We start from the raw sequence: 42183 nt of genomic DNA on the forward strand, positions 1-42183 counted from the left end.
GCCGCCCGGCTGTACGGCCCCCGGGGGCACTTTGTATTTTTCGTTAGCCTATTGTCCGCCCACTGTTTTTGGGGGGGGGGGGGGGGGGGGGGGGGGGTTGGGGGGGGGGGGGGCCCCCCCCCCCCCCCCCACAACGCTCAGTGGACCCACACCTCCACCCGCCGATTCTTGATCCGCCCCTCATCGGCATTGTTGGCCGCCACCGGCATCAGCGCGCCGAACCCCCGCACTTCGCGCAACGTCACCCCGCCTTTCACCAGTTCCCGCCGCACCGCCATCGCCCGCAGCTTCGACAGCAGGTCGGCCCGCGCCGGATCGTCCTTGGCGTCGCCGAAGCCCACCAGGGTCACCGCGCGGTCGGTCTTGCCGTGGCGTTGCAGGTAGTCCAGCACCCGCGCCAGATCCTGGCGGGCCTTGTTGTCCAGGCTGGCGCTGCCTTCTTCGAAACGGAAGTTCACCGTCAGGCGTTGGGCGTGGCGGCTGAGGGATTGATAACCCTCGGGCATCAACGCGTTCGGGGAGACGGCGATGGGATGGATGGTCTGGGCGATGAAGCCGTTGGCCGCCACGATCGCCTGGCCCTGGGGGCTTTGCGCGAACGCCGCCAATGCCTTGGCCCAAGGGTTCTGGCTGACGGGCGGCAAATAGAAGAACAGGCGTCGGGACAGCGGGTAGTCCTCGGTGGCGATCAGGCCCGGCAGCGGCGGCATGGCCTGGGACTGGCCGTCGATGATCGCCACCGCTTTGGCCTGGCGGATGTAAGGCAAGCCGATGAAGCCGATGGCCTGCAGGTCGGCGCTCACCGCGTCGGACAACTGCTCGCTGGACTCGAAACGCTTGGCCGCGCTGCTCAAGGTCTTGCCGCGCCCGCTGAGCACCAGTTCCTTGAAGGTGTCCCAGGTGCCGGACTGATCATCCCGCGCATACAGGTGGATCGGCCCGCCGCTGGCGCCGACGGCTTCCCAGGTCTTAGCCTCGCCGCTGAAGATTCGGGCCAGTTGTTCGGTGTCCAGTTGCCGCACGGGGTTGTCGGGGTGAAGGATGATCGCCAGGCCGTCGATGGCGATCACCTGTTCGGCGGCGGGGCTTTTCAGGTCGCCGAGCGCTTGCAGGGCAACCAGCTCGCTGTCCTTGACCGGGCGCGACGACGCCGCGAGGTCGGCGCCGGCGCTCTTGAGCGCGGTGAAGCCGGTGCTGGAGCCGTGGGCGGCGATCTCCACCACCACGCGCTGGCCTTGGTCGGTCTGGCCGACGATGCGTTGTTCGTTGGCGGTGTCCGGGTCTTCGTGGTGGATCTTGAGCAGGCCTTGCTCCTGCAACAGCCCTTCGACCAGCGCAGGCCCCAGCGCCGCGCCGATGGTGTTGGAGCCCTGGATGCGCAGCGCCGGGCCGTGTTCCGGGATCGGCAAGCCGTCGGCGCAGGCCATCGCCGGCAGCCAGGCGCCCAGCACAAGGATCAACAGAACACGCAGGGTCATGCCGGCACCGTTTGCGGCCAAGGGGATTGCCGGGGAGATTAAGTCAGAACGGTTTCGGAAAAATGACAGCGGTTCCCGCAGGATCTGCGTTCACCGCACAACCTGTGGGAGCGAGCCTGCTCGCGATGGGGCCGTTTCGGTCACCGTTGCGGCGACGGGGTGGACGCTATCGCCACCCGGAGCAGGCCCGCTCCCACAGGTGGGGATCAGCTCAGCTCAAGCCAGATCGGCGCGTGGTCCGACGGTTTTTCCATGCCGCGCAGCTCATAGTCCACGCCCGCCGCCTTCACCCGCGGCAGCAAGGCCTGGGAGGTGAGGATCAGGTCGATGCGCAGCCCGCGCTTGGGTTCGTCCTCGAACCCGCGGCTGCGGTAGTCGAACCAGCTGAAGGTGTCGGCCACGTCCGGGTTCAGGTGCCGGAAACTGTCGGTCAGGCCCCAGTTCTTCAGGCGCGCCATCCATTCGCGTTCCTCCGGCAGGAAGCTGCATTTGCCGGTCTTCAGCCAGCGCTTCATGTTGTCCGGGCCGATGCCGATGTCGCAGTCCTCCGGGGAAATGTTCACGTCGCCCATCACCACCAGCGCCTGATCGTTCTTGAATTCGCTTTCCAGCAGCTGTTGCAGGTCGCTGTAGAAGCGCTGCTTGGCCGGGAACTTGGTCGGGTGGTCGCGGCTTTCGCCCTGGGGGAAGTAGCCGTTCATGATGGTGACCGGCGTGCCGTCGGCATCGGCGAAGGTGCCCCAGATGAAGCGGCGCTGGGCGTCTTCCTCGTCGGTGGCGAAGCCCTTGTGCACGGCGATGGGCGCCTGGCGCGAGAGCAGGGCGACGCCGTAGTGGCCTTTCTGACCGTGGAAATGCACGTGGTAGCCCAGGGCGCGGATCTCTTCCAGCGGGAACTGGTCGTCGTGCACCTTGGTTTCCTGCAGGCCGATGACGTCCGGCTGATGTTTCTCGATCAGCGCCGCCAACTGATGCGGACGGGCGCGCAGTCCGTTGATGTTGAAGGAAACAATCTTCATGGTCGGCAGTCCTGGCAAAAGGGCGATGCTAGCTGACATGTGGGATGGGGGCCAGTGCGGGGTAGGGGGATTCGCGGTGTTCCGTCAGATGTGCGTTGTCCTGGGGTGGTCTATACCTTTTGGGAACTGCGCCGCCACCGGCAGGTTCGTACCAACAAGAGCGCCGCCGCAGCTGCGCCACCGGGGAGAATCACCGCCATGCCTGAAACCTCGACCGCCATCGCCGACATCCACATGCTCGACCGCGGCTATTCCCGCGAGGCGCGGTCGCTGCTGTACCAGGCCTACCGCCACGAACCGACGTTCGCCTACCTGTTCGAGGCCGAGCGTCCGGGCTATGAGCAGCGGGTGCGGGCCACGGTGCGCGAACTGGTCAAGCAGCATTTCGCCCAGGAGCTGCCGGCCATCGGCCTGCTGGTCAACGACCGTCTGATCGGCATCGCCCTGATCGCACCGCCGCAGCGGCGGCTGGGCGTCACCGAGAGCTGGGCCTGGCGCCTGCGCATGGTGCTGAGCACCGGTCTGCGCTGCACCCGGCGCTACCTGGAATACCACGCCGCCGTGGCGGCCTGCGTGCCCGGCGAGGCGGTGCATGTGCTGCCGCTGCTGGGCATTCATCCGCAGTTCCAGGGCAAGCACTTCGGTGAGCAACTGCTGCAGGCGGTGCATAACTGGTGCGCGGTCGATGAGCACTCCCGCGGCGTGGTGCTCGACAGCGGCAACCCGCGCTATCTGGCGTTCTACCAGCGCCAGGGCTATGAGGAGATCGGCGAGGTGGCGGTCGGGCCGGTGCGCGAGCATGTGTTTTTCCACGCCAATCCGCAGGTGTTACATACTGCAACGGCTTGAGGGTCGAACTTTCCGCGCCCCCCGAGGCTCTATCACGCTCCCGAGCTCGTGATAGCATCCGCGCCTATGAAGTTTCCAGGAAGATTTACCGGTGGCGCGCTCCTGCTGTTAACCAGCTGCGCGGCGCTGGCGCAAAGTGAATTGGATGTGCGGGTCAAACCGTCCAACGATGAACTCAAGGCCAATATAGAGGGCTATATCGGCAGCCTCGGCGACCGTGACGAAGAAGCCTTGCTGCGCTTCAGTCGCGGCGCCGAAGAGCAGGCGCGCAAGGCCGCCCAGGCCTTGGGCTATTACCAGCCGCAGATCGACAGCGAAGTGAAGGGCGGCGACAAGCCGCGCCTGGTGCTCAAGGTCGATCCGGGCGAGCCGGTCCGCCTGCGCAACGTCACCGTGCGCATCGACGGCCCGGCCGCTTCGCTCAAAGCGTTCCGCGTACCGAAGAGCGACGTGCTCAAGCCCGGGGCGGTGCTCAACCATGGCCGCTACGAGGACGCCAAGCGGCTGATCCAGAACCAGGCCTCGCGCTACGGTTTCTTCAGCGGCCGCTTCACGAGTCAGAAGCTGTCGGTCGATCCCCGCGCCGGCGTCGCCGATGTCGAGCTGATCTACGACAGCGGCCCGCGCTATGCGCTGGGCCCGGTCAAGTTCGAGGGCGACACGCCGTTCGACGAAGACCTGCTGCAACGCATGGTGCCGTTCAAGGCCGGCGAACCCTACGACTCCGAGCTGATCGCCGAACTCAACCGGGCCCTGCAATCGAGCGGCTATTTCGAAGGCGTGCGCGTCGATGCCGCGCCGACGGCGGCCCAGAACGATGTGATCCCGGTGGAGGTCAAGCTCGACACGCGCAAGCCGCGCACCATGGGGCTGGGCCTGGGCTACTCCACCGACGTCGGCCCGCGGGTCAAGGCCAACTGGACGCGCCATTGGGTCAACCCGCAGGGCGACAGCTACGGCTGGGAGGCCGAACTGTCGGCGCCCCGGCAGAACGTCGGGCTGTTCTACGACATCCCGCTGGACCCGCCTTTGACCGACAAGCTGCGCTGGGCCGGCGGCTATCAATATGAAGACATCGACGGCTCCGACACCCTGAGCAAGCTGCTCACCTTCGGCCCGGAATGGCACAGCAAGCTGCCCAGCGGCTGGCAACGGGTGATCTCGCTGAAATGGCAGCGCGAGGAATACCAGCTCGGCGACGACTCCGGCCTCAGCAACCTGCTGATGCCCGGCATCAGCTATTCGTACCTCAAGAGCGACAACCGCATCGACCCGCACAACGGCTATCGCCTGGCGTTCGAGAGCAAAGTCGCGAAGGAAGGGCTGGGCTCGGACAACAACCTGTTGTACGGCACGGCCCTGGTCAAAGGCCTGACCACCGTGTTCGACAAGCACCGTTTCCTTGGGCGGGTGCAGGTCGGCGGCAGCGCCACCAACGGCTACAAGTCGGTGCCGCCGTCGCTGCGGTTCTTCGCCGGCGGCGACCAGAGCGTGCGCGGCTACGATTACCAGAGCCTGTCCCCGGAAAATGCCGAAGGCGACCGCATCGGCGGCCGCTACATGGTGGCCGGCAGCGTCGAGTACCAATACTCGATCGCCGAAAAGTGGCGGGTGGCGACCTTCGTCGATCAGGGCAACTCGTTCAACAAGCTCGAACTGCCGAATCTCAAGACCGGGGTCGGCATCGGGGTGCGCTGGGTGTCGCCGGTGGGGCCGATCCGCCTCGACCTGGCCCACGCGATGGACGACGACGGCGGCATCCGGCTGCACTTTTCCATGGGGCCTGAGCTGTGAGGCGTGCGTTGAAGATTTCGCTGCTGGCGCCTGGGGCGCTGGCGCTTTTGGTGGTGTCGGGCGCCGGGCTGGTGCTCGGCACCGAGGCCGGCAGCCGCTGGGCCCTGGGCTTCGTGCCGGGCCTGACCGTGGAGAACTTCCAGGGCCGGCTCGGCGGCCAGTGGAGCGCCGATCACCTGCTGTGGCAGCAGGACGGCAACCGGGTCGAGCTGGACCGGCCGGTGTTCGAATGGTCGCCGCTGTGCCTGGCCCGCATGACCCTGTGCATCGAACAGCTCAAGGCCGGGCAGGTCAGCCTGCACTTCGCGCCGAGCGCGGAGCCCAGCGAAAGCGGCCCGATCAAGCTGCCGGATCTGCAATTGCCCGTGGTCATCGAACTGGGCGACGTGCAGGTCGGCAGTCTGCTGCTCGACGGCAACGAACAGCTCAAGGATCTGCAACTGGCCGTGCACTGGACCGCCAAGGGCATGCAGATCGACAACGTGCAATTGCAGCGCGACGACCTGAGCCTGAAGCTGGCCGGCCTGCTGCAGCCGACCGGCGACTGGCCGCTGACCGTCGAAGGCCAGCTGACGCTGCCGGCGCCGGGCACCGAGCCGTGGACGCTGGCGCTGAAGGTCGACGGTGACTTGCTCAAGACCCTCAACCTGCACGCCGACAGCCACGGCTACCTCGACGGCCAGTTGAGCGGCGAACTGCAACCGCTGGCGGAACACCTGCCGGCCAAGGTGCGCATCACCAGCGACGCCTTCAAGCCGAGCGCCGATCTGCCGGACACCCTGCGATTCAACCAACTGCTGCTGACCGGCGAAGGCGACCTGAAAAACGGCTACCGCCTGCAAGGCAGCGCCACGCTGCCCGCCGAACAAGGTCCGGTGGCGCTGGCGCTGCAAGGCCAGGTCGACGCCGACGGCGCGCAGATCGCCGGCCTCGACCTGAACGCCAACGACCAGCAAAGCCTCAAGCTCACCGGCCATGTCGACTGGAGCAAGGGCTTGAGCGCCCAGGCCAATATCGACTGGCGGGACTTCCCGTGGCATCGGCTCTATCCGGAGATCGACGAGCCGCAAGTCGCCTTGCGCACCTTCACCGGCGAGGTCTCCTACACCGACGGCCAGTACCTCGGCAATTTCGCCGCCGCCCTGGACGGCCCGGCGGGGGCGTTCAGCCTGAGCAGCCCGTTCAGCGGCAACCTCAAGCAAGTCTTCCTGCCGCAGTTCAAGCTGGAGGCCGGGCAAGGCAAGGCCGAAGGCCATGTGAACGTGCAGTTCGCCGACGGCATCGCCTGGGACACCGCGCTGGAACTGTCGGCGCTGAACCCGGCGTACTGGCTGGCGGAGCTGCCGGGCACCCTGGCCGGGCCGCTGAAAAGCAAAGGCGAGATGAAAGGCGAACGCCTGAGCCTCAACGCCGACCTCGACCTCAAGGGCAAGCTGCGCGGCCAGCCGGCGGTGCTGCAAGCCAAGGCCGACGGCGCGGGCGAGCAATGGAACCTCAACGCCCTGCAGATCCGCCTCGGCGACAACAGCATCAGCGGCAAGGGCAGCCTGCAGCAGACGCTCACCGGGCAGATCGACATCAAGCTGCAACGCCTGGCCCAGCTCTGGCCGCAACTGCGCGGGCAGGTCAACGGCCGGGTCGATGTGGCCGGCACGCTCAAGGCGCCGCAGGGCAAGCTGGGCCTGCAAGGCTCGCAACTGGCGTTCCAGGACAACCGCCTGCAAAGCCTCAACCTCGACGCGACCCTCGACGCTGCGCAGCGGGCGAAGATCGACCTCAAGGGCAGCGGCATTCAGGCCGGCGACACCTCGCTGGGCACACTGACCGTCAGCGGCCAGGGCGACATCCGCCAGCAGAAGCTCAACCTCGACCTGCTCGGGCCGAAGCTCAAACTGGCCCTGGGCCTGGACGGCAACCTGGACAAGGGCAACTGGCGCGGGCGCCTGGCCAGCGGCGACATCCAGGCCGGCGGCCAGGACTGGAAGCTGCAAGGGCCGGCGAAGCTCGAACGCCTGGCCGACGGCAAAATCAACTTCGGCGCCCATTGCTGGATGTCCGGCAACGCCAGCCTGTGCGGCGAAGACCAGCGGCTGATGCCCGACCCGAAACTGCGCTACCACCTCAAGCAATTCCCGATCGAAAGCCTGGCCCCGTGGCTGCCCAAGGACTTCGCCTGGCAGGGCCGGCTCAACGCCGACCTGCAACTGGACCTGCCGGCCAGCGGCCCCAACGGCCTGATCAGCGTCGACGCCAGCGGCGGCACCTTGCGCGTGCGTGAAAAGGACCAGTGGCTGGACTTCCCGTACCAGACCCTGCGCCTGTCCAGCAAACTCACGCCCAAACGCATCGACACCGACCTCAACTTCGTCGGCGGCAAGCTCGGCGAACTGATGGTGCAGGCCCAGCTCAACCCGCTGCCGAAGAACAAGCCCTTGAGCGGCTCGTTCCGCCTGACCGGGCTGGACCTGTCGGTGGCGCGGCCGTTCGTGCCGATGGTCGAGAAACTCACCGGGCGCCTGAACGGCAGCGGCACGCTGTCCGGCGGCCTATTGGCACCGCAGGTCAACGGCACCGTGCAGTTGAGCGACGGTGAGGTCTCCGGGCCGGAACTGCCGATGGAGTTGCAGGCCCTGCAACTGCAAGCGGTGATCGCCGGGGAAAGCGTGCAACTGAACGGCGGCTGGAAAAGCGGCAAGGCCGGGCAGGGCAGCCTGAACGGCAACGTCGCCTGGGGCCAGGCGCTGGCGGTCGACCTGGCGCTCAAGGGCACGCAGTTGCCGGTCACGGTCGAGCCTTACGCCAAGCTTGAAGTGGCGCCGGACCTGAAGATTTCCATGGCCGGCGACGAACTGGCCATCGCCGGCAAGGTGCTGGTGCCCAAGGGCGAAATCACCGTGCGCGAATTGCCTCCATCGACCGTGAAAGTCTCCGATGACACGGTCATCGTCGGCCAACAGACCGAGGAGGGCAAAACGCCGCTGGCCATGAGGATGGACATCGACGTGATCGTCGGCCAGGACAAGCTCAGTTTCGCCGGGTTCGGCCTCACCGCCAACCTGCAAGGCCAGGTGCACATCGGCGACAACCTCGACACCCGCGGCGAGCTGTGGCTCAACGACGGCCGCTACCGCGCCTACGGCCAGCGCCTCAACGTGCGCCGGGCGCGGCTGCTGTTCGCAGGCCCCATCGACCAGCCGTACCTGGACATCGAAGCGATCCGCCAGACCGACGACGTGATCGCCGGCATCCGCCTGAGCGGCAGCGCCGAGCAGCCGACCACGCAGATCTTCTCGGAACCGGCGATGAGCCAGGAACAGGCGCTGTCCTACCTGGTGCTGGGCCGTCCGCTGAGCAGCAACGGCGAGGACAACAACATGCTCGCCCAGGCGGCGCTGGGGCTGGGGCTGATGGGCAGCTCCGGGGTCACCAGCGGGCTGGCCAAGGACCTGGGGATCCAGGATTTCCAGCTCGACACCCAGGGCAGCGGCAACACCACCAGCGTGGTGGCCAGCGGCAACATTTCCGAGAAGCTCAGCCTGCGCTACGGCGTGGGGGTGTTCGAGCCGGCCAGCACCATCGCCTTGCGCTACAAGCTGAGCAAGAAGGTCTACCTCGAAGCCGCCAGCGGCGTGGCCAGTTCGCTGGACATCTTCTACAAGCGGGATTTCTAGGCCGCTCACTCCGAAACCGAGTCGTTCCCATCGCGGGCAAGCCCGCTCCCACAGGTTCCTGGGTCGTATACACAATTTGTGCACGACGCCGAACCCTGTGGGAGCGGGCTTGCCCGCGATGGCGTCCGCCTGTGCGCAACAAAAGACCCAGTCCAACAGTCAACTAATAACAAAGCAACCTAACGATTGCGTTGACATTCGCTGCCTAAGCAGTAATATCTCGTCACACATTCACTGCCTAGGCAGTTATTAGGTGCGCAAATGAAGCATTTCACCCCCGACGAATTCAAGAACTGCCATCTGGGCCTGCTGCTGGGCCGTGCCGCGTTGCTCAAGGACCGGATCATCGACACCCACATGGAGCCGCACGGCATCACCGCCGCGCAGTTCAAGGTGCTGATCATCGCGGCCCAGTACGGCGTCGATACGCCGGCCGAGCTGTGCCGGCACCTGTCGCTGGACAGCGGTTCGATGACCCGCATGCTCGACCGTCTGGAGCAGAAAGGCTTCCTGATCCGCCAGCGCAGCGAAGACGACCGCCGTCAGGTGCGGCTGAAGCTGACGGAGCAGGGCCAGCAACTGGCCGACCTCCTGCCGCAGATCGGTGCCGACGCCATGAACGAACTGGCCGGGGCGATCACGCCGGACGAGCTGGTGACCCTGCAATACATCCTCAAGAAAATTCTGCTGGCCGCCGGCGACTCGATCACCGTGCTGCGCCTGGGTGAGAAAAATGAGCGGTAAGACCTTGCGCAGCGGCGTGACGCTGCTGCTGTCGGCGATGATCCTCGCCGGCTGCGCCAACTACAGCGGCCTCGAAACCGAAGGCGTGCGCCTCGACGCCAAAAGCCTGAAGGCCGGGCAGTCCCTCGACGGCGTGACCCTGTCGTCCGCCGCCTGGCCGAAAAGCGACTGGTGGACCAGCCTCGGCGATCCGCAACTCGACGGCCTGATCCGCGAGGCCCTGCGCGACAGCCCGGACATGCAGATCGCCGAAGCCCGCGCCCACCAGGCCAACGCCGCTGCCTCCGCCGCCGACGCCGAACGCTACCCGACCCTCGACGCCAGCGCCGGCATCAGCCGTTCGCGCCTGGCCCGTGACCAGGATCCGCGGGGGCAGGGCGGGGCGTACTCCACCGTGCGCAACCTCAGCGCCGGCTTCAACTACAACTTCGACCTGTGGGGCGGCCAGCGCGATGCGTGGGAAGCGGCCCTGGGCCAGGCCCGCGCCGCCGAAGTCGACCGCCAGGCCGCGCAACTGACCTTGGCCGCCGACGTGGCCCGTGCCTACAGCGACCTGGGCCAGGCGCACATCGTCCATGACCTGGCCAGCGAAGACCTCAAGCGCACCCGGCAGATGCTCGACCTGAGCGAGCGGCGCCTGCGTTCCGGCATCGACAGCCAATACCAGCTGCAGCAGACCCAAAGCCTGGAGGCCAGCTCCGAGGCCAGCCTGGTCGACGCGGAAAAACGCCTGAACAGCGCCAAGATCGCCCTGGCCGTGCTGCTCGGCAAAGGCCCGGACCGCGGCAACGAAATCGCCCGGCCAAACGTTCTCAAGGCCAGCGCCGTGGCGCTGCCGTCGGTGCTGCCGGCCGAACTGCTCGGCCGTCGCCCGGACCTGGTGGCCGCCCGCTGGCGCGTGGAAGCCGCGAGCAAGGACATTGCCTCGGCCAAGACCCGCTTCTACCCCAACCTGAACCTGACGGCGGCCGCCGGCGCCGAATCCCTGCTGGGCGACGCGATGTTCGGTTCCGCCAGCCGCTTCTTCAACATCGCGCCGACCCTGTCCGTGCCGATCTTCGACGGCGGACGCCTGCGCGCCAACCTCGACGCCAAGGACGCCGACTACGACCTGGCCGTGGCCCAGTACAACAAAAGCCTGGTGAAAGCATTGGGCGATGTCAGCGACAGCCTCAACCAGTTGCGTGACATCGGCCGGCAGATCGGCGCCCAGCAGCATGCGACCGAGATCGCCCAGGATTCCTACAACACCGTCGTCCAGCGTTACGGTTCCGGCATCGGCAACTACCTGGACGTGCTCAGCATCGAGCAGCAACTGCTGCAGGCCCAGCGTCAGCTGGCCAGCCTCAACGCCGAGCAGATCGACCTGTCGATTCAACTGATGCAAGCGCTGGGCGGCGGCTTCCAGGGTGAACCCCTGACCGCAGCCAACGCCGTTCCAGCCACGCCGCACAACTAATTCAAGGTACTTGCCATGGCCACTGCGCAAAACACTCAAGCTCAAGACAACGCTCAAGACACCGGCAACCCACGCAAGCGCAAAGCGATGCTGGCGGGCCTGGCCGTCGCGGTCGCCGTCGCCTGCGCCGGCGTCTGGGGCTATCACCAGTTCTACGGGCGCTTCAGCGAAAGCACCGACGACGCCTACGTCAACGGCAACGTGGTCGAGATCACGCCGCTGGTGACCGGCACCGTGGTCAGCATCGGCGCCGACGACGGCGACCTGGTGCACGAAGGCCAGGTGCTGGTGAACTTCGACCCGAACGACGCCGAAGTCGGCCTGCAGAGCGCCCAGGCCAAACTGGCCCGCACCGTGCGCCAGGTGCGCGGCCTGTACAGCAACGTCGACGGCATGAAGGCCCAGGTCAACGCCCAGCAGGCCGAAGTGCAGAAGGCCCAGGACAACTTCAGCCGCCGCAAGAACCTCGCCGCCGGCGGGGCGATCTCCCAGGAAGAGCTGTCCCACGCCCGCGACGACCTGACCTCGGCGCAGAACGCCCTGGCCAACGCCAAACAGCAACTCAAGACCACCAGTGCGCTGGTCGATGACACCGTGGTGTCGTCGCATCCGGACGTGATGGCCGCCGCCGCCGAACTGCGTCAGGCCTACCTGAACAATGCGCGCAGCACGCTGATCGCGCCGGTCACCGGTTATGTCGCCAAGCGCACCGTGCAACTGGGCCAGCGGGTGCAGCCGGGCACTGCGCTGATGGCGGTGATCCCGCTGGACCAACTGTGGATCGACGCCAACTTCAAGGAAACCCAGTTGCGTGACATGCGCATCGGCCAGCCGGTGGAGATCGAGTCGGACATCTACGGCAGCGACGTGAAGTACAGCGGCACCGTGGACAGCCTCGGCGCCGGCACCGGCAGCGCGTTCGCCCTGCTGCCGGCGCAGAACGCCACCGGCAACTGGATCAAGATCGTCCAGCGTGTGCCGGTGCGCATCCACATCAACGCCGAAGAGTTGGCCAAGCATCCGCTGCGCGTCGGCCTGTCGACCAACGTCGAGGTCAACCTGCACGACCAGAGCGGTCCGGTGCTGGCCCAGCAGCCGCCGCAGAAGGCGTCGTTCACCACCAGCGTGTATGACCGCCAACTGTCCGAGGCTGACGCGATGATCACCCAGCTGATCCACGACAACAGCGCAGCGGTCAGCAAGACCGCGCAACGCTGACTCCCTCCCTGTGGGGGCCACCTGTGGCGAGGGAGCTTGCTCCCGCTCGGCTGCGAAGCAGTCGCAAGAGTGTTGGGGCCGCTTCGCGCCCCAGCGGGAGCAAGCTCCCTCGCCACAAAAGTGTTGCAACAAAAGTGCTGCCACAAAAGCACTCCCGCAAGGGCGGCTGCGCCTGTGACGGGCGCAGCGACAATCAGGTTTCCAAGGATTCGCGATGAGCAATAACGCCTCTTTTGCGCCGCCCAGCCTGGTGCTCAGCACCATCGGCCTGTCGCTGGCGACCTTCATGCAAGTGCTCGACACCACCATCGCCAACGTGGCGCTGCCGACCATCTCCGGCAACCTCGGCGTGAGTTCGGAGCAGGGCACCTGGGTCATCACCTCGTTTGCCGTGAGCAACGCCATCGCGCTGCCGCTCACCGGCTGGCTGAGCCGGCGTTTCGGCGAGGTGAAGCTGTTCCTGTGGGCGACCATGCTGTTCGTGCTGGCCTCGTTCCTGTGCGGCATTTCCACGTCGATGCCGGAACTGATCGGCTTTCGCGTCCTGCAAGGACTGGTGGCAGGTCCCCTGTACCCGATGACCCAGACCCTGCTGATCGCGGTCTACCCGCCGGCCAGGCGCGGCATGGCCCTGGCGCTGCTGGCGATGGTCACGGTGGTGGCGCCGATCGCCGGCCCCATCCTCGGCGGCTGGATCACCGACAGCTACAGTTGGCCGTGGATCTTCTTCATCAACGTGCCCATCGGGATCTTCGCGGTGATGGTGGTGCGCCAGCAGTTGGCCAAGCGGCCGGTGGTCACCAGCCGTCAGCCGATGGACTACGTGGGGCTGATCTCATTGATCATCGGCGTCGGCGCGTTGCAGGTGATCCTCGACAAGGGCAATGACCTGGACTGGTTCGAGTCGAGCTTCATCATCATCGGCGCGGCGATCTCGGTGGTGGCGCTGGCGGTGTTCGTGATCTGGGAGATGACCGACCGGCACCCGGTGGTCAACCTGCGCCTGTTCTCGCACCGCAACTTCCGCATCGGCACCCTGGTGCTGGTGCTGGGCTACGCCGGGTTCTTCGGCATCAACCTGATCCTGCCGCAGTGGCTGCAGACGCAGATGGGCTACACCGCCACCTGGGCCGGGCTGGCGGTGGCGCCGATCGGGATTTTGCCGGTGGTGCTGTCGCCGTTCGTCGGCAAGTACGCGCACAAGTTCGACCTGCGCCTGCTGGCGGGGCTGGCGTTCCTGGCGATCGGCCTGAGCTGCTTCATGCGCGCCGAGTTCACCAACGAGGTGGACTTCCAGCACGTCGCCCTGGTGCAGCTGTTCATGGGCATCGGCGTGGCGCTGTTCTTCATGCCGACCCTGAGCATCCTGATGTCCGACCTGCCGCCGCACCAGATCGCCGACGGCGCCGGGCTGGCGACGTTCCTGCGCACCCTGGGCGGCAGCTTCGCGGCGTCGCTGACCACCTGGATCTGGATCCGCCGCGCCGACCAGCACCATGCGTACATGAGCGAAAGCATCAGCACCTACGAGCCGGCCACCCGGGAGGCGCTGAACAGCCTGGGCGGAGCGGGCAACCCGGCGTATGCGCAGTTGGATCATGTGCTGACCGGCCAGGCCTACATGCTCTCCACCGTGGATTACTTCACGTTGCTGGGCTGGGGGTTCATGGGGCTGATCCTGATCGTGTGGCTGGCCAAGCCGCCGTTTGCCGCCAAGGCGGGGCCGGAGGCCAGCGGCCACTGAGGTGTGCGCTTTGGCGTCCTTGCGGACGCTATCGCCAGCAGGCTGGCTCCTACATGGGATCTTGTGTTCACCACAGAAACCTGTGGGAGCCAGCCTGCTGGCGATGACGCCGGTTCAGGCGCCGCAGGACAACCGCAAGACTTAAGGCGCGGGAGAGGGCAGCGCCGGCGGCGGGGCGAAGTCGAACGGCGCCAGCGCAAAGCCGCTGTCGTCCACCTGCAACGCCCAGCCCTGGCGGTCCCAATCCCCCAGCACGATCCGCTTGGCCGCCTGGTCGCCCAACTGCAGCTTGTGGATAGCTGGACGGTGGGTGTGGCCGTGGATCAGGGTCTTCACCCCGTGTTCCTGCATGATCCGCGGGATTTCCTCGGGCGTGACGTCGACGATGTCATTGGCCTTCATCCGCGTCTGCGCACGGCTTTCGCTGCGCAGCTTGCGCGCCAGCTTGTGCCGCGTGCCCAGGGGCAGGTGGCGCAGGATGAACAGGGTGACCGGGTTGCGCAGGTAGCGGCGCAGCTTCATGTAGGCTTCGTCGCGGGTGCACAGGCTGTCGCCGTGCATCAGCAGGACGGGTTCACCGTTGAGCGGCACGACACTCGGATCCTTCAGCAGCGTGCAGCCGGCCTCTTTGCAGAAGGCCTGGCCGAGCAGGAAGTCGCGGTTGCCGTGCATCAGAAAGATTGCGGTGCCGCTGTCGCTCAGTTCGCGCAGGGCCCGGCAGATGGAACGCTGGAACGGGGTCATGGCATCGTCGCCGATCCACGCCTCGAAAAAGTCGCCCAGGATGTACAGCGCACTCGCCGAGCGGGCGCGTCCGGCGAGCAAATCCAGAAACGCCCGGGTGATGTCCGGGCGCTCCTCTTCCAGATGCAAGTCTGAAATCAGCAATATCACGCTTCGATGATCTCGGCTTTCTCGATGATCACGTCGTCTTTCGGCACGTCCTGGTGGCCGGCCTTGGAAGTGGTGGATACGCCTTCGATCTTGTCGACCACGTCGGTGCCTTCAACCACTTTGCCGAACACGGCGTAGCCCCAGCCCTGAACGGTCTTGCCGGTGTGGTTCAGGAAACCGTTGTCGGAGGCGTTGATGAAGAACTGCGCCGAAGCCGAATGCGGCTCCATGGTGCGGGCCATGGCGATGGTGTACTTGTCGTTCTTCAGGCCGTTGTCGGCTTCGTTCTGGATGCTCGGGCTTTTGTCTTTCTTTTCCTGCATGCCCGGCTCGAAACCGCCGCCCTGGATCATGAAACCTTTGATGACGCGGTGGAACACGACGTTCTCGTAGTGACCTTTCTTAACGTATTCGATGAAGTTGGCCACGGTGAGCGGGGCCTTTTCAGCGTTCAGTTCGATGACGATGTCACCGTGGTTGGTGGTCAGTTTGACTTGAGTCATGATCGCTACTCTTTATAGGGAATTCGTGGTTGCGGGGCATTCGGCCCCGCAACCGGTTCAGCCTGCTTCGGCCAAGGTGCGCAGTTTAGCGTGACAGGCGCGAATTTCGAGGCTGTTTTTCACCGGCCCGCGATTAAATGCGTTCCTTTTGTGGGGCCTGCTCTGTCAGCCCCTTGACGGCATCGGCTATGATAGCGGCTTTGTTTTGTCTGGCCCCCTCACGGCGGCCGCGCACATGTACGTCAAGGATCCTATGAGCAAGCCCACCGTCGACCCGACCTCGAACGCCAAGACCGGCCCAGCCGTGCCGGTCAATTTCCTGCGCCCGATCATCCAGGCGGATCTGGATTCGGGCAAGCACACGCAGATCGTCACCCGTTTCCCGCCTGAGCCCAACGGCTACCTGCACATCGGCCACGCCAAGTCGATCTGCGTGAACTTCGGCCTGGCCCAGGAGTTCGGCGGCGTCACCCACCTGCGCTTCGACGACACCAACCCGGCCAAGGAAGACCAGGAATACATCGACGCCATCGAAAGCGACGTCAAATGGCTGGGCTTCGAGTGGGCCGGCGAAGTGCGCTACGCCTCGCAGTACTTCGACCAGTTGCACGACTGGGCCGTCGAGCTGATCAAGGCCGGCAAGGCCTACGTTTGCGACCTGACGCCCGAGCAGGCCAAGGAATACCGCGGCAGCCTGACCGAGCCCGGCAAGGACAGCCCGTTCCGCGACCGTTCGGCGGAAGAGAACCTGGACTGGTTCGCCCGCATGCGCGCCGGCGAGTTCCCGGACGGCGCCCGCGTGCTGCGCGCCAAGATCGACATGGCCTCGCCGAACATGAACCTGCGCGACCCGATCCTGTACCGCATCCGCCACGCCCATCACCACCAGACGGGCGACAAGTGGTGCATCTACCCCAACTACGACTTCACCCACGGTCAGTCGGACGCCATCGAAGGCATCACCCACTCGATCTGCACCCTGGAGTTCGAAGGCCACCGTCCGCTGTACGACTGGTTCCTCGACAACCTGTCGGTGCCGGCGCACCCGCGCCAGTATGAGTTCAGCCGCCTGAACCTGAACTACACCATCACCAGCAAGCGCAAGCTCAAGCAACTGGTCGACGAGAAGCACGTCAACGGCTGGGACGATCCGCGCATGTCCACGCTGTCAGGCTTCCGCCGCCGTGGCTACACGCCGAAATCGATCCGCAGCTTCTGCGAAATGATCGGCACCAACCGTTCCGACGGCGTGGTGGACTTCGGCATGCTCGAGTTCAGCATCCGCGACGACCTCGACCAGAGCGCGCCGCGCGCCATGTGCGTGCTGCGTCCGCTGAAGGTGGTGATCACCAATTACCCGGAAGGCCAGGTCGAGAACCTCGAACTGCCGTGCCACCCGAAAGAGGACATGGGCGTGCGCGTCCTGCCGTTCGCCCGGGAAATCTACATCGACCGCGATGACTTCATGGAAGAGCCGCCAAAAGGCTACAAGCGCCTGGAGCCGAACGGTGAAGTGCGCCTGCGCGGCAGCTACGTGATCCGCGCCGACGAGGCGATCAAGGACGCCGACGGCAACATCGTCGAGCTGCGCTGCTCGTACGACCCGGACACCCTGGGCAAGAACCCTGAAGGCCGCAAGGTCAAGGGCGTGATCCACTGGGTGCCGGCGGCCGCCAGCGTCGAGTGCGAAGTGCGCCTGTACGATCGCCTGTTCCGCTCTCCGAACCCGGAGAAGGCCGAGGACGGCGCCAGCTTCCTGGACAACATCAACCCTGACTCCCTGCAGGTCCTCACCGGTTGTCGTGCCGAACCTTCGCTCGGCAACGCACAGCCGGAAGACCGTTTCCAGTTCGAGCGCGAAGGCTACTTCGTCGCAGACATCAAGGACTCGAAACCGGGCGCACCGGTATTCAACCGTACCGTGACCCTGCGCGACTCCTGGGGTCAGTGATTCAGTCAAGGAATTAACGTGCTTACGATCTACAACACGCTCACCAAGAGCAAAGAAGCCTTCAAGCCGCTGGACGGCAACAAGGTGCGCATGTACGTGTGCGGCATGACCGTGTACGACTTCTGCCACCTGGGCCACGGCCGCAGCATGGTCGCGTTCGACCTGGTGACCCGCTGGCTGCGGTTCAGCGGCTACGACCTGACCTACGTGCGCAACATCACCGACATCGACGACAAGATCATCAACCGGGCCAACGAGAACGGCGAGTCGTTCGAAGCGCTGACCGAACGCATGATCGCGGCGATGCACGAGGACGAAGCGCGCCTGAACATCCTCAAGCCGGACATGGAGCCGCGTGCCACCGACCACATCCCGGGCATGCACGCGATGATCCAGACCCTGATCGACAAGGGCTACGCCTACGCGCCGGGCAACGGCGACGTGTACTACCGCGTCGGCAAGTTCATGGGCTACGGCAAGCTGTCGCGCAAGAAGATCGAAGACCTGCGCATCGGTGCGCGGATCGAGGTCGACGAGGCCAAGCAGGATCCGCTGGACTTCGTGCTGTGGAAAGCGGCCAAGCCGGGCGAGCCGAGCTGGGAATCGCCGTGGGGCGCCGGGCGTCCGGGCTGGCACATCGAGTGCTCGGTGATGTCCACCTGCTGCCTGGGCGAGACCTTCGACATCCACGGCGGCGGCAGCGACCTGGAGTTCCCGCACCACGAGAACGAGATCGCCCAGAGCGAGGCGGCCACCGGCAAGACCTACGCCAACGCGTGGATGCACTGCGGCATGATCCGCATCAATGGCGAGAAGATGTCCAAGTCCTTGAACAACTTCTTCACCATCCGCGACGTGCTCGACAAGTACCACCCGGAAGTCGTGCGTTACCTGCTGGTGTCGAGCCACTACCGCAGCGCGATCAACTATTCGGAAGACAACCTCAAGGACGCCAAGGGCGCCCTGGAGCGTTTCTACCATGCGTTGAAAGGCCTGCCGACCGTGGCGCCGGCCGGAGGCGAGGCGTTCGTCGAGCGTTTCACCACCGTGATGAACGACGACTTCGGCACGCCGGAAGCCTGTGCGGTGCTGTTCGAGATGGTGCGCGAGATCAACCGCCTGCGCGAAAGCGACCTCGACGCGGCGGCCGGTCTGGCGGCGCGCCTGAAGGAACTGGCCAGCGTGCTGGGCGTGCTTCAGTTGGAGGCCGACGACTTCCTGCAGGCCGGCGCCGAAGGGCGTGTCGATGCGGCTGAGGTCGAAGCGCTGATCGCTGCGCGCCTGGCGGCACGGGCCGGCAAGGACTGGGCTGAATCCGACCGCATCCGCGACCAGCTCACCGCCATGGGCGTGGTGCTGGAAGACGGCAAGGGCGGCACGACCTGGCGCCTGGCTGACTGATTGCCGTGGCTTGCCCCAAAACAAAACCCGCCTTGTGCGGGTTTTGTTTTTTTGCTGCTTCAGGATCCTGAGGTGACCGGGCTGACGCTATCGCTGGCAAGCCAGCTCCCACAGGATTTGTGGTGTACCTGGATCCTGCAAACACCCGGGCTACCTGTGGGAGCCAGCCTGCTGGCGATGGCGGTGGGTCAGGCAGTGGAGATGTCGGCAGTGCCGGCCTCATCGCTGGCAAGCCACACAGGTCTTACAGGTGTTCACCCGTTTTGCGTACGACCCAATACCCTGTGGGAGCTGGCTTGCCAGCGATGAGGCCCGACCAGCCACCTTGTCATTCCGCCTGGCGCAACCGCTTGTACAGGGTGTTGCGGCTGACCCCCAACCGCCGGGCCAGGTGGGAAATGTTCCCTCCGGCCGCCCGCAATTCCCGGTTCAGCGCCTCGGCATCGTTCAGGTCGATCCCCAGCGGCGCCATCGTCTGCACCGGCTCCATGTCCAGATCGACAAAAAAGTCATCCGGCAAATGTTCGGGTCGCACCGGTTGATCTTCGGCCATGGCCAGCGCCACCTGCATCACGCTGCTGACCTGGCGCAGATTCCCGGGCCACGGATGACGGCCAAACAGTTCCAGCACCTCCTGGCTTAGCCCGGCCCATTGCGTGGGTTCGCGATGCTGTTCCCATAACCGTTTGAAGAGCGCCTCCTTATCGCTGCGTTCGCGTAACGGCGGCAGTTCCAGGGTCAGGCCGCCGATGCGGTAATACAGGTCTTCGCGAAAGCGCCCCAGTTGCACCTGTTCGCGCAACGAGCGGTTGGTGGCGGAGATGATCCGCAAGTCCACCGGGAACAGCTCGCCGCTGCCCACCGGCTGCACGCAACGTTCCTGCAGCACCCGCAGCAGCCGGGCCTGGGTCGGCAGGGGCATGTCGCCGATCTCGTCGAGGAACAGGGTGCCTTTGTCGGCCTTGCGGATCAGGCCGATGCTGCCTTTCTGGTTGGCGCCGGTGAACGCGCCCTTTTCGTAGCCGAACAGTTCGGACTCCACCAGTTCGGCGGGGATCGCTGCGCAGTTGACGGCGATGAACGCCTGTTTGCTGCGGGAACTGGCCTGGTGCAGGGCCTTGACGAAGACTTCCTTGCCGACGCCGGTCTCGCCGTGGATCAGCAGCGGAATGTCCTTCTCCAGCAGGCGTTCGGCCTGGCGCACGGCCTTTTCCACGCGGCTGTCGCCGAAGTGCAGGGTGCCGAGGCTGATCCCCGCAGGCGCAGGCGCAGGCGCAGGCGCAGACACAGGCGCGGGCGCTTTCGGTTCGGTGAACACCCGGGGCTGGACGAGCGTCTGCTTCGGCCGCCTCAGCAGGCACTGGAAGCGGTTGCGCCCCGCGGTCTGCAAGGCGAACGGCAAGCCGTCGGGCTGGTTGATCAGTTCCAGCAGCGACACCTGGAACAGGCTTTCGACGCTCACCCGCGACAGGCGCAGGCCCAGCAGGTTGTCGGCCCGGCGGTTGGCCGACAGCACCTGGCCGCTTTCGTCGAAGATCAGCAGGCCGGCCCACTGGCTGTCGAGGTTGTTCAGCCCGGTGTTGAAGGTCAGCTCGAAGTGCTGGCCGCGGAACAGGTTGAGGATCAGCCGGTTCTCCACGGTCTGGCTCATCATTTTGACCATGCCCAGGGTGTGGGAGGGCGGCAGGTAGCTGTCGCTGGAGACATCCAGCACCGCGATCACCTTGCGCTCGGCGTCGAAGATCGGCGCAGCGGAGCCGGTCATGAAGCGGTTGGCCTTGAGGAAATGCTCGTCGTGCTCGATGTGCACCGCCTGCTCGCAGGCCAGGGCGGTGCCGATGGCGTTGGTGCCGCTGGAGCGCTCCATCCAGCTGGCGCCGGCCTGGAAACCCCGGGCCAGGTTCGGCTCGATGAAACGCTGGGTGCCCCAGGACGTCAGCACCTGGCCCTGGTTGTCGGCGAGCATGATCAGGCAGTTGGAGTTGCTCAGGATGTTCTCGTAGTAGGGCAGCACTTCCTGGTGGGTGGTCTGCACCAGCGAGTGATGGCTGTCGAGCAGGCGGGCGATGCCGGCGGCGGGCAACTGGTCGAACGCCGGGACGCTCTGATGGCTCAGGCCGTAGGCGCGGCAGCGGGACCAGGAGGTCTGGACGATGGCGTCATGGGACAGCGGCGGGACGGGTGCGGCCATGGCGGTCAGCCTCCGGATGCTGCGTTCTTATTGTTGTTATGAGGCCCACGGGACTGGGCGAAAGCCTCGGTAGAGTGTTGTTCACATGTGTTCATTGTCAATCGCCGAGCTGTTCAAATGTGTTCAGCAATGAACAGGGTTTGTCGGCGGTTTCGGCGATTTTCGCGACAAATCAACGGCTTGGGATTTCTGGCACGAATGTCGCTCTACTGCACACGCCACAGGACTCCAACAATAAAAAGGCCGAGCCATGTCACTCACCCTGGAGCACGTCAGCCGCACCGTCGAGGGCCAGACCTGGATCGACGATGCCTGCCTGACCTTCGAACCCGGATCCTTCAACGTTCTGCTGGGGCGCACGCTGTCCGGCAAGACCAGCCTGATGCGCCTGATGGCCGGGCTGGACAAGCCCGACAGCGGCCGCATCCTGATGAACGGCGTCGATGTCACCCAGCGTCCGGTGCGGTTGCGCAACGTGTCGATGGTCTATCAGCAGTTCATCAATTACCCGACCATGACGGTGTTCGAGAACATCGCCTCGCCGCTGCGCCAGGCCGGCATCGCCGACGACGTGATCCAGGGCAAGGTGCTGGAGACGGCGAAGATGCTGCGCATCGAGAAGTTCCTCAAGCGCCATCCGCTGGAGCTGTCCGGCGGCCAGCAGCAGCGCACGGCCATGGCCCGGGCGCTGGTCAAGGACGCCGAGCTGATCCTGTTCGACGAACCCCTGGTCAACCTCGACTACAAGCTGCGCGAGGAGCTGCGCCAGGAAATGCGCGAGCTGTTCAAGGCCCGCCACACCATCGCCGTCTACGCCACCACCGAACCCAACGAGGCGCTGGCCCTGGGCGGCACGACCACCATCCTTCACGAGGGCCGGGTGATCCAGAGCGGCGTCTCGACCGAGGTCTACCAGCAGCCGAAGACCGTGCTGGCCGCCGAGCTGTTCTCCGAGCCGCCGATCAACCTGATGCCGGGCCGGATCGCCGGCAACGAGGTGAGCTTCGCCAACTTCGTGCACTTTCCGCTGAACGTCGACCTGCGCCCGGTGGGCGAGGGCGAGTTCCGCTTCGGCGTGCGGCCCAGCCACATTTCGCTGGTGCCGAGCAACGATGACGACCTGGAGCTGGCGGTCACCGTCGAAGTGGCGGAGATCAGCGGCTCGGAAACCTTCCTGCACGTGCGCAACGAGCATTTCCTGCTGGTGCTGCACCTGCCCGGCGTCCACGAGTACGACGTGGATGCGCCGATCCGCATCTACATCCCCACCCATAAACTGTTCGTGTTCGATGCGCAGGGCCGTCTGGTGCAGGCACCGGGCCGGCGCGTCGCGAGGGTCGCCTGATGGCCGAGATCCGCTTGCAGCACCTGGCCCACAGCTACACCCGTACCCCGGCGGGGCCTGAGGACTACGCGATCCGCGAGATGGACCATGTCTGGGAGCAGGGCGGCGCCTACGCCTTGCTCGGCCCGTCGGGCTGCGGCAAGTCCACCTTGCTCAACATCATTTCCGGCCTGCTCAGCCCGTCCCAGGGCCATGTGCTGTTCGACGGCAAAGCAGTCAACGACCTGTCGCCGGAGCAGCGCAACATCGCCCAGGTGTTCCAGTTCCCGGTGGTCTACGACACCATGACGGTGTTCGACAACCTGGCGTTCCCGCTGCGCAACCAGGGGTTGGCCGAGGCGAAGGTGCACAGCAAGGTGCAGGAGATCGCCGACGTCCTCGACCTGCAGAACCTGCTGAACAAGAAGGCCCGCAACCTCACCGCCGACGAAAAGCAGAAAGTCTCCATGGGCCGGGGGCTGGTGCGCGACGATGTCTCGGCGATCCTGTTCGACGAGCCGCTGACGGTGATCGATCCGCACCTGAAATGGAAACTGCGGCGCAAGCTCAAGCAGATCCACGAGCAGTTCAACATCACCATGGTCTACGTCACCCACGATCAGCTGGAGGCCTCGACCTTCGCCGACAAGATCGCGGTGATGTACGGCGGCCAGATCGTCCAGTTCGGCACGCCGCGGGAACTGTTCGAGCGGCCGAGCCACACCTTCGTCGGCTACTTCATCGGCAGCCCGGGGATGAACCTGATCGACGTGCAGCCGCAGCCCGGCGGGGTGGGGTTCGCCTCGACCCACCTGCCGTTGTCCGAGGCCTTGCAGCGCCACATCGAGCACGGCCAGTGGAAGAACCTCAAGGTCGGCATCCGCCCCGAGTTCGTCCATGTGTGGGACGAGCCGTTCGAGGACGCCCTGCAGGCCAAGGTCGTGCACGTCGAAGACCTCGGCACCTACAAGATCCTCACCCTCAACCTCGACGGCGTGCCGCTCAAGGTGCGCCTGGCCGAAGACAAGCCGGTGCCCCAGGGCACCGCGCACATCAGTTTTCCGGCCCAGTGGCTGATGGTGTACGCCGACGAGTTCCTGCTCGACACCACCGACGACAGCGAGGTGCTGCCATGAACAAGGTGCAGAACAACAAGGCCTGGTGGCTGGTGCTGCCGGTGTTCCTGCTGGTGGCGTTCAGCGCCGTGATCCCGATGATGACGGTGGTCAACTATTCGGTGCAGGACATCTTCGACCAGTCCAGCCGCTACTTCGTCGGCGCCGACTGGTATCGGCAGGTGCTGCTCGACCCGCGCCTGCACGACTCGCTGCTGCGCCAGTTCATCTATTCGGCCTGTGTGCTGGTGATCGAGATCCCGCTGGGCATCGCCATCGCCCTGACCATGCCGACCAAGGGCCGCTGGTCGTCGGTGGTGCTGATCGTGCTGGCGATCCCGCTGCTGATCCCGTGGAACGTGGTGGGCACCATCTGGCAGATCTTCGGCCGCGCCGACATCGGCCTGCTCGGGGCGGGCCTCAATGCCGTGGGCATCAGCTACAACTATGCGGCCAACACCATGGACGCCTGGGTCACGGTGCTGGTGATGGACGTGTGGCACTGGACGTCGCTGGTGGCGCTGCTGTGCTTCTCCGGGCTGCGGGCGATCCCCGACGTGTATTACCAGGCGGCGCGGATCGACCGGGCCTCGGCCTGGGCGGTGTTCCGCCACATTCAGTTGCCCAAGCTGAAAAGCGTGCTGCTGATCGCGGTGATGCTGCGCTTCATGGACAGTTTCATGATCTACACCGAGCCGTTCGTGCTCACCGGCGGCGGGCCGGGCAACGCCACGACGTTCCTGAGCCAGACGCTGACCCAAATGGCCGTGGGCCAATTCGATCTGGGGCCGGCGGCGGCGTTTTCGCTGGTGTACTTCCTGATCATCCTGCTGGTGTCCTGGCTGTTCTACACCGCCATGACCCACAACGACGCCAACCGCTGAGGCCCGGCCATGAGCAAGAGAAAGCTGATTCCGCTGCTGGTCTACATCCTGTTCCTGCTGGTGCCGATCTACTGGCTGCTGAACATGTCGTTCAAGAGCAACACCGAAATCCTCGGCGGGCTGACGGTGTTTCCCCAGGACTTCACCTGGCACAACTACAAGGTGATCTTCACCGACCCGAGCTGGTACACCGGTTACCTCAACTCGCTGTACTACGTGAGCCTGAACACGGTGATTTCCCTGAGCGTGGCGCTGCCGGCGGCCTATGCGTTCTCGCGCTACCGGTTTTTGGGCGACAAGCACCTGTTCTTCTGGCTGCTGACCAACCGCATGGCGCCGCCGGCGGTGTTCCTGCTGCCGTTCTTCCAGCTGTACTCGTCGATCGGCCTGTTCGACACCCACATCGCGGTGGCGCTGGCCCACTGCCTGTTCAACGTGCCGTTGGCGGTGTGGATCCTGGAGGGCTTCATGTCCGGGGTGCCGAAGGAAATCGACGAGACCGCCTACATCGACGGCTACAGTTTCCCCAAGTTCTTCGTGAAGATCTTCATCCCGCTGATCGGCTCCGGCATCGGCGTCACGGCGTTCTTCTGCTTCATGTTTTCCTGGGTCGAGCTGCTGCTGGCGCGCACGCTGACGTCGGTGAACGCCAAGCCCATCGCGGCGGTGATGACCCGCACGGTGTCCGCGTCGGGCATCGACTGGGGCGTGCTGGCGGCGGCGGGGGTGTTGACCATTTTGCCGGGCATGCTGGTGATCTGGTTTGTCCGCAACCACGTGGCCAAGGGCTTTGCCCTGGGCCGGGTATGAGGAAGCGATGATGGAATGGATGAGCTGGACGATTCCGACGGCGGCGTTCTTTGGCGCCATCGCCTTGATCCTGGTGGCCATGACCACTTGGGAGCTGCGTTCGCCGAGCGTTGTGCGCAAAGGATTTCTGCCGATCGCCACCACCCGTGGCGATCGCTTGTTCATCGGTCTTCTCGGCAGCGCCTACCTGCATTTGCTGGTGATCGGCGTCACCGGTTGGAGCATCTGGATAGCGTTCGCGTTGTCTGTGGTGTGGCTGTTGGCTGTGATGCGTTGGGGCTGACCGAATCGCTCGACGATGCGGCTCCGGAACTTAAACAGGAGGTCTCTATGTTCGACAAAAACAATAAGCTGCGACATAGCATTTCATTGGCAGCCCTGCTGGCCTTGAGCGGTTTGAGCGCTTCGGCCTGGGCCGATGCCTACGAGGACGCGGCGAAGAAGTGGATCGGCAGCGAGTTCAAGCCGTCCACCCTGACGGCCGACCAGCAACTGGCGGAACTGAAGTGGTTCATCAAGGCCGCCGAGCCGTTTCGCGGGATGGACATCAAGGTCGTCTCGGAAACCCTGACCACCCACGAGTACGAATCCAAGGTGCTGGCCAAGGCCTTCACCGAAATCACCGGGATCAAGGTCACCCACGACCTGCTGCAGGAAGGCGACGTGGTGGAGAAGCTGCAGACCGTGATGCAGTCGGACAAGAGCATCTATGACGGCTGGGTCAACGACTCCGACCTGATCGGCACGCATTTTCGCTACGGCAAGACCGAGGCGATCAGCGACCTGATGGCCAACGAAGGCAAGGACTTCACCTCGCCGACCTTGGACCTCAAGGACTTCATCGGCACCTCGTTCACCACCGCGCCGGACGGCAAGCTGTACCAATTGCCCGACCAGCAGTTCGCCAACCTGTACTGGTTCCGCGCCGACTGGTTCGAGCGTGCGGACCTGAAGGCCAAGTTCAAGGAAAAGTACGGCTATGAGCTGGGCGTACCGGTGAACTGGTCGGCCTACGAGGACATCGCCAAGTTCTTCAGTGAAGACGTCAAGGAAATCGACGGCAAGCGCATCTACGGGCACATGGACTACGGCAAGAAAGATCCGTCCCTGGGCTGGCGCTTCACCGACGCCTGGTTCTCCATGGCCGGCGGCGGCGACAAGGGCCTGCCCAACGGCCTGCCGGTGGACGAGTGGGGGATCCGCGTCGAGGACTGCCATCCGGTGGGCTCCAGCGTGACCCGCGGCGGCGACACCAACGGCCCGGCGGCGGTGTTCGCCACGACCAAATACGTCGACTGGCTGAAGAAGTACGCGCCGCCGGAGGCCGCAGGCATGACCTTCTCCGAGTCGGGGCCGGTGCCGTCCCAGGGCAACATCGCCCAGCAGATCTTCTGGTACACCGCGTTCACGGCCGACATGACCAAGCCGGGCCTGCCGGTGGTCAACGCCGACGGCACGCCGAAATGGCGGATGGCGCCTTCGCCGCGCGGGCCGTACTGGGAAGAGGGGATGAAGCTGGGCTATCAGGACGTGGGGTCGTGGACCTTCATGAAGTCGACGCCCGAGAAGCAGAAGCTCGCGGCCTGGCTGTACGCGCAGTTCGTGACCTCGAAAACCGTGTCGCTGAAGAAAACCATCGTCGGCCTGACGCCGATCCGCGAGTCGGACATCAACTCCCAGGCCATGACCGACCTGGCGCCCAAGCTCGGCGGCCTGGTGGAGTTCTACCGCAGCCCGGCCCGCATCCAGTGGACGCCGACCGGCACCAACGTGCCTGACTACCCGCGTCTGGCGCAGCTGTGGTGGAGCCACATCGCCGAGGCCGCCAGCGGCGACAAGACCCCGCAGCAAGCCCTCGACGGCCTGGCCAAGGATCAGGACGCGATCATGACCCGCCTGGAACGCTCCAAGGCCCAGGCCACCTGCGCGCCGAAGATGAACCCCGAGCGCGACGCGCAATACTGGTTCGACCAACCCGGCGCACCGAAGCCGAAACTGGCCAATGAAAAGCCCAAGGGCGAGACCGTGAGCTACAACGAACTGCTCAAGTCGTGGGAGGCGGCGCGCAAGTGAAGGCGGGGACGTAGAGACTGAACGGCACCGGAAGGTGCCGTTTTGTTTTGTCGCATCGGCCATCGTCATCGCGAGCAGACTCGCTCCTACAGGTCACTTGATCATTCCCTAATCGGAATTGGGAAACCCCAACCTGAACACCGTCATCGCCCCCGGCAGGCTCTTCACCTCGGCCACGCCCCGGTGCAGGCTCATGATCGAGCGCACGATGGCCAGGCCCAAACCGGTGCTGCCCTGGGTGCGCGAGCGGCTGCTGTCGACCCGGTAGAAGCGGTCGAACAGGTGCGGCAGGTGCTGCGCCTCGATGCCGGCGCCGGGGTTGCTCACCAGCAGCGAAGACTGGGCGGCGCCCCGTTCGATCAGCAGCGTGACCGTCTTGCCGTCCGGGCAGTGGCGCAGGGCGTTGGAGAGCAGGTTGGAGATCGCCCGCTGGATCATCAGGCGGTCGCCCAGCACATCGGCGCTGCCGATCACGCTCAGCTGGATCCGCTTGTCCTGGGCCGTCAGGGCGAACATCTCGGCCACTTTGCGCGCTTCGTCCGCCAGCCCGACCCGTTCGAACGGCGCCAGCGCCGAAGGATGGCTGACCTGCGCCAGGAACAGCATGTCGGACACGATCCGGGCCACCCGTTCCAGTTCCTCGATGCAGGACACCAGCACATCTTGGTACTCCTCCACGCTGCGTTGCCGGGACAGCGTCACCTGGGCCTTGCCCATCAGGTTGTTGATCGGCGTGCGCAGTTCATGGGCCAGGTCGTCGGAAAACTGCGACAGCTGCTGCACCCCCGCGTCCAGGCGATGGAGCATGACGTTGATGCCCTGGGCCAGTTCGCTCAGTTCCTGGGGCATGTTCACCACCGACAAGCGATGGTCCAGGTCCTGGGTCGAGACCATCGCCGCCACCTTGCGGAACTCGCGCATCGGCGCCAGTCCCCGCTGCACGGCACCCCAGGCGCTGAGCCCGATGAAGATCAGCAGCAGCGGCAGCGCCATCAGCGTCGAGCGCAGGTAGGCGCTGAGCAAGGCCTGGTCGTGGGCGTTGTCCACCGACAGCAGCAGCGGCACGCGGGTGCCGTCCTTGAGGCGCACCAGCTTGGTCGCCGTGAGGAATTTTGCCCCGGCGGAGTCGGTGCTGGCGGTGTAGGCCAGTTCGTCGGTCGCCGTCCGCGCCGCCTTGAGCTCCAGGCGCGGATCGGCCATGCCGGCGCCGGACTTGAGCAGCGGCGTGCGCAGGTTGTCGAGGTCGTAGAGGGTCAGGGTGAGGTTGTCATGGCCCATGACCTGATCGAGCAGAATGTGGGGCTTGGAGCGGATTTCGCCGGGGTCGGTGTACAGCGACAGGCTGTGCTCGACCTGCTCCATCTTGCTGGCCAGGCTGTCCCGGGACAGCGCGTTCAGTTCGTGGGTCAGGGCGAAGTAGGCCAACACCGCGAGGAACACCACCAGCAGCGCGCCCAGCACGCTGACCGTGATCCCCAGGCGCATCGACAGGCTGACCGGCTTCATTCCCGGGCCTCCAGCACATAGCCGACGCCGCGCAGGGTGTGGATCAGCTTGCTGGCGAACGGGTCGTCGATCTTGGCCCGCAGGCGGCGGATCGAGACCTCCACCACGTTGGTGTCGCAGTCGAAGTTCATGTCCCACACCAGCGAGATGATCTGGGTGCGGGTCAGCACCTCGCCGGACTGGCGCATCAGCAGGTGCAGCAGGGCGAATTCCTTGGTGGTGAGGTCGATGCGCTGCCCGTCGCGAAAGGCCCGGTGGCGGCCGGGGTCGAGCTCCAGGTCGGCCACCTTGAGCACCTGCGGCACCGGGATGTTCTCGCTGCGGCGCATCAGGGTGCGCACCCGCGCCAGCAGTTCGGGAAACTCGAACGGCTTGACCAGATAGTCGTCGGCGCCCAGGTCCAGGCCGCGGATCTTGTCGGCCAGACGGCCGCGGGCGGTGAGCATCATCACCCGGGTGGAGCGGGTGCGGCGCAGTTGCTCAAGCACGCTCCAGCCGTCCAGTTCCGGCAGGTTGACGTCGAGGATCATCAGGTCATAGGCCTGCTGTTGCGCCAGGTGCAGCCCATCGGCGCCGTTGGCCGCACGGTCGACGACATAACCGCTTTCCGTCAGTCCCTGGTGCAAGTATTCGGCAGTTTTAAGCTCGTCCTCGACAATAAGGATTCGCATGGTCAATCACCACTTTCATTGAAGGGTCAAATAATGGGGCGGGCTCTGGAAGTTGTTGTTCTTATCGGCCTGTTCATTTGTTTAGTTGCGGCGGTCCGCGGTGTTTCCTGCGGGCATTTCGCCGGAGGAAGGCGTGCAGGATAAAGTCTGTAGTCACTTCAGGGTCAAACGAAGTCATTGATTGGATGCGCCTAAATCGGCCTTCTGCGACGGTCTGTCGCAGCGGATGACGCGACTTTTCATGCACTTCATGAATCGAAGAGTGCGGCAAGTGCTGTTCGGCAGATAATCGAAGAGTAAGTGTTTCGTTGTGTTTCTAATTGGCCGTGCACACTTTCATGCTAGAGCAAAAGTTACCGGGCCGACGCTGGATAACGTATTTGTAATGTTCCAGTCACCTTGTCGATAAGTTCAAAACCCTACCGTGGCGGCATCGAAGATTCCCGAATCAAAAAGGAAACATTCAATTGCCCGGTTTAAATGAACGGACGGCGCGCCTGCGCCTGAAAAACACGCGGTCGCTGTTTGCCGCTGGCCTCCTGCTGTGGGGCGGTTGCGCCATGGCGGCCGTTTCGCCGGGCCCGGCGCTGACCCTCGATCAGGCCCTGCAAACGGCTTTCGCCGGCAACCCCGACCTGGCCGCGGCCGGCTGGGAAATCGGCATCGCCGCTGGCGAACGGCAGCAGGCGGGGCTGATCCCCAACCCGGAAGTGGCCTGGGAGGCGGAAGACACCCGGCGCGAGTCGCGCACCACCACGGTGACCCTCAGCCAGCCCATCGAGCTGGGCGGCAAGCGCGGGGCGCGGATCGACGTGGCGAGCCGCGCCCAGGACGCCGCCGGCATCGAGCTGGAGCGCAAGCGCCTCGGCCTGCGCGCCGACGTGATCCAGGCCTACACCGCCGTGCAGACGGCGCAGCAACGGCTGCAACTGTCCCGTCAGTCGCTGGCGTTGGCCGAGCACGGCCTGCGGGTGGCGCAGGGGCGGATCGGGGCGGGCAAGTCGTCGCCGGTCGAGGGCACGCGGGCCCAGGTGCAATTGTCGGAGGTGCGCCTTGAGCTGAGCCGGGCCGAGCGCGACCGGGCCAACGCCTGGCAGCAACTGGCGCAGGTCATGGGCGCGCCGCTGCCGGAGTCGGCCGAGGTGCCGGCCGCTGCGGCCGCTCTGCCGGCGGTTCCGCCGTCGTCCCGGTTGCTCGGGCGCCTGAACGAGACCGCCGAGCTGCGCCTGGCGGCGTTGCAGATCGACCAGCGCGAAGCCTCGCTGGGGCTGGAGAAGGCCCAGCGGATTCCTGACCTGACCGTCAGCGTCGGCAGCCAGTACAGCGAAACGGAACGCGAACGGGTCAACGTCGTCGGGCTGTCGATGCCGATTCCGCTGTTCAACCGCAACCAGGGCAACGTGTTGGCCGCCGCTCGCCGCGCCGATCAGGCCCGGGATCTGCGCAACGCCACGGAGCTGCGCCTGCGCACCGAAATACAGACCGCGCTGGAGCAATGGCGGACCGCCGACGGCGAGGCGCAGGCGTTCGACAAGAGCATCCTGCCCGCCGCACAGAGTGCCGTGGACAGCGCCACCCGCGGCTTCGAAATGGGCAAGTTCGCCTTTATCGACGTGCTCGACGCCCAACGCACCTTGATCGGCGCCCGCACCCAATACCTCCAGGCCGTGGCCGAGGCGACCGACGCCCGAGTGCGCATCGAGCGCATCTTCGGCGACCTCGGTGCGCTCGCCGTCAGCCGTTGAGTTTCAATTTTCGATCACCGCAGCGCCGCGCCGGCGGCGGGGCGCAGAGGAGTTTCCATGGATAAAAGACTGATGGCGGTCGCTGCGGCGACCTTGAGCGTGGGCATCGGGATCGGCGCGTTGTGGATGGGTAACCCACCCGCCGGTGCCCATGCCGACGAGGCGGCGGAGCACGCCGATCACGCCGCCGAAAGCGCGGCGGCCGAAGGCGGGCACGATGAGGGCGAGGAAGGGCATCTGGCCCTGAGCGCCGAACAGATCACGGCGGCGGGCATTCAAATGGCCGAGGCCAAGGCCGCCGGTCTCAGCCTCGGCTTGCCGTTCCCCGGCGAAGTGCGCTTCGACGAAGACCGCACCGCCCATGTCGTGCCGCGGGTGCCGGGCGTCGTGGAGTCGGTGCCGGTGGTGCTGGGCCAGCCGGTGAAGAAGGGCCAGTTGCTGGCGGTGATCGCCAGCCAGCAGATTTCCGATCAGCGCAGCGAGCAGGCGGCGGCGCAACGCCGCCTGGCCTTGGCGCGCACGACCTATGAACGGGAGAAGCAGCTGTGGCAGGACAGGATTTCCGCCGAGCAGGATTTCCTTCAGGCCCGCCAGGCGCTGGAAGAGGCCGAGATCGCCCTGGCCAACGCCCGGCAGAAGATCAGCGTGCTCAGCGGCAGCGTGGCCGCCGGCGGAGGCAACCGCTATGAGCTGCGCGCGCCGTTCGACGGCGTGGTGGTGGAGAAGCACCTGACGCCGGGCGAGGTGGTCGACGAGACCACCAACGCCTTCACCCTGTCGGACCTGTCGCGGGTGTGGGTGACCTTCGGCGTTTCGCCCAAGGACCTGAACCGGGTGCAGGTGGGCAAGCCGGTGACCGTCAGCGCGCCGGAGCTGAATGCCGAAGTGGCCGGCACCGTGGCTTACGTCGGCAATCTGCTCGGCGAGCAGACGCGCACCGCGACGGTCCGCGTGACCCTGGCCAACCCGCAGGGCGCGTGGCGTCCGGGGCTGTTCGTGACGGCGCTGGTGGCCACCGACAGCCGGCAGGTCAAGGTGGCGGTGCCGGAGTCCGCGCTCCAGACCGTCGAGGACAAGCCCACGGTGTTCGTGCGCACCGACGACGGCTTCAAGGCGCAGGCGGTGGCCTTGGGCAGCCGCGCCGCCGGGCTGGTGGAAATCACCGAAGGGCTGGAGGCCGGCGCGCAGGTCGCCGCCGCCGGCAGCTTCATTCTCAAATCGGAACTGGGCAAGGCTTCGGCCGAGCACGCTCACTGATCCGTCTTCGACAAGAAGGTCCTCATGTTTGAACGCCTGATCCAGTTCGCCATCGAGCAGCGCTTCATCGTGCTGCTCGCCGTATTGCTCATGGCCGGCCTCGGCGTCGCCAGCTATCAGAAGCTGCCGATCGACGCGGTGCCGGACATCACCAACGTCCAGGTGCAGATCAACACCGGCGCCGCGGGGTTCTCGCCGCTGGAAACCGAGCAGCGCATCACGTTCCCCATCGAGACGGCGATGGCCGGATTGCCGGCGCTGGAGCAGACCCGCTCGCTGTCGCGGTCGGGCCTGTCCCAGGTCACGGTGATCTTCAAGGACGGCACCGACCTGTTCTTCGCCCGGCAGTTGGTGAACGAGCGCCTGCAAGCGGCCAAGGAACAGTTGCCCGAAGGCGTGGAGGCGGTGATGGGGCCGATCTCCACGGGCCTGGGCGAGATCTTCCTGTGGACGGTGGAGGCGCAGGAAGGCGCGCTCAAGGACGACGGCACGGCCTACACGCCGACCGACCTGCGGGTGATCCAGGACTGGATCATCAAGCCGCAGCTGCGCAACGTCCCCGGCGTGGCCGAGATCAACACCATCGGCGGGTTCGCCAAGGAATACCAGATCGCCCCCGACCCGAAACGGCTGGCGGCCTACAAGTTGACGCTGACCGATCTGGTGACGGCGCTGGAGCGCAACAACGCCAACGTCGGCGCCGGCTACATCGAGCGCAGCGGCGAGCAGCTGCTGATCCGCGCGCCGGGGCAGGTGGCGAGCACCGAAGACATCGCCAATATCGTGATGGCCAACGTCGATGGCACGCCGATCCGGGTGAGGAACGTCGCCACCGTCGACATCGGCCGCGAACTGCGCAGCGGCGCCGCCACCGAGAACGGTCGCGAAGTGGTGCTCGGCACCGTGTTCATGCTGATCGGCGAGAACAGCCGCACGGTCTCCCAGGCGGTGGCCGGCAAACTTGAGCAGATCAACCGTTCGCTGCCCAAGGGCGTGGTCGCGGTGCCGGTGTACGACCGCACGCACCTGGTGGACAAGGCCATCGCCACGGTGAAGAAAAACCTGGTGGAAGGCGCGGTGCTGGTGATCGCGATCCTGTTCCTGTTCCTGGGCAACATCCGCGCCGCGCTGATCACCGCGATGGTGATTCCGCTGTCGATGCTGTTCACCTTCACCGGCATGTTCACCAACAAGGTCAGCGCCAACCTCATGAGCCTGGGGGCGCTGGACTTCGGCATCATCGTCGACGGCGCGGTGGTGATCGTGGAGAACACCCTGCGCCGGTTGGCCCATGCGCAGCAGCATCACGGGCGGCTTTTGACCCGTTCCGAGCGCTTCCACGAGGTGTTCGCGGCGGCGAAGGAGGCACGCCGCCCGCTGATCTTCGGCCAGCTGATCATCATGGTCGTGTACCTGCCGATCTTCGCCTTGAGCGGCGTCGAAGGGAAAATGTTCCACCCGATGGCGTTCACCGTGGTCATCGCCTTGCTCGGCGCGATGCTGCTGTCGGTGACGTTCGTGCCGGCGGCCATTGCGCTGTTCGTCACCGGCAAGGTCAAGGAGGAAGAGGGCGCGGTCATGCGGGGCGCCCGGCGTGCGTACGCACCGGCGCTGGACTGGGTGATGGGCCACCGCAAGGCGGCCGTGGGTCTGGCGCTGGGCGCGGTGGTGCTCAGCGGCGCGGTCACCGCCCGCATGGGCAGCGAGTTCGTGCCGAGCCTCAGCGAAGGCGATTTCGCCCTGCAGGCCCTGCGCGTGCCGGGCACCAGCCTGTCCCAGTCGGTGGACATGCAGCAGCGCCTGGAAACCCTGATCCTGGGCAAGGTGCCGGAAGTCGAGCGGGTGTTCGCCCGCACCGGCACCGCCGAGATCGCCTCCGACCCGATGCCGCCGAACATCTCCGACAGTTACGTGATGCTCAAGCCCAAGGACCAATGGCCGGATCCGGGCAAGTCCCGCGACACCCTGATGGCCGAACTGCAACAGGCCGCGGCGGCGCTGCCGGGGAGCAACTACGAGCTGTCGCAGCCGATCCAGCTGCGCTTCAACGAACTGATCTCCGGCGTGCGCAGCGACGTGGCGGTCAAGGTGTTCGGCGACGACATGGACGTGCTCAACGCCACGGCGGCGAAGATCGCGGCGGCCCTGCAGACGGTCGCCGGCGCGTCCGAGGTCAAGGTCGAGCAGACCACCGGGCTGCCGGTGCTGACCATCAACATCGACCGCGACAAGGCCGCCCGCTACGGGCTCAACGTGGGGGACGTGCAGGACACCATCGCCGTGGCGGTCGGCGGGCGGCAGGCCGGGACGCTGTATGAGGGCGACCGGCGCTTCGACATGGTCGTGCGCCTGTCCGACGCCATGCGCAAGGACATCGACGGCCTGTCGTCGCTGCTGATCCCGGTGCCGGCGCCGCTCAACGGCGCCGACGGCCGGATCGGCTTCATCGCGCTCAAGGAGGTCGCCAGCCTCGATCTGGTGCTGGGGCCCAATCAGGTCAGCCGCGAGAACGGCAAGCGCCTGGTGATCGTCAGCGCCAACGTGCGCGGGCGCGACATCGGCTCGTTCGTCAGCGAAGCCGGCGAGGTGATCGGACGCGATGTGCAGGTGCCGCCCGGTTACTGGACGAGCTGGGGCGGTCAGTTCGAGCAGTTGCAGTCGGCGGCCAAGCGCCTGCAGATCGTGGTGCCGGTGGCGCTGCTGCTGGTGTTCGGGCTGCTGTTCATGATGTTCAACAACCTCAAGGACGGCTTGCTGGTGTTCACCGGCATTCCGTTTGCGCTGACCGGCGGCGTCATGGCCCTGTGGCTGCGGGACATTCCGCTGTCGATCTCGGCAGGGGTCGGTTTCATCGCGTTGTCCGGGGTGGCGGTGCTCAACGGGCTGGTGATGATCGCGTTTATCCGCAACCTGCGGGAGGAGGGACGTTCGCTGGCCGACGCGGTCAGCGAAGGCGCGTTGACACGCCTGCGCCCGGTGCTGATGACGGCGCTGGTGGCGTCGCTGGGCTTCATCCCCATGGCCCTGGCCACCGGCACCGGCGCGGAGGTGCAGCGCCCGCTGGCCACGGTGGTGATCGGCGGGATCCTGTCCTCGACCGTGCTCACGCTGCTGATCCTGCCGGTGCTGTACCGCCTGGCCCACCGCAGGGACGAAGTTCAATAGCGGTCTCCCTGTAGGAGCGAGCCTGCTCGCGATAGCGATTTGTCAGCCAGCGCCGCAGTCGACTGACACACCGCCATCGCGAGCAGGCTCGCTCCTACAGGTTGATTCTCTCGGGCGGCCGGCACATGACGGATATGTAATGTGCGCGCCACCGTCACGAAAGGTGCGGGTTGTTACCTTGATCCCGTCAGTTACCCAATGAGGAATCAAGCATGAAACCTGTACAGATCGGCGCCTTTTTGGCTGCGTTGGCGGTGTCTTCCCTGGTCATGGCCGAAGGCGGCGGCGACCGGACGTTCGAGCGGATGATGACGGCCAACGACCGTTCGGTGGAGCTGTTCGTCGCCAAGGAGAAGGCCCGCGAACCGGTGGTCGTCAACGAGAAGAAAGACGGCGCCACCCAAGACCTGTAAGCGTGCCGCGCTTGCGCAAGCCCGTCATCGCACGCCGATGCCGGGCTTTTTCATGAGTCAGCTACGGAAGGAAACGGATATGAAAGCCATCCGATCGATTGTGTTCGCCGGTGCCATAGCGATGTCCCTGAATGCGTTGGCCGAAGGCGGCGGTGACCGCACGTTCGACAAGGCCCTCGGCGCCAATGCCAAGGCCATGGAGCAGTACGCCGCCAACCAGGGTAAGGCGCCGCCGGAGGTGAAGGCGTATGAGTACGGGATGAAGCTGGATGTGGTCAAGGTGGTGAGTGTCGTGCGTCCGCAGGCCGCCTGCGCGGTGGTGCCGACGGCGATGACCTATGAAGACTCGCAGGGACGGCTCAACACGGTCACGTACACCGTGGCGGGTGATTGCCGTAAGCGGGGAGGGTGAGTTCCTACAGCAAAGGCCCGGTTTTCATGAAAAGCCCTGAATTCTCTGACATCTTTTTAAGGTTGGCTTCCGGGTACCCGTCACTTACCCTCAGGGCGAATGGATGTCATCGGATACCAAAGGGACGGGTCAATCTTGGAAGCAGCATTCACTTGCCTGAGTGGCGACATTTGGCGTTATGATTGCGTCAAATGTCGTCTGGAGGGCGTCGGTATGTCCACGGTAACAACGGCCTCGGTTCCGAGGGTGCGCAAGACCATCAGAAGGCCGACCGAGGTGCTGCTTCATGGCCGCAAGGGCGACACGCGCCTTTCGATCATCCAGTACACCAAGGAGGGTTTCAGCCTGAGCGCGGTCAAGGACATGCTGGCCCTGTCGGCGCTGTACATGGAGAACGACCTTGTCCAGCGCATCACGGGAAAGTCCATTCGCACCGTCCAGCGCCTGGCGAAGGAGACCGGCTCGGTTCGCCTGAACCCGCAGCAGAGCGCCGTCGCTTTCCAGTACGCGCAAGTGCTGGAGCATGCCACCGAGGCGTTCGGCAATCAGTCGCTCGCTGAGGACTGGCTGAAGAAGCCCTGCAAGTACCTGGACGGCAATGTGCCGCTGGAGCTGATCGACAACCCGCTGGGCTTCCAGGTGGTGGAGGATTACCTGACCCGGATCGAGCACGGGGTCTATCAGTGAATCCCTTGCCCTGGGACGGCAAGTGGTACGCCTGGCGCCTCGACCGTGAGGTCTACAAGACGACTTGGGACAGCGGCATCGGTGCGCAACGCTCCGGCGGCCGTTGGAACCCTCCGGGACGTCGGGTGATCTACGCATCGGCCGACCCGGCCACCGCCATCCTGGAGGTGGCGGCCCATCTGGGGTTCGATGCCCTGGACACGGTCCCGCATGTGCTCACCTGCTTTGAAGTCCGCGATCCCTCGACGATCAAGGTCGTCCAGCCCGAAGACGTCCCCAACCCCAACTGGCTCATCCCGGCCCAACCTTCACCCAATCAGCAACAGTTCGCCGAGAAGCTGCTGGCGCAACATCCCTTTGTGCTGATCCCGTCGGCCGTGACGCGGCATTCGTGGAACCTGCTGGTGAGCTGCGACCTGGCGACGGACCGGTTCTCCCTGGTCTCTCAGGAGCGCTTCGGCCTGGACACGCGGTTGGTCTAGCGCATTGCAACGCGGCGAAAAAAAAGGCGCCCCGAAGGACGCCAAAGATTCACCTCTTACCAAAGGAGCAAGGAGCTTCTAAAGGTGAATGGGGTTGATCCGCCCGGTCAGAGAATCGCCAGCGGATACTCGACGATCACGCGCACCTCATCCAGATCCGATTCGAACGCCGTGGCGCGGGTCGTGGCCTGACGCAGGCGCAGCGACATGTCCTTGAGCGAGCCGCTCTGCACCACGTATTTCACTTCGATGTCCCGTTCCCAGCGCTTCTGGTCGGTCAGCGGATTGCCCTCGGCGTCACGGCGCATGTACACGGCGTTGGCGTTGGAGTAGTCGGCGTCGGTGCCGCGGGCGTAGCGGGTCATGAACGACAAGCCGGGTACGCCGTAGGCGCTCATGTCGAGGTCGTAGCGCACCATCCACGAACGTTCCTTGGGTGAGTTGAAGTCGCTGTACTGGATGGAGTTGTCGAGGAAGATCGAGTCCGATTGGCGCAGGTAGTCGAAATCGTCGTCGCCGTTGTTGCGCTGGTGCGACAGGGCCACGGAATGCGCGCCGAGCTTCACGCCGACCCGGCCGCTCCAGATGTCGTTGTCGAACTTGCCGAGCAACTGTTTGCCTTCATCGACCGCCTTGTAATAGTTCAGGCCGCCGAACAGCGACAGGTCGTCCGACAGCGGATACGTCCAGGCGGTGCCGGCGTAGTACTGGTTCCAGGCGTCTTTGAGGCGACTGGAGTACAGGCTGAAGCTCAGGTTCTTGTTCAGCGCATAATCGCCGCCACCGTAGGCGATCCAGGGTGAATTGACCGGGCCGGCATAGAAGGTCGCGAAGTTGTCGCGCATATCGCTGGAGACCGGTTGGCTCATCGCATGCAACCGGCCGCCCTGGATCGACAGGCCTTCGATGCTGGTGTTGGTCGCCGTCACACCGCGAAAGCTTTCCGGCAGCAATCGCGAGTCGCCCGCCGCCACCACCGGGTTGGCCGGGAACACATCGCCGATTTTCACCACGGTATCGAACGCCCGAATCTTGGCGGCGCCCCCGACCTTGGTGTATTCGTCCCTTGCTTCACCGTCACTGTTGACCGGCAACACATCGAACGAACTGCGGCCGCCGTTGCGGCCGTCACCGGTGTCGAGCTTCAGTCCGATCATCGCGAACGCATCCACCCCGACCCCGACGGTGCCCTGGGTGAAACCGGATTCGAACTTGCTGATGACGGCGTGGGCCCAGGCTTCGGAGTAGCCGTTGCCGGTGGGGCTGGACTGCCCGTCGCGGTGATCGCGGTTGAAGTAGTAGTTGCGGTTGAGCAGCGTCAGGCTGCTGCCTTCGATGAAACCCTCGGCCTTTTCCTGCGCAAGCGCGGTGGTCGGCCCGGAGCCGACAACCACGGCCAATGCGGCCATCGACATTCTTGAATTGTTAACCATCAATCACTCCTGGAGTTCGGCAGAACGGGAACGTGCTTCGGCGTGGGTCTTGTTGTTCGGCGGAAAGGGCCGCCGTTAGGGTCGCCGGGTGACATCGTTGCAAGCTGCGGATAACGCCAGGGTGATGGGGGAATTACATTTTCGTCATGTGTCGTGATTTACTGTGGCCGGGAGAAGGGATCCCGAGGTCGGGACCGTCAATCGGTAGAACTGGAACAATTCCTGCCGGCCAGAACGCGCGGCGACGCTGGAAACCAGGGTCAGCCCGAACGTCTGGATCAGCCATGTGACCGCCAACAGGACTGGCGTATGGCCAAAGATGAGAATCGTGCCACCCGGATTCACGCAAGGCATCAGCCTTCCGAAAATGGTGTGTGCTTCGCTACGGGTCATGACCTCTGCATTCAAAAAACGCAGGATCAGCACATCGCAACGTATGCCTGACTCCGTGGATATCTCGGCTTCCATCACGCGAAAGCCGACGCGGGACAAGCCATGGTGATTTTGTGCGTACTCGATCATCGACACCGAGCGGTCAGAGCCCAGGCACCGGCAATCGGGCAGTCGATCGGCCAGATGGGCGATGAACTCTCCCGTTGAACAGGCTGGGTCATAGATGACCGTGCCAGGTTTGGACAGGGTTTTCAGCAGTGCCACGCAGTGCTCGCGAAAGTGCTGTTCATCGGCGTTCAGGCGAACGGCTAGCGATTCGCTGACGTGCCAGTATTCTTGCGGGCATACGGCTTCACGGCCGGCGTCATCCACCAGTGCGAAGGGGAAATGCAATTGTGCGTCGGGTGATGTCAGCGCGGACTCGAAAGCCATCGCTTTCTGCGCTGCCGATGTTGCCCGGAAGTATATGGATACGCCATCGTTGCTCCACTGCGATTGAATATGGGGGCCAAGCAGCATGGAGGGATGAAGTGCGCTGTAAGGCTGCCATCGCTGGCCGTCGCCGCGCCGCAGGGTTCTGCGGCCGACCCAGTCACCTTCCTTCAGATGCAGCAGGAATACGTGGTGCAGTCCGTTGCCGGGTGGTTCGCAGTAGCTGCCGATGGAGCCCGATCGAATGATGTGGCTGGACATATCGCGAGACAATGCCAGCTCCCGTGTGTGATCGACGTTTACCGGTGTTTCCCTCATGGATTGAATTCCTGGGGTTTGTTCTCCAGCTTCCGCCCTCTGGCATTGGGTACGACCACATTGCCGCTGGATACAGTGAAGAACCGCTCCAGACCTGGAATGACGACGTTGACCACGGTGGTGCCCAGATCCGTCTGATGAAGCGTGGTGACCCCGAGGACATGGCCGTGATATTCGAGGTCTGCGGCCAACCGGTCGATCTGCTCGGTCAGGGACGAATCCACGCCGGTGTCCGGCAGCGCCACGCTCAGTCGGGGAGAGCGCTGCAACAGGGCTTCGGTATTGAATTGCAGGCAACGCAGCAGCCGCGTGAATCGTTGCAAATGGCGTTGAGCATTGAGCAGGCTGTTCCGGTATTCGTCATTTGCCGCGGCGAAGTGCATTTGCACCAGTTCGGTCAGCGCGCGCCATGCGCCGTGACGCGGATCGAGCGAGCAACCGCTTCCAAACACTTGCACCGGAAACCCCGAGGCCTTTGAAAAGGCCAGAAAGGTACGTGCCTTGAACTCGGTGCTGATGTCCAGAAGCACGATTTCTGCACCGATCTCTCGCTCTGCGTCTGTCCATAGGCGACCGAGAGCATCGTCCTGCTCCGGGCGGATGACGTGGCGCAGAGGTGAAAGGTTTTCGTAGTAGAAGTGATCGAGCAGAAACAGTGAAACGGCATCGCGTTCGATGCATTCATTGGTCGCATGCAGCAGCGCTTCATCGTAAGTGGCGCCGATGGCTGTGCCGCTGTTGCTGGAGTAGCGGCGCAGGGCCCGGTAGTCCGTACAGTCCTGTTCGAGTGGCCTGTCTGCGTAGTGGGGGGAGATTAATGCGACCGGATAGGAAAAGCGCGTGCGTGTTTTGTGCTGCACGTAATCGCGGCAGACAATGTGGGTGCCCTGTTCTGCGTTCAGCAAGATATGGACGTGATCATTCGCGAACAGCGTTGTGTCTGCGAAGTAGTCGGCGCTGACCGTGTGAGTGTCAGCGGTGCAGTGATCTTCAGCCCATTGGTGCTCAAGGGCCTCGAACAGCGCACCCAGTCTTGCGTGTTCCAGGTAGCCTTTTCCGCTGCCATGAGCCTGACGATTGTCCGGCCCGGTAAGTGTCGCGTGCACCAGGACAAGGTCGTTACCAAACGTACGGGTCGAAGGTGCGAGTCCCTGACGGCCCAGTTCAATCTCGACCCGCCGGCAGGCCTGTGCGATCGTCAGTTCGCGTTCCACAACTTTTGCTTTGTTCATGATCCCTCCCCAAAAAGAACGGGGGATTGCTCCCCCGTTGCTTTACTCGGCGTCCAGTTCCGCCATTTCCGCTTCGCTCAGTTGAAGTGTCTCGATCTGTTCATCGTTCAAGGTTTCCTGTTTATCGAGTTCAGTGATGCTGTTGATAATGGCGGTGGTTAAATAGCCCATTGTTCAATTCCTTTGTTTAGTTGATGTGCGGTTTGAGCACGAGCGGAATCTATAAGCGCCAGATTGCTTGGGTCAAACGTAACAAAAGGTCTAAGGAGGGGGCTCTTGGGGACATCGAAACATCGACATGTAAACTTTGGCTTGAATTGCGGCGCACCCGGCGGGGCACGGTCTGCGGTGTCGAACGGTCGAGGAAGAGTCGGGTCGAGTTGAATGTTTATGACCGTTTGATAAGGATATTAAGACTTGGGGTGTAGGAAGCTTCATCAAGTTATGTGTGTGACTCGACTTCAAGGTTGGGGTAATGGTTTTTTACTGCAGTCTTTAGCGAGTTTTCCTACCGATATTTATCTGTATTCGTATCTTTTAATGGGAAGTTCAAGGGAAAGGTTGGGGGGCTCAAGCGCGTTCTCCACGGTGAGCCATAGGCTCAAGCCGACGCCGGACGTTCAGGGCCGAGCACAGGATCCCGTTAAACCCCCAGACGCAAAAACGGCACCCGAAGGTGCCGTTTCTGTTTACCGCCGAAGCTCGCCGGGCGATCAGCCCGCCAGGCCCGATTGCTGAACCAGGTTCAGCAGCGGCTGAGGGTACAGGCCGAGGAAGAACGCCAGGACGGCGATGGCCAGCAGCATCACGCCGCCTGCCTTCTGTTCCCAGTGCAGCTGGGCGTCGTGGCGGCGCAGGTTCGGTTCGTCCTGTCCAGCCCGGCGATGGCGCTGGTCTACACCGAGCGCTGCCGGG

The 42183-nt window shown here is 64.7% G+C and carries 33 protein-coding genes and 1 pseudogene; 22 read left to right on the top strand and 12 right to left on the bottom strand.

Annotation, left to right across the window (positions count from 1 at the left end):
- Positions 1-137: 137 nt before the first annotated feature.
- The gene (locus ACIP0B_RS17665) at positions 138-1478 is read right to left on the bottom strand and encodes a substrate-binding domain-containing protein (RefSeq protein WP_400834294.1); all 1341 of its coding nucleotides are present in this window, start codon (positions 1476-1478) and stop codon (positions 138-140) included.
- Between the two features lie 206 nt (positions 1479-1684).
- Complete coding sequence (xthA, locus tag ACIP0B_RS17670) at positions 1685-2497, bottom strand: exodeoxyribonuclease III (protein ID WP_400834297.1); 813 nt, start codon at positions 2495-2497, stop codon at positions 1685-1687.
- Positions 2498-2695: 198 nt separating this feature from the next.
- On the opposite strand from xthA, the gene ACIP0B_RS17675 reads away from it, so the two are divergent.
- The 7 genes from ACIP0B_RS17675 to ACIP0B_RS17705 all read left to right on the top strand — a co-directional run bounded on the left by ACIP0B_RS17675 (position 2696) and on the right by ACIP0B_RS17705 (position 13976).
- Positions 2696-3346, top strand: a complete 651-nt coding sequence (locus tag ACIP0B_RS17675; protein ID WP_085630571.1) for an N-acetyltransferase — start codon at positions 2696-2698, stop codon at positions 3344-3346.
- A gap of 66 nt (positions 3347-3412) precedes the next feature.
- Positions 3413-5140, top strand: a complete 1728-nt coding sequence (locus ACIP0B_RS17680) for an autotransporter assembly complex family protein (RefSeq protein ID WP_400834301.1) — start codon at positions 3413-3415, stop codon at positions 5138-5140.
- A complete protein-coding gene (locus ACIP0B_RS17685) occupies positions 5137-8811 on the top strand; it encodes a translocation/assembly module TamB domain-containing protein (protein WP_400834304.1) in 3675 nt (1224 codons plus the stop codon). Before ACIP0B_RS17680 ends, ACIP0B_RS17685 begins: the two co-directional genes overlap by 4 nt.
- A gap of 261 nt (positions 8812-9072) precedes the next feature.
- Positions 9073-9555, top strand: a complete 483-nt coding sequence (locus ACIP0B_RS17690; protein ID WP_400834307.1) for a MarR family winged helix-turn-helix transcriptional regulator — start codon at positions 9073-9075, stop codon at positions 9553-9555.
- Positions 9545-11014: an efflux transporter outer membrane subunit gene (locus ACIP0B_RS17695; protein ID WP_400834309.1), complete on the top strand. Its 1470-nt coding sequence runs from the start codon at positions 9545-9547 to the stop codon at positions 11012-11014. Before ACIP0B_RS17690 ends, ACIP0B_RS17695 begins: the two co-directional genes overlap by 11 nt.
- Positions 11015-11029: 15 nt before the next feature.
- A complete protein-coding gene (locus ACIP0B_RS17700) occupies positions 11030-12232 on the top strand; it encodes an efflux RND transporter periplasmic adaptor subunit (protein WP_400834312.1) in 1203 nt (400 codons plus the stop codon).
- A gap of 214 nt (positions 12233-12446) precedes the next feature.
- A complete protein-coding gene (locus ACIP0B_RS17705; protein ID WP_400834315.1) occupies positions 12447-13976 on the top strand; it encodes a DHA2 family efflux MFS transporter permease subunit in 1530 nt (509 codons plus the stop codon).
- 141 nt (positions 13977-14117) lie between these two features.
- On the opposite strand, the gene lpxH is transcribed toward ACIP0B_RS17705, so the two are convergent.
- Both lpxH and ACIP0B_RS17715 read right to left on the bottom strand, forming a co-directional pair.
- The gene (gene lpxH / locus ACIP0B_RS17710; protein WP_400834318.1) at positions 14118-14870 is read right to left on the bottom strand and encodes a UDP-2,3-diacylglucosamine diphosphatase; all 753 of its coding nucleotides are present in this window, start codon (positions 14868-14870) and stop codon (positions 14118-14120) included.
- Positions 14867-15373, bottom strand: a complete 507-nt coding sequence (locus ACIP0B_RS17715) for a peptidylprolyl isomerase (protein WP_217891409.1) — start codon at positions 15371-15373, stop codon at positions 14867-14869. Before ACIP0B_RS17715 ends, lpxH begins: the two co-directional genes overlap by 4 nt.
- Positions 15374-15626: 253 nt before the next feature.
- Between ACIP0B_RS17715 and ACIP0B_RS17720 the strand changes: the two genes are divergently transcribed.
- On the top strand, positions 15627-17324 hold the full coding sequence (locus tag ACIP0B_RS17720; RefSeq protein WP_400834321.1) for a glutamine--tRNA ligase/YqeY domain fusion protein: 1698 nt from the start codon (positions 15627-15629) through the stop codon (positions 17322-17324).
- 18 nt (positions 17325-17342) lie between these two features.
- The gene (cysS, locus tag ACIP0B_RS17725; protein ID WP_217891411.1) at positions 17343-18725 is read left to right on the top strand and encodes a cysteine--tRNA ligase; all 1383 of its coding nucleotides are present in this window, start codon (positions 17343-17345) and stop codon (positions 18723-18725) included.
- Positions 18726-19053: 328 nt separating this feature from the next.
- On the opposite strand, the gene ACIP0B_RS17730 is transcribed toward cysS, so the two are convergent.
- A complete protein-coding gene (locus ACIP0B_RS17730; protein ID WP_400834324.1) occupies positions 19054-20916 on the bottom strand; it encodes a sigma-54-dependent Fis family transcriptional regulator in 1863 nt (620 codons plus the stop codon).
- Between the two features lie 250 nt (positions 20917-21166).
- On the opposite strand from ACIP0B_RS17730, the gene ACIP0B_RS17735 reads away from it, so the two are divergent.
- From ACIP0B_RS17735 to ACIP0B_RS17760, 6 genes are read left to right on the top strand one after another with little or no spacing between them, the layout of a single operon-like run.
- On the top strand, positions 21167-22261 hold the full coding sequence (locus ACIP0B_RS17735; protein WP_085630558.1) for an ABC transporter ATP-binding protein: 1095 nt from the start codon (positions 21167-21169) through the stop codon (positions 22259-22261).
- Positions 22261-23376: an ABC transporter ATP-binding protein gene (locus ACIP0B_RS17740; RefSeq protein ID WP_400834329.1), complete on the top strand. Its 1116-nt coding sequence runs from the start codon at positions 22261-22263 to the stop codon at positions 23374-23376. The genes ACIP0B_RS17735 and ACIP0B_RS17740 overlap by 1 nt, the downstream gene beginning before the upstream one ends.
- Positions 23373-24239 (top strand): carbohydrate ABC transporter permease, encoded by an 867-nt coding sequence (locus ACIP0B_RS17745; protein WP_085579755.1) that lies wholly within the window; start codon positions 23373-23375, stop codon positions 24237-24239. The genes ACIP0B_RS17740 and ACIP0B_RS17745 overlap by 4 nt, the downstream gene beginning before the upstream one ends.
- A 9-nt stretch (positions 24240-24248) precedes the next feature.
- Positions 24249-25049 carry a carbohydrate ABC transporter permease gene (locus ACIP0B_RS17750; protein ID WP_085579757.1) on the top strand — a complete coding sequence of 267 codons (801 nt, stop codon included), beginning with the start codon at positions 24249-24251 and terminating at the stop codon, positions 25047-25049.
- 10 nt (positions 25050-25059) lie between these two features.
- A complete protein-coding gene (locus tag ACIP0B_RS17755; RefSeq protein ID WP_400834333.1) occupies positions 25060-25332 on the top strand; it encodes a DUF2160 domain-containing protein in 273 nt (90 codons plus the stop codon).
- A 47-nt stretch (positions 25333-25379) separates the two neighbouring features.
- Positions 25380-27122, top strand: a complete 1743-nt coding sequence (locus tag ACIP0B_RS17760; protein ID WP_400834336.1) for an extracellular solute-binding protein — start codon at positions 25380-25382, stop codon at positions 27120-27122.
- A 108-nt stretch (positions 27123-27230) separates the two neighbouring features.
- Here the strand turns inward: ACIP0B_RS17760 and ACIP0B_RS17765 are convergent, their stop codons facing one another.
- The gene (locus ACIP0B_RS17765; RefSeq protein ID WP_400834339.1) at positions 27231-28628 is read right to left on the bottom strand and encodes a heavy metal sensor histidine kinase; all 1398 of its coding nucleotides are present in this window, start codon (positions 28626-28628) and stop codon (positions 27231-27233) included.
- Positions 28625-29299 carry a heavy metal response regulator transcription factor gene (locus ACIP0B_RS17770; RefSeq protein ID WP_085580099.1) on the bottom strand — a complete coding sequence of 225 codons (675 nt, stop codon included), beginning with the start codon at positions 29297-29299 and terminating at the stop codon, positions 28625-28627. Before ACIP0B_RS17770 ends, ACIP0B_RS17765 begins: the two co-directional genes overlap by 4 nt.
- Before the next feature lie 467 nt (positions 29300-29766).
- Here ACIP0B_RS17770 and ACIP0B_RS17775 point away from each other — a divergent pair, with 467 nt between their 5' ends.
- From ACIP0B_RS17775 to ACIP0B_RS17805, 7 genes are all read left to right on the top strand, one after another.
- A complete protein-coding gene (locus tag ACIP0B_RS17775; RefSeq protein ID WP_400834342.1) occupies positions 29767-31044 on the top strand; it encodes a TolC family protein in 1278 nt (425 codons plus the stop codon).
- 57 nt (positions 31045-31101) lie between these two features.
- On the top strand, positions 31102-32301 hold the full coding sequence (locus ACIP0B_RS17780) for an efflux RND transporter periplasmic adaptor subunit (protein WP_400834344.1): 1200 nt from the start codon (positions 31102-31104) through the stop codon (positions 32299-32301).
- Between the two features lie 24 nt (positions 32302-32325).
- Entirely contained in the window at positions 32326-35466 is a 3141-nt protein-coding gene (locus tag ACIP0B_RS17785) for a CusA/CzcA family heavy metal efflux RND transporter (RefSeq protein ID WP_400834347.1), read from the top strand.
- 212 nt (positions 35467-35678) lie between these two features.
- Complete coding sequence (locus tag ACIP0B_RS17790; protein WP_400834350.1) at positions 35679-35879, top strand: co-regulatory protein PtrA N-terminal domain-containing protein; 201 nt, start codon at positions 35679-35681, stop codon at positions 35877-35879.
- A gap of 79 nt (positions 35880-35958) precedes the next feature.
- Complete coding sequence (locus tag ACIP0B_RS17795) at positions 35959-36291, top strand: DUF2790 domain-containing protein (RefSeq protein WP_400834353.1); 333 nt, start codon at positions 35959-35961, stop codon at positions 36289-36291.
- A gap of 213 nt (positions 36292-36504) precedes the next feature.
- Positions 36505-36978 carry an antitoxin Xre/MbcA/ParS toxin-binding domain-containing protein gene (locus ACIP0B_RS17800; RefSeq protein WP_400834356.1) on the top strand — a complete coding sequence of 158 codons (474 nt, stop codon included), beginning with the start codon at positions 36505-36507 and terminating at the stop codon, positions 36976-36978.
- Positions 36975-37460, top strand: coding sequence for an RES family NAD+ phosphorylase (locus ACIP0B_RS17805; RefSeq protein WP_400834359.1), 486 nt, complete (start codon positions 36975-36977; stop codon positions 37458-37460). Before ACIP0B_RS17800 ends, ACIP0B_RS17805 begins: the two co-directional genes overlap by 4 nt.
- 107 nt (positions 37461-37567) lie before the next feature.
- On the opposite strand, the gene ACIP0B_RS17810 is transcribed toward ACIP0B_RS17805, so the two are convergent.
- The 5 genes and pseudogenes from ACIP0B_RS17810 to ACIP0B_RS17830 form a co-directional block, all read right to left on the bottom strand.
- Complete coding sequence (locus ACIP0B_RS17810; protein ID WP_400834362.1) at positions 37568-38893, bottom strand: OprD family porin; 1326 nt, start codon at positions 38891-38893, stop codon at positions 37568-37570.
- A gap of 144 nt (positions 38894-39037) precedes the next feature.
- A complete protein-coding gene (locus ACIP0B_RS17815) occupies positions 39038-40036 on the bottom strand; it encodes a class I SAM-dependent methyltransferase (protein WP_400834365.1) in 999 nt (332 codons plus the stop codon).
- A complete protein-coding gene (locus ACIP0B_RS17820; protein WP_400834367.1) occupies positions 40033-41268 on the bottom strand; it encodes a YcaO-like family protein in 1236 nt (411 codons plus the stop codon). The genes ACIP0B_RS17815 and ACIP0B_RS17820 overlap by 4 nt, the downstream gene beginning before the upstream one ends.
- 42 nt (positions 41269-41310) lie before the next feature.
- Positions 41311-41439, bottom strand: a complete 129-nt coding sequence (locus tag ACIP0B_RS17825; RefSeq protein ID WP_400834370.1) for a hypothetical protein — start codon at positions 41437-41439, stop codon at positions 41311-41313.
- 542 nt (positions 41440-41981) lie between these two features.
- Positions 41982-42183: pseudogene (locus ACIP0B_RS17830) on the bottom strand (hypothetical protein); the annotation flags it as partial.

It is taken from the genome of Pseudomonas sp. NPDC089534 (genome assembly GCF_044749305.1).
In the GTDB taxonomy this organism is placed as follows: Bacteria; Pseudomonadota; Gammaproteobacteria; order Pseudomonadales; family Pseudomonadaceae; genus Aquipseudomonas; species Aquipseudomonas ekonensis.

Bases quoted from the DNA above. Each gene is read 5' to 3' on its own strand.
- ACIP0B_RS17785 (WP_400834347.1), top strand. From the start codon at position 32,326: ATGTTTGAACGCCTGATCCAGTTCGCCATCGAGCAGCGCTTCATCGTG.
- ACIP0B_RS17730 (WP_400834324.1), bottom strand. From the start codon at position 20,916: ATGGCCGCACCCGTCCCGCCGCTGTCCCATGACGCCATCGTCCAGACC.
- ACIP0B_RS17680 (WP_400834301.1), top strand. From the start codon at position 3,413: ATGAAGTTTCCAGGAAGATTTACCGGTGGCGCGCTCCTGCTGTTAACC.
- ACIP0B_RS17800 (WP_400834356.1), top strand. From the start codon at position 36,505: ATGTCCACGGTAACAACGGCCTCGGTTCCGAGGGTGCGCAAGACCATC.
- ACIP0B_RS17790 (WP_400834350.1), top strand. From the start codon at position 35,679: ATGAAACCTGTACAGATCGGCGCCTTTTTGGCTGCGTTGGCGGTGTCT.
- ACIP0B_RS17745 (WP_085579755.1), top strand. From the start codon at position 23,373: ATGAACAAGGTGCAGAACAACAAGGCCTGGTGGCTGGTGCTGCCGGTG.
- ACIP0B_RS17825 (WP_400834370.1), bottom strand. From the start codon at position 41,439: ATGGGCTATTTAACCACCGCCATTATCAACAGCATCACTGAACTCGAT.
- ACIP0B_RS17795 (WP_400834353.1), top strand. From the start codon at position 35,959: ATGAAAGCCATCCGATCGATTGTGTTCGCCGGTGCCATAGCGATGTCC.
- ACIP0B_RS17675 (WP_085630571.1), top strand. From the start codon at position 2,696: ATGCCTGAAACCTCGACCGCCATCGCCGACATCCACATGCTCGACCGC.
- ACIP0B_RS17820 (WP_400834367.1), bottom strand. From the start codon at position 41,268: ATGAACAAAGCAAAAGTTGTGGAACGCGAACTGACGATCGCACAGGCC.
- xthA (WP_400834297.1), bottom strand. From the start codon at position 2,497: ATGAAGATTGTTTCCTTCAACATCAACGGACTGCGCGCCCGTCCGCAT.
- ACIP0B_RS17735 (WP_085630558.1), top strand. From the start codon at position 21,167: ATGTCACTCACCCTGGAGCACGTCAGCCGCACCGTCGAGGGCCAGACC.
- ACIP0B_RS17695 (WP_400834309.1), top strand. From the start codon at position 9,545: ATGAGCGGTAAGACCTTGCGCAGCGGCGTGACGCTGCTGCTGTCGGCG.
- ACIP0B_RS17810 (WP_400834362.1), bottom strand. From the start codon at position 38,893: ATGGTTAACAATTCAAGAATGTCGATGGCCGCATTGGCCGTGGTTGTC.
- ACIP0B_RS17815 (WP_400834365.1), bottom strand. From the start codon at position 40,036: ATGAGGGAAACACCGGTAAACGTCGATCACACACGGGAGCTGGCATTG.
- ACIP0B_RS17765 (WP_400834339.1), bottom strand. From the start codon at position 28,628: ATGAAGCCGGTCAGCCTGTCGATGCGCCTGGGGATCACGGTCAGCGTG.
- ACIP0B_RS17760 (WP_400834336.1), top strand. From the start codon at position 25,380: ATGTTCGACAAAAACAATAAGCTGCGACATAGCATTTCATTGGCAGCC.
- ACIP0B_RS17700 (WP_400834312.1), top strand. From the start codon at position 11,030: ATGGCCACTGCGCAAAACACTCAAGCTCAAGACAACGCTCAAGACACC.
- ACIP0B_RS17750 (WP_085579757.1), top strand. From the start codon at position 24,249: ATGAGCAAGAGAAAGCTGATTCCGCTGCTGGTCTACATCCTGTTCCTG.
- ACIP0B_RS17755 (WP_400834333.1), top strand. From the start codon at position 25,060: ATGGAATGGATGAGCTGGACGATTCCGACGGCGGCGTTCTTTGGCGCC.
- ACIP0B_RS17770 (WP_085580099.1), bottom strand. From the start codon at position 29,299: ATGCGAATCCTTATTGTCGAGGACGAGCTTAAAACTGCCGAATACTTG.
- ACIP0B_RS17715 (WP_217891409.1), bottom strand. From the start codon at position 15,373: ATGACTCAAGTCAAACTGACCACCAACCACGGTGACATCGTCATCGAA.
- ACIP0B_RS17665 (WP_400834294.1), bottom strand. From the start codon at position 1,478: ATGACCCTGCGTGTTCTGTTGATCCTTGTGCTGGGCGCCTGGCTGCCG.
- ACIP0B_RS17720 (WP_400834321.1), top strand. From the start codon at position 15,627: ATGAGCAAGCCCACCGTCGACCCGACCTCGAACGCCAAGACCGGCCCA.
- ACIP0B_RS17740 (WP_400834329.1), top strand. From the start codon at position 22,261: ATGGCCGAGATCCGCTTGCAGCACCTGGCCCACAGCTACACCCGTACC.
- ACIP0B_RS17780 (WP_400834344.1), top strand. From the start codon at position 31,102: ATGGATAAAAGACTGATGGCGGTCGCTGCGGCGACCTTGAGCGTGGGC.
- ACIP0B_RS17690 (WP_400834307.1), top strand. From the start codon at position 9,073: ATGAAGCATTTCACCCCCGACGAATTCAAGAACTGCCATCTGGGCCTG.
- ACIP0B_RS17705 (WP_400834315.1), top strand. From the start codon at position 12,447: ATGAGCAATAACGCCTCTTTTGCGCCGCCCAGCCTGGTGCTCAGCACC.